General features: G+C 36.8%; 52 protein-coding genes, 1 riboswitch and 1 other annotated feature (2 of these 54 running past the window's edge). Of the genes, 41 read left to right on the top strand and 11 right to left on the bottom strand.

Annotated features, from left to right (window positions below):
* The 13 genes from AAA071_RS03000 to AAA071_RS02940 all read left to right on the top strand — a co-directional run.
* A protein-coding gene (locus tag AAA071_RS03000; RefSeq protein WP_004696372.1) for a glycosyltransferase family 2 protein crosses the window boundary here: on the top strand, positions 1-205 show its 3' end. 806 nt of this gene lie to the left of the window's left edge; the window shows 205 of its 1,011 coding nt (coding positions 807-1,011); its start codon lies off the left edge, out of view; its stop codon occupies positions 203-205.
* Positions 206-289: 84 nt separating this feature from the next.
* Entirely contained in the window at positions 290-1,102 is an 813-nt protein-coding gene (locus AAA071_RS02995; protein WP_008714242.1) for a C40 family peptidase, read from the top strand.
* Positions 1,103-1,379: 277 nt separating this feature from the next.
* The gene (alaS, locus tag AAA071_RS02990) at positions 1,380-3,995 is read left to right on the top strand and encodes an alanine--tRNA ligase (protein ID WP_343094921.1); all 2,616 of its coding nucleotides are present in this window, start codon (positions 1,380-1,382) and stop codon (positions 3,993-3,995) included.
* 154 nt (positions 3,996-4,149) lie between these two features.
* Positions 4,150-4,410 carry an IreB family regulatory phosphoprotein gene (locus AAA071_RS02985; RefSeq protein ID WP_004696366.1) on the top strand — a complete coding sequence of 87 codons (261 nt, stop codon included), beginning with the start codon at positions 4,150-4,152 and terminating at the stop codon, positions 4,408-4,410.
* Positions 4,410-4,829, top strand: coding sequence for a Holliday junction resolvase RuvX (gene ruvX / locus AAA071_RS02980; RefSeq protein ID WP_004696363.1), 420 nt, complete (start codon positions 4,410-4,412; stop codon positions 4,827-4,829). The genes AAA071_RS02985 and ruvX overlap by 1 nt, the downstream gene beginning before the upstream one ends.
* A 26-nt stretch (positions 4,830-4,855) precedes the next feature.
* On the top strand, positions 4,856-5,152 hold the full coding sequence (locus AAA071_RS02975) for a DUF1292 domain-containing protein (RefSeq protein WP_008601328.1): 297 nt from the start codon (positions 4,856-4,858) through the stop codon (positions 5,150-5,152).
* A 243-nt stretch (positions 5,153-5,395) separates the two neighbouring features.
* Positions 5,396-6,829 carry an endolytic transglycosylase MltG gene (gene mltG, locus AAA071_RS02970; RefSeq protein ID WP_341462033.1) on the top strand — a complete coding sequence of 478 codons (1,434 nt, stop codon included), beginning with the start codon at positions 5,396-5,398 and terminating at the stop codon, positions 6,827-6,829.
* A 23-nt stretch (positions 6,830-6,852) separates the two neighbouring features.
* Positions 6,853-7,461, top strand: a complete 609-nt coding sequence (locus AAA071_RS02965) for an O-methyltransferase (RefSeq protein ID WP_279008981.1) — start codon at positions 6,853-6,855, stop codon at positions 7,459-7,461.
* Positions 7,461-8,705: a peptidase U32 family protein gene (locus tag AAA071_RS02960; RefSeq protein WP_077708551.1), complete on the top strand. Its 1,245-nt coding sequence runs from the start codon at positions 7,461-7,463 to the stop codon at positions 8,703-8,705. The genes AAA071_RS02965 and AAA071_RS02960 overlap by 1 nt, the downstream gene beginning before the upstream one ends.
* Positions 8,706-8,708: 3 nt before the next feature.
* On the top strand, positions 8,709-8,984 hold the full coding sequence (locus tag AAA071_RS02955; protein WP_279008984.1) for a DUF4911 domain-containing protein: 276 nt from the start codon (positions 8,709-8,711) through the stop codon (positions 8,982-8,984).
* 101 nt (positions 8,985-9,085) lie between these two features.
* Complete coding sequence (locus tag AAA071_RS02950) at positions 9,086-10,075, top strand: hypothetical protein (protein WP_279008986.1); 990 nt, start codon at positions 9,086-9,088, stop codon at positions 10,073-10,075.
* A gap of 239 nt (positions 10,076-10,314) precedes the next feature.
* Positions 10,315-10,547, top strand: a binding site (T-box leader).
* A 141-nt stretch (positions 10,548-10,688) separates the two neighbouring features.
* Positions 10,689-12,599, top strand: a complete 1,911-nt coding sequence (gene thrS, locus AAA071_RS02945; protein ID WP_118091341.1) for a threonine--tRNA ligase — start codon at positions 10,689-10,691, stop codon at positions 12,597-12,599.
* Positions 12,600-12,758: 159 nt separating this feature from the next.
* Positions 12,759-13,964 (top strand): MFS transporter, encoded by a 1,206-nt coding sequence (locus tag AAA071_RS02940; protein WP_118091340.1) that lies wholly within the window; start codon positions 12,759-12,761, stop codon positions 13,962-13,964.
* A gap of 164 nt (positions 13,965-14,128) precedes the next feature.
* Here AAA071_RS02940 and AAA071_RS02935 read toward each other — a convergent pair whose 3' ends face one another.
* Positions 14,129-15,622 (bottom strand): DASS family sodium-coupled anion symporter, encoded by a 1,494-nt coding sequence (locus tag AAA071_RS02935; RefSeq protein WP_118091339.1) that lies wholly within the window; start codon positions 15,620-15,622, stop codon positions 14,129-14,131.
* 538 nt (positions 15,623-16,160) lie between these two features.
* On the opposite strand from AAA071_RS02935, the gene infC reads away from it, so the two are divergent.
* The 14 genes from infC to AAA071_RS02865 all read left to right on the top strand — a co-directional run bounded on the left by infC (position 16,161) and on the right by AAA071_RS02865 (position 31,191).
* Complete coding sequence (infC, locus tag AAA071_RS02930) at positions 16,161-16,679, top strand: translation initiation factor IF-3 (RefSeq protein WP_038150063.1); 519 nt, start codon at positions 16,161-16,163, stop codon at positions 16,677-16,679.
* A gap of 20 nt (positions 16,680-16,699) precedes the next feature.
* Complete coding sequence (rpmI, locus tag AAA071_RS02925; protein WP_004696338.1) at positions 16,700-16,897, top strand: 50S ribosomal protein L35; 198 nt, start codon at positions 16,700-16,702, stop codon at positions 16,895-16,897.
* Between the two features lie 46 nt (positions 16,898-16,943).
* Positions 16,944-17,294 carry a 50S ribosomal protein L20 gene (gene rplT, locus AAA071_RS02920; RefSeq protein ID WP_004696335.1) on the top strand — a complete coding sequence of 117 codons (351 nt, stop codon included), beginning with the start codon at positions 16,944-16,946 and terminating at the stop codon, positions 17,292-17,294.
* 143 nt (positions 17,295-17,437) lie between these two features.
* On the top strand, positions 17,438-17,992 hold the full coding sequence (locus tag AAA071_RS02915; RefSeq protein ID WP_279009144.1) for a hypothetical protein: 555 nt from the start codon (positions 17,438-17,440) through the stop codon (positions 17,990-17,992).
* Positions 17,993-18,259: 267 nt separating this feature from the next.
* On the top strand, positions 18,260-18,901 hold the full coding sequence (locus AAA071_RS02910; RefSeq protein ID WP_004697221.1) for a PdaC/SigV domain-containing protein: 642 nt from the start codon (positions 18,260-18,262) through the stop codon (positions 18,899-18,901).
* Positions 18,902-19,412: 511 nt separating this feature from the next.
* Positions 19,413-20,744: a hypothetical protein gene (locus tag AAA071_RS02905; RefSeq protein WP_278466431.1), complete on the top strand. Its 1,332-nt coding sequence runs from the start codon at positions 19,413-19,415 to the stop codon at positions 20,742-20,744.
* Between the two features lie 176 nt (positions 20,745-20,920).
* On the top strand, positions 20,921-21,490 hold the full coding sequence (locus tag AAA071_RS02900) for a restriction endonuclease subunit S (protein WP_278466432.1): 570 nt from the start codon (positions 20,921-20,923) through the stop codon (positions 21,488-21,490).
* 1 nt (position 21,491) lies between these two features.
* Complete coding sequence (locus tag AAA071_RS02895) at positions 21,492-24,719, top strand: type I restriction endonuclease subunit R (RefSeq protein WP_316581579.1); 3,228 nt, start codon at positions 21,492-21,494, stop codon at positions 24,717-24,719.
* A 29-nt stretch (positions 24,720-24,748) separates the two neighbouring features.
* Positions 24,749-25,903, top strand: a complete 1,155-nt coding sequence (locus tag AAA071_RS02890; RefSeq protein ID WP_287540579.1) for a restriction endonuclease subunit S — start codon at positions 24,749-24,751, stop codon at positions 25,901-25,903.
* Positions 25,904-25,919: 16 nt separating this feature from the next.
* Positions 25,920-27,521: a type I restriction-modification system subunit M gene (locus AAA071_RS02885; RefSeq protein ID WP_215675514.1), complete on the top strand. Its 1,602-nt coding sequence runs from the start codon at positions 25,920-25,922 to the stop codon at positions 27,519-27,521.
* A 44-nt stretch (positions 27,522-27,565) separates the two neighbouring features.
* A complete protein-coding gene (locus tag AAA071_RS02880) occupies positions 27,566-28,090 on the top strand; it encodes a restriction endonuclease subunit S (protein ID WP_349234019.1) in 525 nt (174 codons plus the stop codon).
* Positions 28,091-28,106: 16 nt separating this feature from the next.
* On the top strand, positions 28,107-29,708 hold the full coding sequence (locus AAA071_RS02875) for a type I restriction-modification system subunit M (RefSeq protein WP_215675514.1): 1,602 nt from the start codon (positions 28,107-28,109) through the stop codon (positions 29,706-29,708).
* Between the two features lie 44 nt (positions 29,709-29,752).
* Positions 29,753-30,271 (top strand): restriction endonuclease subunit S, encoded by a 519-nt coding sequence (locus AAA071_RS02870; protein ID WP_349234018.1) that lies wholly within the window; start codon positions 29,753-29,755, stop codon positions 30,269-30,271.
* Positions 30,232-31,191: a site-specific integrase gene (locus tag AAA071_RS02865; RefSeq protein ID WP_232055007.1), complete on the top strand. Its 960-nt coding sequence runs from the start codon at positions 30,232-30,234 to the stop codon at positions 31,189-31,191. The genes AAA071_RS02870 and AAA071_RS02865 overlap by 40 nt, the downstream gene beginning before the upstream one ends.
* Positions 31,192-31,214: 23 nt before the next feature.
* Here the strand turns inward: AAA071_RS02865 and AAA071_RS02860 are convergent, their stop codons facing one another.
* A complete protein-coding gene (locus tag AAA071_RS02860; protein WP_349234045.1) occupies positions 31,215-31,730 on the bottom strand; it encodes a restriction endonuclease subunit S in 516 nt (171 codons plus the stop codon).
* Positions 31,731-31,745: 15 nt separating this feature from the next.
* Here AAA071_RS02860 and AAA071_RS02855 point away from each other — a divergent pair, with 15 nt between their 5' ends.
* Together AAA071_RS02855 and AAA071_RS02850 are read left to right on the top strand one after the other, a co-directional pair.
* Positions 31,746-32,201 carry a hypothetical protein gene (locus AAA071_RS02855; RefSeq protein ID WP_215675519.1) on the top strand — a complete coding sequence of 152 codons (456 nt, stop codon included), beginning with the start codon at positions 31,746-31,748 and terminating at the stop codon, positions 32,199-32,201.
* Between the two features lie 159 nt (positions 32,202-32,360).
* Positions 32,361-35,699 carry an AAA domain-containing protein gene (locus AAA071_RS02850; RefSeq protein ID WP_302131561.1) on the top strand — a complete coding sequence of 1,113 codons (3,339 nt, stop codon included), beginning with the start codon at positions 32,361-32,363 and terminating at the stop codon, positions 35,697-35,699.
* 204 nt (positions 35,700-35,903) lie between these two features.
* Here AAA071_RS02850 and AAA071_RS02845 read toward each other — a convergent pair whose 3' ends face one another.
* Positions 35,904-36,038, bottom strand: coding sequence for a hypothetical protein (locus tag AAA071_RS02845; RefSeq protein WP_275946313.1), 135 nt, complete (start codon positions 36,036-36,038; stop codon positions 35,904-35,906).
* A 252-nt stretch (positions 36,039-36,290) separates the two neighbouring features.
* Here AAA071_RS02845 and AAA071_RS02840 point away from each other — a divergent pair, with 252 nt between their 5' ends.
* A complete protein-coding gene (locus tag AAA071_RS02840; RefSeq protein ID WP_021148301.1) occupies positions 36,291-38,177 on the top strand; it encodes an McrB family protein in 1,887 nt (628 codons plus the stop codon).
* Positions 38,152-39,471 carry a 5-methylcytosine restriction system specificity protein McrC gene (locus AAA071_RS02835; RefSeq protein WP_021148300.1) on the top strand — a complete coding sequence of 440 codons (1,320 nt, stop codon included), beginning with the start codon at positions 38,152-38,154 and terminating at the stop codon, positions 39,469-39,471. The genes AAA071_RS02840 and AAA071_RS02835 overlap by 26 nt, the downstream gene beginning before the upstream one ends.
* Positions 39,472-39,583: 112 nt before the next feature.
* Here AAA071_RS02835 and AAA071_RS02830 read toward each other — a convergent pair whose 3' ends face one another.
* Both AAA071_RS02830 and AAA071_RS02825 read right to left on the bottom strand, forming a co-directional pair.
* A complete protein-coding gene (locus AAA071_RS02830) occupies positions 39,584-40,795 on the bottom strand; it encodes an L-lactate MFS transporter (RefSeq protein WP_287511066.1) in 1,212 nt (403 codons plus the stop codon).
* An 89-nt stretch (positions 40,796-40,884) separates the two neighbouring features.
* Positions 40,885-40,972, bottom strand: a riboswitch (ZMP/ZTP riboswitch).
* A 259-nt stretch (positions 40,973-41,231) separates the two neighbouring features.
* Positions 41,232-41,366, bottom strand: a complete 135-nt coding sequence (locus AAA071_RS02825) for a hypothetical protein (RefSeq protein ID WP_021148298.1) — start codon at positions 41,364-41,366, stop codon at positions 41,232-41,234.
* A gap of 176 nt (positions 41,367-41,542) precedes the next feature.
* Here AAA071_RS02825 and AAA071_RS02820 point away from each other — a divergent pair, with 176 nt between their 5' ends.
* Positions 41,543-42,139: a hypothetical protein gene (locus AAA071_RS02820; protein ID WP_021148297.1), complete on the top strand. Its 597-nt coding sequence runs from the start codon at positions 41,543-41,545 to the stop codon at positions 42,137-42,139.
* Between the two features lie 201 nt (positions 42,140-42,340).
* Here AAA071_RS02820 and AAA071_RS02815 read toward each other — a convergent pair whose 3' ends face one another.
* The gene (locus AAA071_RS02815) at positions 42,341-43,000 is read right to left on the bottom strand and encodes an HAD family hydrolase (RefSeq protein ID WP_302131563.1); all 660 of its coding nucleotides are present in this window, start codon (positions 42,998-43,000) and stop codon (positions 42,341-42,343) included.
* Positions 43,001-43,139: 139 nt separating this feature from the next.
* Here AAA071_RS02815 and AAA071_RS02810 point away from each other — a divergent pair, with 139 nt between their 5' ends.
* A complete protein-coding gene (locus AAA071_RS02810) occupies positions 43,140-43,979 on the top strand; it encodes a hypothetical protein (protein ID WP_287511147.1) in 840 nt (279 codons plus the stop codon).
* 170 nt (positions 43,980-44,149) lie between these two features.
* Here the strand turns inward: AAA071_RS02810 and AAA071_RS02805 are convergent, their stop codons facing one another.
* Both AAA071_RS02805 and AAA071_RS02800 read right to left on the bottom strand, forming a co-directional pair.
* A complete protein-coding gene (locus AAA071_RS02805; RefSeq protein WP_287507635.1) occupies positions 44,150-45,457 on the bottom strand; it encodes an APC family permease in 1,308 nt (435 codons plus the stop codon).
* Between the two features lie 15 nt (positions 45,458-45,472).
* Entirely contained in the window at positions 45,473-46,213 is a 741-nt protein-coding gene (locus tag AAA071_RS02800; RefSeq protein ID WP_287507637.1) for a gamma-glutamyl-gamma-aminobutyrate hydrolase family protein, read from the bottom strand.
* Between the two features lie 221 nt (positions 46,214-46,434).
* Here AAA071_RS02800 and AAA071_RS02795 point away from each other — a divergent pair, with 221 nt between their 5' ends.
* Complete coding sequence (locus AAA071_RS02795; RefSeq protein ID WP_302131564.1) at positions 46,435-47,478, top strand: AEC family transporter; 1,044 nt, start codon at positions 46,435-46,437, stop codon at positions 47,476-47,478.
* A gap of 96 nt (positions 47,479-47,574) precedes the next feature.
* On the opposite strand, the gene AAA071_RS02790 is transcribed toward AAA071_RS02795, so the two are convergent.
* The 3 genes from AAA071_RS02790 to AAA071_RS02780 all read right to left on the bottom strand — a co-directional run bounded on the left by AAA071_RS02790 (position 47,575) and on the right by AAA071_RS02780 (position 51,278).
* Positions 47,575-49,131 (bottom strand): putative polysaccharide biosynthesis protein, encoded by a 1,557-nt coding sequence (locus AAA071_RS02790; RefSeq protein WP_349234017.1) that lies wholly within the window; start codon positions 49,129-49,131, stop codon positions 47,575-47,577.
* Between the two features lie 3 nt (positions 49,132-49,134).
* Positions 49,135-50,064 carry a class II fructose-1,6-bisphosphate aldolase gene (gene fba, locus AAA071_RS02785; RefSeq protein WP_004696283.1) on the bottom strand — a complete coding sequence of 310 codons (930 nt, stop codon included), beginning with the start codon at positions 50,062-50,064 and terminating at the stop codon, positions 49,135-49,137.
* Positions 50,065-50,312: 248 nt separating this feature from the next.
* Entirely contained in the window at positions 50,313-51,278 is a 966-nt protein-coding gene (locus AAA071_RS02780) for an RluA family pseudouridine synthase (protein WP_008601276.1), read from the bottom strand.
* Positions 51,279-51,504: 226 nt separating this feature from the next.
* Here AAA071_RS02780 and AAA071_RS02775 point away from each other — a divergent pair, with 226 nt between their 5' ends.
* From AAA071_RS02775 to AAA071_RS02745, 7 genes are all read left to right on the top strand, one after another.
* On the top strand, positions 51,505-53,100 hold the full coding sequence (locus AAA071_RS02775; RefSeq protein WP_156697609.1) for a WG repeat-containing protein: 1,596 nt from the start codon (positions 51,505-51,507) through the stop codon (positions 53,098-53,100).
* A 413-nt stretch (positions 53,101-53,513) separates the two neighbouring features.
* Complete coding sequence (locus AAA071_RS02770; RefSeq protein WP_004696277.1) at positions 53,514-54,008, top strand: YajQ family cyclic di-GMP-binding protein; 495 nt, start codon at positions 53,514-53,516, stop codon at positions 54,006-54,008.
* 70 nt (positions 54,009-54,078) lie between these two features.
* Positions 54,079-55,197: a cobalt-precorrin-5B (C(1))-methyltransferase CbiD gene (gene cbiD, locus AAA071_RS02765; protein WP_155086148.1), complete on the top strand. Its 1,119-nt coding sequence runs from the start codon at positions 54,079-54,081 to the stop codon at positions 55,195-55,197.
* Positions 55,173-55,799: a precorrin-6y C5,15-methyltransferase (decarboxylating) subunit CbiE gene (cbiE, locus tag AAA071_RS02760; RefSeq protein ID WP_155086149.1), complete on the top strand. Its 627-nt coding sequence runs from the start codon at positions 55,173-55,175 to the stop codon at positions 55,797-55,799. The genes cbiD and cbiE overlap by 25 nt, the downstream gene beginning before the upstream one ends.
* Positions 55,796-56,383: a precorrin-6Y C5,15-methyltransferase (decarboxylating) subunit CbiT gene (cbiT, locus tag AAA071_RS02755; RefSeq protein WP_004697307.1), complete on the top strand. Its 588-nt coding sequence runs from the start codon at positions 55,796-55,798 to the stop codon at positions 56,381-56,383. The genes cbiE and cbiT overlap by 4 nt, the downstream gene beginning before the upstream one ends.
* Position 56,384: 1 nt before the next feature.
* Positions 56,385-57,146: a precorrin-4 C(11)-methyltransferase gene (cobM, locus tag AAA071_RS02750; protein WP_004696269.1), complete on the top strand. Its 762-nt coding sequence runs from the start codon at positions 56,385-56,387 to the stop codon at positions 57,144-57,146.
* A gap of 4 nt (positions 57,147-57,150) precedes the next feature.
* A protein-coding gene (locus AAA071_RS02745) for a cobalt-precorrin 5A hydrolase (protein ID WP_316589119.1) crosses the window boundary here: on the top strand, positions 57,151-57,671 show its start. It continues 625 nt past the right edge of the window; the window shows 521 of its 1,146 coding nt (coding positions 1-521); its start codon is at positions 57,151-57,153; the stop codon falls past the right edge of the window.

The raw sequence follows: 57,671 nt of genomic DNA, 5'->3' as shown, positions 1-57,671 counted from the left end.
TATTGGTGGAATTCAACTCGTCGGACTGGGGATTATTGGCGAGTATGTAGGTCGTATTTTTGAAGAGGTGAAGCAACGGCCTTTGTATTGGGTTAAGTCAGCTATAAATTTTGAAGAGCATGAAGAGGCTCCGTTACTCGGACCAAGCAGTGCAGATGTTTTTATGGCACCAGAGGCTTATACCAACAAGAGCAAAGAAGACTAGCTGTATTTGTGAATGCAAATAAATAGACGGTTAGTATATTTTGAATAAATAACTTACTTTAAAAGTTTTTTGGAAAGGAAGCATATGAAGTCAAAATATAGTAAGGTTAAAATAACGGCATTAACATTAACTTTTGTGTGTGCCACAACAGCCATGGTTGGCGCAACAACATTACAATATGGTGATAAGGGCAAAAGTGTTACAGCGGTTCAACAACAACTAATTAAACACGGCTATAATGCTACAGATAAAAATGGTGTATATGGTAAGGAAACGAAGTGGGCAGTTCGTTTGTTCCAACAAGATCGTGGCCTTCCAGTGGATGGTATCGTAGGTCCTGCTACGTATAACGCATTGATGGGTGCTCCTCGTTCTACGAAGGCAGTATTGACTCAAAATGCAGCGACTAAAGCAGTAGCAACGAAATCCGCTTTTACAAACAGTAATGCGACATCCCGTCGTATTGCTGGTCAATCCATTAATGGCAAGAACGTTAAATTAAACAATATTACGAAAAATGAAACACCTAGCAGCATTCACGCAATCTTGGCAGAAGCTGACAAATACCGCGGTGTACCCTATGTATTTGGCGGTACTACTCCAAGTGGCTTTGACTGCTCTGGTTATGTTAAATATGTATTTGAAAAACAAGGTATTTCCTTACCACGTTTGGCAGATGAACAGTATAACGTAGGTGTTGAAGTTTCTCGTGCGAACTTGAAAGCAGGGGATTTGGTATTCTTCGAAACATATGAACCAGGTCCATCTCACTCTGGCATTTATATTGGCGATGGCAAGTTCATTAGCGCCACTTCCAGTCGTGGTGTTGCAGTAGCAGATCTTGATACTGGCTATTGGGGTGAACGTTACATCGGCGCAAAACGCGTTGTACGCTAATTTAATAACTAGCTATAAAAGAGGCTATACGAATCAATTTTGTTTTGTTGATTTGTATAACCTCTTTTTATGTTTATTATTTACGATTTAACTAGCATTGACTAAATTTGACCTTTACTTTTATTGTAAAAAATATGGATTAAAATTTATATATTTCACGGTCTGATTGGATTGGTGTGAAAGTGCGTGAATTCCGCATAATCTCAATGTTTTGGATAGATTTTATATCGTTTTTGAGTTATAATAAAGAGTAAATAATTTTAGGAGGAATATACACATGAAGGGTAATGAACTGCGTCAAGCATACTTGCAGTTTTTTGAAAGTAAAGGACATTTAAAATTAGATAGTTTTTCTCTTATACCAGAAAACGATCCGTCTTTGTTATTGATCGGGGCAGGTATGGCGCCATTGAAGCCTTTCTTTACAGGTAAATTGGTACCTCCTTGTCGTCGTATTACAACATGCCAAAAAAGTATGCGTACCGGTGACCTTGAAAACGTAGGGCGTACAGCACGGCATCATACATTCTTTGAAATGTTGGGGAATTTCTCTTTCGGGGACTACTTTAAAAAAGAAGCTATTCATTGGGCGTGGGAGTTTTTAACTGAGGTTATTAAACTCGATAAAAATAGATTATATGTTACTGTATATCCAGATGACCAAGAGGCATATGATACATGGCATAATGATTGTGGTATAGAAGAGAGCCATATCACGCGTCTCGAAGATAACTTCTGGGAAATTGGCGAAGGCCCATGTGGTCCAGATAGCGAAATCTTTTTTGATCAAGGTCCTGAACATGGTTGTGATGACCCTAATTGTGCGCCAGGCTGTGATTGCGATCGCTATCTTGAAATTTGGAACTTAGTGTTTACTCAATTCAATAAAATGCCAGATGGATCTTATGAACCATTACAACATAAAAACATCGATACAGGCGCCGGTCTTGAACGATTGGCTTCCGTATTACAAGGCTGTAAAACAAACTTTGAAACCGATTTGATTTTCCCAATCATCGAAGCCACTGCAAAACGCGCTGGTGTTACATATAACGAAGATCCAAATACAGATGTTTCTTTAAAAGTTATCGCTGACCACGCTCGTGCTGTCACTGCATTGATCTCCGATGGCGTATTGCCATCCAACGAAGGTCGCGGCTACGTATTACGTCGTATTTTACGCCGTGCTGTACGTCATGGCCGTTTACTTGGTATTGAAGGTATCTTCTTAACACCACTTATTGATGTAGTCGTAGACATTCTTGGCCCTGGTATTACATCTATTGCTGAGAAACAAGACTTCGTTAAACGCGTGGTTCAAAACGAAGAAGAACGCTTTAACCAAACCTTGGAACAAGGTCTTGAGTTATTAAACTCCTTAATCGATACATTAGCCGCTGAAAAGGCAACTGTTGTTCCTGGTACAGAAGTATTTAAACTATATGATACATATGGATTCCCTTGGGAATTAACAGAGGAAATAGCTTCTGAACGCGGCTTTACAATCGACCATGAAGGTTTTGAAGCCGCTATGAAAGAACAACGTGAACGCGCTCGTGAAGCTCGTGTAAAAGAAGATGCGAAGGTAGCAACACCAGACATTACATTCTTGAAAGATGAAGAACTTGTTGAAGATGAAGCAGAAACTGCATCCTCCGTATTGATGCTTGGTAAAGGTTCTGAACGCTTGCAAACAGCAGCTGACGGCGATGAAATTACTGTTATCGTACGCACTACTCCATTCCATGCTGAAGGGGGAGGTCAATTAGGTGATACAGGTTTTATCGTGGGCCCAATGGGTAAGGTAGAGGTTCATAATACAAAACGTTTACCAGAAGGCACTGTATATCATATCGGTACTGTTATAGAAGGTTCTATTTCTGAAGGTGACGATGTAACGCTTGAAGTGGATACAAATCGTCGCGCAGCAATGGCCCGCAACCATACAGCAACACACTTGTTACATACAGCATTGAAAAAGGTTCTTGGCGAGCATGTTAACCAAGCTGGTTCTCTAGTAACTCCTGATTATTTACGTTTTGACTTCACTCATTTTTCCCCTGTAACACAAGAGGAACTTGATCAAATTGAAGCACTTGTAAACGAAGAAATTTTAAAAGCTACGGACCTAGCTATCGCTGAAATGTCCATGGAAGAAGCAAAAGCGAAAGGTGCGATGGCACTCTTTGGTGATAAATATGGCGATGTAGTTCGCGTTGTAGAGGTTCCTGGCTTCTCCGTTGAATTATGTGGTGGTTCTCATGTAGGCAACACAGCTTTCATTAGTTCCTTCCGTTTAACATCTGAAGCTGGTATCGGTTCTGGTGTACGTCGTATTGAAGCGATTACAGGTCGTGCAGCTCTCGATGCAGCAAAACAAGATCGTTTGACTATTGAACGCATGGCAAGCGAGCTTAAAACTAAAGCGCCTCAAATAGAAGAACGCTTACACCAAGTGTTGACAGAAGCTAAAGACACAGCAAAAGAATTAGAACAAATTCGTAAAGAAGTTTCGGCAGCGGGTGCAGCTGACATCGTTGCTGGTAAAGTTGTGATAGGTGATGTTGAATTTGTTGCCGCAGCTGTAAAGGCGTCCTCCATCGATGAATTGCGTGATTTAGCTGATATGGGCCTTGATAAATTGAATGGCTCTGGTGTGGTTCTTGTAGGCGCTGCTATGGGCGATGATAAGGTAAACTTTGTATGTAAAGTATCTAAAGATGTCGTTGCTAAAGGTGCAAAAGCAGGTAATATTGTTAAAGCAGCAGCTCAAGTAGCTGGAGGTAATGGCGGTGGCCGTCCGGACATGGCACAAGCAGGTGGCAAAGAGCCAGCTAAATTAATGGAAGCATTAAAAGCTGGTGGTGAAGCCTTAAAATCTATGTTACAATAGGCATATAATTTTATAATTATACTTGTATCTGTTATAGAAATTTTTTATAATGCATAAAAAGTTACTGACTTTGTAGCTTTAATTCAAGTATAATAGTAGGTGAGATTTCACTTGTATAGTGAAATCTGCCGATGTAATAAAAAGGAGGGATACGATGAACGTTTCAGATGAAACCATGTTATTCCGTAAAGTAGACGATGAACCGATGACCGCTGAAGAGGTGCTTACGCGTGTTTATCAATCTATTCAAGAAAAAGGTTACAATCCAATTAATCAAATCTTAGGGTATCTAATCTCTGGAGATCCTGCGTATATAACAAGTTATAATAATGCGCGTTCCGATATCCGCCGTTTAGAGCGTGATGACTTGATTGAAGAATTGTTGAAAGAATACGCAAAGGCTAAACAATTATAATGAGAATTATGTCATTAGATGTAGGCAGCCGTACTATTGGTATTGCCTGTAGCGATGCACTGCTCATGACAGCACAAGGTATTGAAACCATTCGTAGAACATCTCTGGAAAAAGACTTTAATCGCTTACAAGAACTCATTTCTGAATATGAAGTACATGAACTTGTGGTAGGTATGCCGAAAAATATGAATGGTACAAAAGGTGAACGGGCTGAAAAGACTGAAGAATTCGTTGCAAAAATGAAGGAAGTCATCGATTTACCTGTTACATATTGGGATGAGCGGTTATCTACTGTTATGGCTGAACGTCAACTCATCGCAGCTGACGTGAGCCGTAAAAAGCGTAAATCCGTTATCGATAAAATGGCAGCGGTTGTAATTTTGCAAGGATATCTAGATCGCTTGCAGTTTAATAAATAAGTATTTTTCCTTAAGGAGGGTTTCCAATGGTTGACCAAAATTTTGAAGGTGAAGTGTATTATTTGGAATTCGAAGACGAACATGGTAATAAACAATACTTCACAGAAGATGTTATCTTGAGCCATGAAGGTCAAGAGTATGCCGTTCTTGTACATGTACAAGATGAAGATGCCGACCATGAAGGTCAAGATGACACGTACATGATCTTGGCTCGCATCGAAACAAATGAAGAAGGCGTAGAAGAATACGTACCTTTGGATGAAGAAGATGAAAACTTTGAAACTCTAGTAAAATTGTATGAAGACATGGATGAAGACGAATAATTGTCTTTAGCATAAATTTAGCGTGTTGTCAGTGGACAATGCGCTATTTTTATTTTGTTATACCTTATCATTGTTGTACAAAGAAGGGACTTCATTCATGCTAAGGGCATAACAAATATATAAAATTAATATATTGCATAAAATGGAATAAGTGGAATCATTGCCCTTTTATATAGGGGAAATATAGAGTTTATGGTATAATGAATTGATATACTGTTATGTTACAGAAAGGAACTCAACAACGTGAGAAAAGCCTTAAGATATATTTTGCTCCTAGTTATTATAGGTATATTAATTATTGGTGGAGGCCTTGGTGCATTGTACTTTGTACCGAATACCTTTGCTCAAGATGATGGAACACAAGTAGTCGTTATAGAAAAAGGTCAAACGGGTACTGAAATTGCAGATATGCTTTTTGAAAGGGGGCTAATTCGCTCAACTCAGGGCTTTAAGCTCTGGTTATACTTGAGTGGCACCAATGATAAGCTTCAAACTGGCCATTATCAAATACCTAATAAGGTAACTGTGCGCGAACTCATTTCCTTATTACAAGAAGGTCATGTAGAATCTATTCGTATTACAATTCCAGAAGGATATACAGTTGGTGATATTGCTATCGTTCTTGAAAAGAATCAAATTATGAAGGCGAAGGACTTCTTAGCTGAAGCTAAGACCTATGTACCATACCCTTACATGAAAGGCACAAAACCTGCTACATATCCTGTAGAAGGCTTCTTGTTCCCAAGCACGTATGAAATCCCTGTAGGTGCTACGCCTCGTGATGTTATTCAAATGATGGCTGACGAAATGAATCGTTACCTTACCCCAGCTGTGAAGAAACAAATTCAAGCTCAACATATGAGTATCCATGATTTTGTAACCTTGGCGTCTATCGTTGAACGAGAGTCTTTATTTGATGCAGACCGCCCAACTATTGCAGGGGTATTCAAAAAGCGTCTAGCTCACGGTATTCCATTGCAATCTGATGCGACTATTTCCTATGTACTTGGTTATGCAAAGGAAAATGTAACGATTGGGGATACACAATTGCAAAGCCCATATAATACATATGTATCTAAAGGTTTACCACCAGGTCCAATTGCAAATCCTGGTAAAAAAGCTCTAGATGCAGTTTTACATTCTGAAAATACAGATTATTTATACTTCGTAGCAGATAAAGAGGGGCATAATCACTTCTCTAAATCATACGAAGAACATTTAGCAGCGGTTAATAAAATTTATGGTGCTGACACAGTAAAAAATTCTTCTGCTAATACTGAAGTAGCTGCACAAGCTGGTCCTAACTATGACGTAGCAGTAGCGACTACAGAGCCTAATTATAATTATAGTTCTGCAGAAGCAGTGGAAGCAGATTCTCAATATGTTGACGTAGAACCTAGTTATAAATACACACCGACTACAGTTCCAGCAGCTGAGATTCCAGATCCTGTACCAGATTCAACACAAAATCAATCATCGACGCAAGTTACGCCAGCTGCTCCATCCTATGGAAATAATACAAATAACAATACGTATGTACCAACGACGACACCTGTACCTGAATCGATGCAAAATGTGATTCCTAATGCACAACAAGTACCACAAATTCAGGTAGAACCTGCAAATCCTGCTGAACGCTCTACGTTGGTAGTTCCTAGTGGTACTAACAATAGATAATGTAGGAGATTTAATCTACTTTCATGACATTAAATGATATTTTAAATGAACAGCGTATTTACGCGATGATTAATGATGTGCCGATTTTACGAGAATCTGAGGTTCATCTATTTGAAGAATTAATAGGTTTGTACCGGCCCACCTCTGTGTTAGAGGTGGGCACCGCCATTGGTTACTCCGCTTTGTTGATGGCTCCGCTACTTGACGAGGAAGAGGGGCATATTACATCCATTGAACTGGATGATGTGCGTTACGAAATGGCGAAATACTATATTAACCAATCCGATTATGCCGATAAAATTACATTGCTGAAAGGCGATGCGTCTCAAGTCTTAACGGAACTCACAGGCGAATATAATCTAGTGTTTTTAGATGGTCCAAAGGGGCAATATTTAAAACAACTTGAACTTATTCTGCCACATGTGAAAGAAGGGGGCGTCATTCTTGCAGATAATGTACTCTTTAGAGGCTATGTAAGGGGCGATAAGGAACCACCAAAACGGTTCAAAACTATCGTAAAACGGTTACAAGAATACTTAACATATGTTGAAAATAAAGAATTGTTTAACACTACTATTTACCCAATGGGTGATGGTATGAGTGTGAGTGTGTGGAAAGGGCACAACAAATAATGGCAGAACACTTTATGGAATTGCTTTGTCCTGCAGGTAATATGGACAAGCTTAAAATGGCTATCCGCTATGGTGCGGATGCCGTATATTGCGCAGGCAAACGTTTTGGCTTGCGCGCAGGTAACTCTAATTTCTCCGATGAGGAATTAAAGGAAGCTGTAGAATTTGTACATGCACATGGCAAAAAGATTCATGTTACATGTAATATCATTCCTCACAACGAGGACTTTGAAGGTTTAGAGGACTATTTGAAATTTCTTGAAAGCATCGGTGTTGATGCTATCATCGTTGCAGACATGGGGATTTTTAGCCTTGCTAAGCGCGTGGCTCCAGGTTTAGAGCTTCACGTAAGTACACAAGCTTCTACTACGAATTGGCATACAGTTCAAATGTGGAAAGAACTTGGTGCCACACGTGTTGTAGCGGCTCGTGAGGTATCCTTAGCAGACCTTAAAGAAATGAAGGATCATGTAGATATTGAGATTGAGTCCTTCGTACATGGTTCTATGTGTATTTCTTACTCTGGTCGCTGCTTATTGTCCAACTATATGACAGGCAATCGTGATGCTAACCGTGGTCAATGTTCTCAATCTTGTCGATGGAAATATTCTCTTGTGGAATCTAATCGACCTGGTGAATATTATCCAATCGAAGAAGATGAACATGGCACGTATATCTTTAACTCTAAAGACTTGTGTTTAATTCACCGCATTCCAGATCTATATGAAGCTGGTATTGATAGCCTTAAAATCGAAGGCCGTATGAAATCTGTTCATTACTGTGCCACAGTGGCAAAAGTATATCGCACAGCGATTGATACATACCTTAAAGAAGGTAAAGATTGGTACGTTCGTCCAGAATGGATTGCAGAATTAGAAAAGATTTCCCATCGCCCTTATACAGATGGCTTTGCTGAAGGGCGCCCTGATGAGACGGCTCAAAACTATGGTAAATCTACAAATACCCAAAGCCATGACTTCATCGGTTTAGTTATAGGCTACAACGAAGAAGAAAAATACGTTGATCTTGAACAACGTAATAACTTCAAGGTGGGTGATAAGGTAGAATTCTGCCAGCCAAAAGGAGAACTCGTTGAAACTGTTATCGAAAAAATGACAGATGAAGATGGAAATCCTATCGATGTAGCACCTCATGCACAAATGAAAGTTCGCATCTATATGGATACACCTCTTGAACCGTATTCCATGATGCGTCGCGAGTGCAAACCTAAAGAAGATGAATAGTTTATGAGTGGTACAGCCTTAGAGCCGAGTAAATCAATCGGTGCATTTCCAGATGTACCTGATTTAGCAACCTCTGGAGAAGAAGCGTATGTGTACTTTCACATTGATCCTAAGCATACGAATTTCATCAATCGCATCATTGAAGGCTATGAATATTTAGGTGTTATGACCTCGGTAGATACGAGTGGGCGGTGTATGTTGCGCTGCACACCATCTACAAGGCTCTTGGCGCTTGAAGTATTGAGTAGCTTATTCGATTATGTCACTATAGAAGGTTAAGTATAATTTTGATTGTAAATCGTATGAGGGAATTTTATGATTATACTAGATTTACAATTACATCAAATGTATACAAATTGTAGAGAAATGAGAGTATATCTATGAAACAATCTATTTTGAAACGCACATTATTAACAGCTTGCCTTGGAGTATCTATGGCAAGTGTAGCTATGGCGGGCCCTGTAGGCCCTGTCGTTATTCCTCAAGCAGGGGATGTGGTTGTTATCAACCACGGTCCTGATATGACGTTTACAGGTAATATCAATTTTGATGTGGAAAGCCAAACTAACAACAATTTACAAATTGGCTCTACTGTGATTCCTAATGTAGTATATGGTGCGGCATTCAATAAATCTGGTGCACCAGATACCATCATCCCGGCTCAAACCTATGTATATGTAGGCACAAAAGACGGGGCGAATGCTTTCACAGAAGCTAGCGATGCAGACAAAAAAGGCGCAAGCTGGAATGTGGAAACATTGAAGAAAACTAAATCTGGCGATGTACAATTGGCGAGCCGTGGCGTTCCTGAAAAACCGTTGGCTAATCAAGTAGCGACCATTAAAGATTCCATTATGCTTAGCGCTGTAGACCTCAGTACAACAGAGGTGGGACGCAATAGCAAGGGCATTTTATACATGACCGTTCCTAAGGAATTGAAATTGACTGCTGACACAGGTATTCCTGATGACGTGCGCGAAACGATGCCAGCCATGTTCCGCGGCAAGATGGGTGACTCCCTCATGGTAAACCTCATGCCTCTAAATGAAGAAGAGAAGCAACAATTAGCGGCAAATCCTCATAATGCAAATGCAATCGTATTTAACCGTGGTATGAACATGGCAAAAATGATTGGTTCCTCTGCGCGCACAAGCAAGGTGTACACATACATGAAGGATCATTATTTGAACCTTGTTATCGTAGCGAAAGATTACGATGATAACGGTGCTCGCGGTAGTGGCGTTATGATGGTATCTAAACAAGATAATTCTAATGATGTACTCTTAACACTTTACAAAGGTCCAGATCTTTCCACTAGCAAATTGGAAAAAGTAATTGGCGCTATGTTGTCTACAAACTTCAAACGCTAATTTACAAATAATGTATATAAAATGGCTCGAGATTCTGATATGTTCCGCTTTCACTGGTTGTCTAGTAAAGGGGGCCATATCATTCTCGGGCCGTTTTCTTTTAAAAATAAATGTATATACGAAAAATAAAGGTGAAGTTTATAGTATATCGTTCTAACAACAATTACAATTTATAGTTCTTATTAAATTTCCAGTTAAACTGTATTGAATTTTTTAATTCTCTATGATACTATAATCTAGTAAAAGTGATGCAAAGGACATGATTCTTTTATCCCTGTGTACCAGAGAGAGGCAGATGCTGGAAATGCCTTACACATATATTAGAGTTACCCCCTTTAAACTGATTTGTCGAACCTAAGTAGGCAAGTACGGCCGCCACCGTTATCGGGCTTAATGAAGTGAATTAACTATACACATATATTCGTATAGGTAGTTAACTAGGGTGGAACCGCGAATGATCTTCGTCCCTTGTTTGTAGGGATAGAGGGTCTTTTTTTATTACCCAATTTCTTCAAGATATTTACTCACTGTATATGTATTGTGTGGTAAGTAGGTCTATTGGGGACAGTGAAAAATCAAAGCTATCCTAGTTTATAAATTGGAGGAAAGAAAAATGGCAGATGTAAAAATCATTTTACCTGATGGTAGTGCAAAGGAATACGCTGCTGGCACTACTCTTGGGGAAGCAGTAAAACAACTATCTAACAGCTTAGCTAAAAAAGTATTAGCTGCAAACGTAAATGGCGAATTAACAGACCTTCGCGAAGAACTTGTAGATGGTTCTGAAGTAGCATTCTTAACATTCGAAGAAGATGGTGGTAAACATACATTGCGCCACACAGCTTCTCATATCTTGGCTCAAGCTGTCAAACGTTTATGGCCTGAAGCTAAATTGGCTATTGGACCCGCTATCGACAAAGGTTTCTACTATGATATCGATATGGAACATACTTTGACTCCAGAAGATTTAGGTAAAATCGAAAAGGAAATGAGCCGCATCGTAAAAGAAAATTTACCGATTACTAAATCCGTTATGCCTCGTCAAGAAGCTATCGAGTTCTTCAAATCTAAAAACGAAGACTACAAGGTAGAATTGATTCAAGACCTTCCTGAAGATGCTGTAATCTCCTGCTACTCTCAAGGCGATTTCATCGATCTTTGCGCAGGACCTCACGTGGCATCCACTGGCAAGGTGAAAGCTTTCAAATTACAAAGCATTGCAGGTGCATACTGGCGCGGCGATGAAAAAAATAAAATGTTGCAACGTATTTACGGTACTGCATTTGAAAAGAAAGAAGAACTTGATGCATACCTTCACTTGCTTGAAGAAGCGGCTAAACGTGACCACCGTAAACTTGGTAAAGAACTTGGCTTGTTTGTTATCAAAGAAGAAGGTCCTGGCTTCCCATTCTTCTTACCAAAAGGTATGGCTCTTCGCAACGAATTAGAAAACTTCTGGCGTGAAGTTCACCATGATTTTGATTATGAAGAAATTCGTACACCTATCATCTTAAGTAAACATTTGTGGGAAACTTCTGGTCACTGGGATCATTACCGTGAAAATATGTACACTACAATCATCGACGATGAAGAATATGCAATTAAACCTATGAACTGCCCAGGTGGTATCTTGGTTTACCAAAACGAAATGCATTCCTATCGTGACTTCCCATTGCGTTACGCTGAACTCGGTCTAGTTCACCGTCATGAATTGTCCGGTGCATTACACGGCTTATTCCGTGTACGTGCGTTCACACAAGACGATGCTCATGTATTCATGTTGCCAGATCAAATGCAAACTGAGTTGATGAAAGTTATCGAATTGTTCGACCGTATCTATAGTCAATTCGGTTTGAAATATCATGTAGAACTGTCCACTAAACCTGATAATGCAATGGGTGATGACGCAATTTGGGAAGCAGCGACAGAAGCATTGCGTAATGCTATTGAAGCGAAAGGTATTCCATACGTAATCAACCCTGGCGACGGCGCATTCTACGGTCCTAAACTTGACTACCATATCGAAGACTCCTTAGGTCGTACATGGCAATGTGGTACTATTCAATTGGATATGAACTTGCCTGAACGGTTCCAAATTGAATACATTGGTGAAGATGGTCAAAAACATCGTCCTATCATGATTCACCGTGCATGCTTCGGCTCTATGGAACGTTTCATTGGTATCTTAACTGAACACTATGCAGGCGCATTCCCAACATGGATGGCTCCTGTACAAGTTAAAATCTTGCCTATCTCTGAAAAACATGTTGAATATGCTAAGGAATTGGCAAAACAAATGCACCGCGACTATGTACGCGTAGAAGTAGACGATCGCAGCGAAAAAATCGGCTACAAAATCCGCCAAGCGCAAATGGCAAAAGTTCCTTACATGCTTGTTGTGGGTGATAAAGAAGTTGAAGAAGGCACAGTTAACGTTCGTAAACACGGTGGTGATGAATTAGGTTCTGTACCATTTGAAGAATTCTTTAATTCTATTAAGATTGAAATTAAAGAACGTAATTAATTATCTACTGTCTAGCTATTTATATTTATAAAAATCCCCCTCACATCTTGCACAATTATGATTAGTCTGTATAATTTATTAGTGGTGAGATTATATGAGGGGGATTTTATTATTATATTCTCTTTAATTGTTACCTGTGAGTAGCGAAAGGAAATGACTATGAAAGAAGTAAATTCATACGGTTGGAAAGCTGTTATTGGTTCATCTATAGGTTATGCCATGGATGGGTTTGATCTCTTGATTCTTGGCTTTATGCTAACCTTGATTTCAGGGGACTTAGGCTTGACTACTGGTCAAGCAGGTTCACTTGTGACGTGGACCTTGGTAGGTGCCGTAATCGGTGGTTTTATCTTTGGTACCTTGTCAGATAAGTTTGGTCGTGTTCGTGTGTTGACATGGACTATTGTATTATTTGCTGTATTCACTGGGCTTTGTGCTTTTGCACAAGGATATTGGGATCTTCTCATATATCGTACAATTGCCGGCATCGGTCTAGGCGGTGAATTCGGTATTGGTATGGCTTTAGCAGCTGAAGCATGGCCTGCACAACATCGTGCAAAGGCAACAAGCTATGTTGCCATCGGCTGGCAGTTAGGCGTATTGGCTGCAGCACTGTTAACACCCGTATTACTTCCTTATATTGGATGGCGTGGTATGTTCATGGTTGGCATTATTCCTGCCTTTGTGGCCTGGATCTTCCGTGCGAAATTACATGAACCAGAAATCTTTGTTCAAAGTAAAGACACTAAAGAACATTCCCATACGAACTCATTCAAGTTATTAGTAAAAGATGTAAGAACTACAAAGACCTCCATAGGTGTTGCTATTTTAACATCTGTTCAAAACTTTGGTTACTACGGTATTATGATTTGGTTGCCTAATTTCTTGAGTAAGCAATTAGGGTTTTCCCTTACAAAATCTGGTTTGTGGACTGCTGTTACTGTATGTGGTATGATGGTCGGCATTTGGTTATTCGGACGATTGGCTGATAAAATTGGCCGTAAACCAACATTTATCTTGTTCCAAGTATGTGCTGTGGCATCTATTTTGATTTATTCTCAACTATCTGATCCAACAGCTATGCTATTTGCCGGCGCTATTCTAGGGGCCTCTGTAAATGGTATGATGGGTGGGTATGGTGCCTTAATGGCAGAAGCCTATCCAACAAGTGCTCGCGCAACGGCTCAAAACGTGTTATTTAACATCGGTCGCGCCGTAGGTGGCTTTAGCCCAATGGTAGTAGGTATGATTATCTCAATGTACTCGTACCAAGTGGCAATTGCATTCTTGGCTATTATCTATGTAATCGATATATTGGCAACCGTATTCTTGATTCCGGAACTTAAAGGTAAGGAATTAGAATAGATAATTGTTTGTGAAAGCTTTACATTGAAAAGAATATAGACGTTTTATATTGAAAGGCATATAAAAATCAAGAGGCTCTGTCATAAGACAGAGCCTTTTATAGTATGTTTAATTTAAAATATTAGAATTATTTAGAGTGTTTGGTCTATTTAGAATATTTAGACTTACGCAATTCCAATCCAGTGCCAGTATGTAAGTGCAAATACGAGCATCATGATATAGCCGATGATGGTTAAGGGAATCCCTGTAGTCATAAATGTTTTTACATCGAATGTATCTGTACCATAAGCTACCATGCCTTGTGGTGAGTTTACTGGTAATACCAGACCAAAGCAGATTGCATATTGCATGAGCATTGTTACGCCAAGCGGATTAAGTCCTTCTGCGGAATGTCCCATAACGATGGATATTACGATAGGAATCATGGCAGAAGAGAGAGCTGTAGCTGATGCAAATCCAAGATGGATTAAAATCAGGAAGGCAGCCATAATAGCAATCAAAAGGAACACGCTTGCTGTTTCAAGGGAGAAGGCATTTACAAATACCTGTGCGAGCCAAGTAGCAGCTTTTGTTTTAAGTAATACGGAACCCAGTCCTATACCAGCTCCAAACATAACAATCGATCCCCAGTCGATATTTGGCTGTGCAAACTTCCAGTCCATAATACCAATTTTAGGGAAGAAGAATAAGGCAATTGCTATAATCGTAGTTGTTGTAGTATCGATAGAGTGTAGTTTACCCCCTGTGGCCCACAATGCTAATAAACCAATGGAGATACATAATAGTTTCTTTTCATCAAATGTCATTGGACCGATTTCTTTACGCATTTTAGCGAGTTGTACATCACCGCCAACGAGCTCTTTAAACTCTGGTTTGATAAAAGCTTGCGTTACAAAGTAGGTAATAATAGCCATAATTATGGAGAACGGTGCAGCTGCTGTGAGCCAATCAATCCAACTTACAGATGTATTCATCTGTGCTTGCATAAACCCAACAGCTACAAGGTTTTGAGCGGCAGCTGTTTGAATCATAATATTCCAAAATGTATCTGCTTGTACGGCACCTACCATGAGCAGGGCTGCTACACGGCTTTTACGTTCAATACCTAAGTTTTCGACGATACCGATAATAATTGGAGCCAGACAAGCGATACGAGCCGTTGCACTTGGTACAAAGAAGGCGAGAATAAGACCTGTAATAATAACACCTAAATAGATACGGCTTACCTTTGTACCTACACTAGATAATACGAGCATAGCAATGCGACGATCGAGACCTGTTTTACGCATGGCTACGGAAATAAACATCGCTGCACCTACGAGAATCATCGCAGGGGAAGAATAACCTGAAATAATCAGCTTTAAGGCATTGGCTGTGCCCATAGCTTTTGCGGGTGCCTCTGGATTTGGAGAGAATCCTAGTAATAAGGCAGTGAGTGCCGTAATCATAGTCGCACTTACCGGATAGGATACAGCCGATGTCATCCACAAGATGATTGCAAAGGCGAGGACACTGATCATACGATGTCCACCGGTAGATAATGTTTCTGGTGTAGGCAATAATAAAATACTACCTAGAACAATAAAGGCGAGAATAAGGCCAATATTTTGAACTGTTGTATGAGCCTTTTGAGGAGGCGAACTAGTTGTTACACTCATAATAAAACCCCTTTCATTTTCTGTAATACCTATTACTGTATAATACTTAGTTAGATAATGTTTAGTTAGATAATACTCAGTTTAATAATATCTAGTTAGATAATACATAGCTAGATAATACTCACTTAAATAATACTCAGTTAGATAATATGTAGTTAGATAATATGTAGTTAGATAATATGTAGTTAGATAATACCTTTCTAGGTAGAATATATTATATATATTATTGTATCGTATTTTTCTATAGGATTAATAATTATATTATAGAAATATTGTATACATAAAGGGGGATAGGTGTCAGTAAGTATACCTATATACAGAACTTATAATCTCTGTTATACTGAAAGAGTTGTAATAATAAATTGCTGAGAGCAACTTAAGATTGTTGTTGACTTTCACTATCTAATTTGTTATTATAATTAAGTAATTTATGAAGCAGAGGCCATCCGCCACTCACCTAATACCAAGAAGTATGAGGTTAATATAGAGAATTCTATTCGGATGGTGTTTGCCGTCCGTTTTTTTTATTCTCTTGGAGGTGAACGCTATTAGCAAGGATACACCACGCATTAATGAAGAGATTCGTGCTCGTGAACTTCGTGTCGTAGGTCCTGAAAACGAACAAATCGGTATTATGTCTGGCCGTGAGGCTTTGGCATTGGCTGAAGAACAGCATCTTGATCTTGTGGAAATTGCACCTAACGCTAAACCACCAGTAGCTCGCATTATGAACTACGGTAAATATCGTTATGAACAACAAAAACGCGAGAAAGAAGCGAAAAAGAAACAAAAAATCGTAACTTTGAAAGAAGTCAAATTACGTCCACATATTGAAGACCATGACTTTTACGTAAAAATGAAAAACGCATCCAAATTCTTGGCTGAAGGTAACAAAGTAAAAGTAACCATCATGTTCCGCGGTCGTGAACTTTCACATCCAGAACTAGGCATGGCAGTGTTGACACGTTTTGCTGAAGAACTCAAAGAAACGGCGTCTATTGAAAAAGCAGCTAAATTAGAAGGTCGTAACATGACCATGATTTTAGTAAGTAAATAAGGTATTGGGAGGATTATATTATGCCAAAAATTAAAACTCGTCGCGCAGCGGCTAAACGTTTCGCAGTAACTGGTACTGGTGAATTCAAGCGTGCGAAAGCTTTCAAAAGCCACATTCTTGAGAAAAAATCTCCAGCTCGTAAACGTAATTTACGTAAAGCTACATTGGTTGCAAAAGCTGACCACAAACGCGTAGCTAAATGCTTACCATACGCTTAATCGTTAACTATTAGATCGATACATCGTAATTTAGGAGGAATATACAATGGCAAGAGTGAAAAAGGGCGTTACAGCTCATGCACGTCATAAAAAGATTTTAAAATTAGCTAAAGGTTACCGCGGTACACGTTCCCGTTTGTTCAAAAAAGCTAACGAAACAGTAATGAAAGCGTTGTACTACGCTCGTCGTGACCGTCGTGCGAAAAAACGCGAATTCCGTCAATTGTGGATCGCTCGTATCAACGCAGCGGCTCGCATCAACGGTACAACTTACAGTCGTTTCATCGCTGGTTTAGCTAAAGCAGGCGTTGAAGTAAACCGTAAAATGTTGGCTGACTTGGCAGTTAACGATGCAGCAGCATTCGCTAAACTTGTTGAAGTAGCTAAAAACGCTTAATAGCATAATCATATACATTGAGGACTCTCTTTGGAGGGTCCTTTTTTATGTGGTGAAAGTAATAGATTATCAATAACTTTTATAATATGATATTCTATACATAGAATGTGTGTGATAAATATTAAAAGAGGGGAATTAAAATAATGAAAAAATTATTTTCTATGTTATTGTTAGTATGTATAGTAATACCATTACAGATCCAAGCTATATCGATGGAAGCAATTAAAAATGATAAGAACAATGTTCCTATTCTTACAGGAAAAAATGCTATTACGTATTTTGTAGATAAAAGTTCCATTAAAAGAGTAGAAGAGAATGAGTTTATTTATGAAGCACAGGCCGTTGTATATGAGGTTGAAAATAATAATAGTCGTAGAACTAACTCATATATTCACAAGGTTTTAGTTACTTATCGTTATGATATAAACCATTCTGTAGCCAGCGTATTACGTACTCCACAGTATGCACAAGACTATTCACTTCTCATATATGCTAAACAAGCTAGCTCTGGTATGAAATTAACAATAAATAGTGTGGAAGATTTTAATTATGAAGGTGTGGCTTTAGGGAATTTCGGTAATATTCCAGAACAATACGTTGATGTAGCTTTGCATGATCCTAAATATGTTGTAGGTAACTATATCTTTAAAGAAGCTTATGGTACAACTTTTGAAAATATGACTCTTCATAAGAAATAAGATAAATGAGTTTATGGAAGTAGCTAAAAACGCTTAATAGCATAATAATACAGATTAAGGACTCTCTTTGGAGGGTCCTTTTTGTATGGTGAAAGTATGATATAGCTACATTTATATTTTAGTGTAAAATACTAAATCGTTTTAGCTGTTTTATAAAGTGAAATAAACTATCAAAAAAGTAAAATATAAAAGAGGAGTTTTATTATAGCTTGTAGAACTAACATAGTAATAAACCTATTTAAGGTGCTTGTAAAAGGAGACATTATTATGGGAATCTTTAAAAAGCTATGTATGACCTCTATGTTAGGTGTTATGTTAACTGTACCAACGTATGCAACTGTTGTTACAGGCAGTCAATCAGATGTAAATTTAGATTTAAAGTATCCTTTAGTTTATACAGATCATGCTTATGCTCAAAGAGTTATTAATACAGATATTGCAAATTATGTACTCGAAGCAAAGGATATGTATTACAACCAACATATTTATCAAGTTTCTCAAAACTATAAGGTTACCTATGAGGATAGTCAAGTTGTTTCAATCCTACTAACTACCTATTATTACTACGCCGGAGCTGCTCATGGTATGTATAATACAAGAGGTCTTGTATATAATAAAGTAACAGGTCAACGCATTCCATTATATAACTATATAAAAATTGCGAATGCAGCACAATTGGATAACGGCTTACGATCCCATGTATTAAGTTATTATACAGGTAATCATACAAAGAGCTATATTCCAAATGGATGGAGTGTAAAATATGTAACCGATAACTATTGCTTACGCGGTAAGGGGAACATTGATCTAGTTTACCAACCATATGAACTAGGACCGTACGCAGCTGGTAATACCTATATTGGTTTTACACCAAAAGCCATTGAATACTTTAACCGCATGAACTCCTAATACAAGTGTAGCTTTAAATTGTGTCTTATCAGTACATTGATGCATTAAATAGTATTCTTGTTATAAACTCTATAAAAGCCTATAGTACATATACAGTACTATAGGCTTTTAGTGTACTTATCATATTATCTTCTATATCCGCCGCATCCTCTTGTATTAGAGTTTGGACCGCAATAACTTTGGCTAGTATTGTTACAAACTGTATTGTTATTATTACAGTTGTATTGAGCGTTTGTATTACAATTGTATTGAGTATCTGCATTACATTTATACTGAGCATTGGTATTGCAATTTGCTTGTGATCCATTGCATACATAATCATAAGCAAATCCCGTAGATACAGCAGCAGTCACGGCTAAAAAGGTCATGACGAGCATACGTTTTGTAAATCTCATATGTATCATCTCCTTAATTCTATACTTATATTGTACTACTAAATGTCAACTAAAATATGATATTCTATACATATATACTATTTGAGAGACATTATGTGAAAGGATGAGAGTCTATTATGAAACGTATATTGATGGCTGCATTATGTTTAAGCTGTGTTACGTTAGGAAGTCATGCGATTGATATTAATATACCAGGTGCGGATCCTACAATATCAAAGGAGGCATATCAAAATTATCGCAAGACTGATTTAGATGTACATAAGATGGAACATGAGGTTGAAGCAGAGATAAAAGATTATATGCCCAAAGCTGTGGTAGGTAATGGTGACATAGATTTAGATAAGGTAATTTATTCAAATCGTGAGTTAAACCATTCGTTAAATTTTTCTTCAACAGTATTTATTTTAAAGGAGGATGGGGCAAATATAAAATTTACTATGCCATATCCAAGTAGGTATGGTAATACTGAAAAAATTTCAGATGGCACCTCTGCTTTCAAACAGGCAATGATTATGAGTCCTAATGGGATTATGGCCTATGAATTACGACATCAACCAGCTGGAAATAATTGGGAAGATAGTAAGATTCCATATAACAAGTTGACTATTGATGATATGAAAGCTATTGCAGAGAAAACAGCTGGAGTGTATAAAGCGCCTAATCCTTCATTATATGCTGATAAATTTATGTATCCTACTATAGAAAAAGCTACATGGGATGTAACATATGCTAAGGGGACGCCGATGGTAGGGAGTATCAATTTTACAATGAAGGATACACCTACAATTTCCTATCATATCGGTTACAATTTGACACCTAAAAAACAGTTCAATTCATTGGAGAAACAAGGTGTAGATAAGACTAAAGAGATTATAATGTCACCTTTGGTAAACTATGTTCTACCATCTATTGAGCCAGCTAAGGATATCCTTTCTAAAAGTAAGACATTAAAAATTAATGATTTTACATTTTTAACACTAAAAACAAGTAAAATGGTACGGGTAGATAAAAGCGATTCGTATATGTACATACATGATAGCGATCATTATAAAGAGGGGATTATGGTGATGCCAATAGCAGATACTGATATGCAGCATCTAGAGAATATATTCCCAAAAGTTGTACGAAGTATCATTATGTCTGATAAATATTCAATGCGACAACCAATTCAATTTGCTACCGTATGGAATGATGCTATGCCATCTGTATACTTGCAAATTAAGCGCCCTAAAACAACTTTGTATATGTTAGTATCTCATGACAAACAATTTGTATATACGCACTTTATTATATCTAATAATAGTAATCTATTGGTAAAAGACTATCGTGATATTGTGCAATATGTGGATACTAATAACAATAAGGACTACTATAATACATTCCAAAGTGGACTAGGGGCTAAGATGCCAAAAGAAATGGTTACTTATGATATTAAGAATATAAAATAGTTTAGTTAATTATTTAGAATTAAAGAAAACCGTTCTGCATTTTTAAAAATTACAAATTTATTATTGCCTTTGTATGGATTACACTGTATACTTAAGTTAAAAGTTATACAGTGTAATTTTTTTACATGCAAAAATAAATATAAAATGAAAACTATTTTTGAGGAAGAGGTGACATAGTGTATATTAAAGATATATTTCATAGTAATACAGGGGTATCACAATATCGATTAGAGGAAAGCACTAGTGAAGATGCAGTGCTATATACCTTGTATGGACAGAACGAATTATATGAAGATTTAACTGGTGTACCTGGATCTATGAGTGATAGAAAACAAATTCGTACAGAATATAAAGGCTCTACTCTTAAAGCAGGAGATTTAATATTTAGTACAATATCTGGCATTGCTACCCTCGTTACCAGTGATCATGAAGGTTATCTTTTTACTCAAAACTATGTTCGGATGGAGCCGTTAAATACGCCTATTGATAAAAAGTTTATGGCTTATTTGATTAATGAGAATTCTAAAATTAAAAGGCAGTTCAAACAAAATTTACAAGGTAGTCAAGTTGTACGTTATAGTCTTAGCTTATTAAAAGAAATCCAGTTACCAAAATTACCATCTATTGAAACACAACGTATTATGGGGGATATTTATTTTAAACAATTACGACTAAGAGCATTAAAACAGCGTGTGGCAGATAATACATATCGAAAAGCAATTAATATGTTACAGGGAGTAAACTAATATGACAGAGCTAGAATTTGAAAATAAATTAATTGAGCAATTATCAACTGGGATTGTTACTAATGCAGCTAAGTCTAATCAAATAGGCGATACAATAGATGCTTATGGAAATATGAAGGTTTATAAAAGTAAACTCTGGAAGTATGAGCCAACCATAAAAACAACAGAGGCTCTTTGGGAGAATTTCCGTAAGATTTTATATCAATTGAATCAAAATCAATTGACACAACCATTAAGTGATACGGAATTTAAACAAGTTCAAAAGGTAATTAATGAACTATACACTCCATATCAAGCAGGACAGTTTCTATATGGTATTAATGGTGTATCCCAAGTAGAGGTCGATCTAGATGATGGTCGCCATGTATTTTTAACAGTATTTGATCAAAAGCAAATTGGGGCAGGTAATACTGTTTATCAAGTGGTTAGCCAAGTTAAGAGAGAACCACAAATTGCAGGTCGCCCAGAACGTCGTTTTGATACAACACTACTCATTAATGGCTTGCCAATTATTCAAATTGAAGAAAAATCTGTAAAACATTCTGTAGATGAAGCATTAAATCAAATGCATCAATATATTCAGGAAAAACAGTACAGTGATATTTTCTCAACCGTTCAAATTCTAGTCGCAATGACTCCTAATCGAATTAAATATATGGCGAATACTACGGCCGATTTGTTTAATAAAGATTTTGCTTTTGAATGGCAAAATCCTAATGATAACAAGGTTGTTCGCAATTGGACTACATTTGCAGATATGTTCCTTAGCATACCTATGGCACATCAAATGTCTACATTGTTTACTATTCTTGATGGGACTAAGAATAAACAGATGCTTAAGGTTATGCGTCCTTACCAAGTATATGCAACAAAAGCAGTTTTAAATGAATTAAAACGCGCTGATTTTGATTTGCCAATTAATAAATTAGGCTATGTTTGGCATACTACAGGATCTGGTAAAACGATTACTAGTTTTAAAACTGCATGGTTGGCGAGTCGCATGCCAAATGTAGACAAGGTTGTATTCGTAGTTGACCGTATAGCGTTAACGAAACAAACTGAAGCAAACTATAAGGCATATGACCCTGAAGGTTCTATTGATATTGATGGTAAACAATTTGATACCATTGGTGGAACAGAAAATACTTCGGCATTAAAGAAGAAATTAAATGAAAAAGGGTATGGCATCATTGTGACATCTGTACAAAAATTAAATACCCTCATTAATCGTAAAGACTTTGTAGTACCGAAGAAAAACTTTGTATTTATTGTCGATGAGGCACATAGGTCTACCGGTGGTGAAAGCTTTGAAGATTTACAAAAGGTATTCAAAGGTGCTGCTTGGGTTGGCTATACAGGAACCCCTATGTTTGATAAGGTGGTCGGTAGAAAAGGTACTAAAACACATGAAGTTTTTGGTAAGTTGTTGCATGCGTATACTATTCGGGAAGCCATTGCAGATAAAAATGTATTAGGTTTTAAAGTGGATTTCGAAACGACTATTGCGGAAGACAAAATGAAACTTGAATACCTACCAAAGTTCTATAAAGATAAATATCCTGATTGGAATGAGTTAGATATTGAACGAAAGATTGCTAACCTTACTGATAATGATATGGATGATATGATAGAACCAAGCTTCTATGATAATAATGAAGAGCACGTAAAATTGGTTGTAGAAGATATCTTTAAAAATTGGAGAAACCGGTCTAATGATGGTGCTTATAACGCAATGCTTACTACACATATAGGTGGCAATAGACCTAGTACACCAATGGCCTTATTGTACTTTGAAGAATTTGATCGAGTGAACCAAGAACGTAAGGCGCAAGAGTTACCTACGTTAAAAGTTGGTATTACTTTCAGTATGAGTACTAATAATAGTGATAACCAATTAACTACAAATGATGGTCTATTACGTGCAATGAAACACTATAATAAGATGTTTGGTACTAGTTTTGGACTTGATGATGTATCTGGATACACTCAGGATTTAACCACACGTTTGAACCGTACAGCACAAGATGGGCAATATTTAGACATTGTTATTGTTGTGGATCAACTCTTGACTGGTTTTGATGCACCGCAGCTAAATACACTTTACGTAGACCGTACATTGAAGGATGCAATGCTAATCCAGGCTTATTCTAGAACAAATCGTATTGCCGATAATCAAGGTAAGCCGTGGGGCCGTATAGTCAATTACAGATGGCCAGCTAAGAACGAAGAGTTTATGAATAGAGCCTTAAGTATTTATGCTAATAAGCATTCCGCTGATGTACAAGAAACATTAGTTGATACAAGGGCTTTAGTTGATACTGGTGTTTTGGCAAAACCTTTCAAAGAACAATTTGAAGAGGTAAAACAAGTGGTAGACCGCCTTGCAGATATGACGGATAATTTTACAGAAGTTCCTGCTAGCGAAGCTAAGCAAGAGGAAATGTTTAATCTTATGCGTACATATAGCGTGGGAATGTCAAAGCTAAAACAATATGATCCGGATGTTGTTAATGGAGAAGACATCGGTTTTGACTATGATAATCCAGATGAACTTGTCACCTTGCTAGGAATGACACCTGAACAAGAAGAAATGTTAACGACATCTCTGTATAATGATTTGAAAGAGCGTATTGCTGAAAATCATGATGTACCGGTTGCTCAAATTGAACTACGCATGATACATGTAAAACAAATTAGTGTTAACTATGACTATCTCACTGAATTGATAGAAGCATTAATGAATGCTGTTCATGAAAAACGTATGGATGCAGCTGCAGATTATCGTGAAAAAATTAATGACTTTGCAATGGCTTTAGATGATCGCCAATATGCAAAAAAAATTAATAATGCGGCTGATGCAATTTATAAAGGTACGTATCCTCCAGAAGGAAAGACTATTCAATATCCTGTAAAGTTAACTAGTTTGGAAGTCATTGAAGATGTAAATACTATGATTATGAAAGATGATATTTTTGATTTCCGCTTAAAATGGGGAATCATTGATGTTATCAGTAATGACGAAATATTAGATCTATTTTCTCGACATACGGCTGGCAAACAGGATTTGGATAGTACTGGTAGAATTAGTAAATTAAAAAAAGATGCACGTGCGGAATACCAAGCAAAAGCACAAGATACGGATATTGTAAGTCTTAATAAAATCAAATATGGTAATGAACTTGTGGCAGCTTTATATAAATTTGCAGATTCTTATGTTAATGAAAGGTAGTGTTGTTGTGATAAAGGGAAAGCGAGGTTATGATGAGTAAAGAAAAACGGAGAGTACCTAAATTGCGATTTCCGGGATTTACGGAAGATTGGGAACAGCGTAAGTTATCAGATATTTTAAAAGTTAATTCCGGTAAAGACTATAAACATCTAGAACAAGGCGATATACCTGTATATGGTACTGGTGGCTATATGTTAAGTGTGAATGAGTCTTTATCTAATATAGATGCTATAGGAATTGGTAGAAAAGGAACGATTGATAAGCCGCAATATCTCAAAGCACCTTTTTGGACAGTAGACACTTTATTTTATCTTACCGCATTAGATAAGCATTCAATTTTATTCTTATACTATTTAATGCAATTGATGCCTTGGAAAAAGTTTGATGAATCAACAGGGGTTCCTAGTTTATCTAAAACTACTATTGATAATATTAATGGTTATGTACCATCAAATCCCAAAGAGGAAGAATTAATTAGTACACTATTTAATCAGCTTGATAAATCTATTACCCTTCATCAGCGTAAGTTAAATAATCTTAAATTAAAGAAAAAAGCGTTGCTTCAGAAACTTTTTCCGAAAAATGGAAAACGATATCCTGAACTTCGTTTTCCAGGATTTACTGATGCTTGGGAACAGCGTAAGTTATCAGATATTTTAGTTGAACGTAATGAGCAACAAGTTGAAACAAATGAATATCCATTAATGTCGTTTGTTCAAGGGCATGGTGTAATACCAAAAGGTGAAAGATATGATAGAAGCTTTTTAGTATTAGATCAATCGAAAAAATATAAAAGAACTGAGCTGGGAGATTTTATATATAGCTCTAATAATTTAGAAACAGGCTCTATAGGAATAAATAAAACGGGTAAAGCTGTAATATCACCTGTATATAGTATTTTTTACGGTGTATCTATTGGTGATAGTCAATTTATTGGGATAATGTCATTATTACCAAGATTTATTGCTAAGATGATTCGATTTAGGCAAGGTGTTGTTTATGGTCAATGGAGAATTCATGAAAAAGATTTTCTTGATATTTCTATATTAATACCATCAGAAGCTGAACGTACTAAGATTACAAAATTAATTCTAAGTATTGAAGAACTTATTACCCTTCATCAGCGTAAGTTAGATCACTTACAATTACAGAAAAAAGCATTACTTCAACAGATGTTTGTATAAATAAAGGAGATTTTGTATGGCAGAATCAAAAGCACAGAATATTTCAAGCCAATTATGGGCTATTGCCAATGATTTGCGTGGCACAATGGATGCAAGCTCTTTCAAAGATTACATTCTTCCATTTTTGTTCTATAAATATCTTTCGATTCATCAAGAAGAGTACTTAGTTAATAATGACTTGGTTGATGTTTCAGATGGAAAATCTGTTAATGAGGCATATAAGGAACTTGTCGAAGAGGCAGGCTTAGAGGCTTGTTTAATTGATATTGCAGGTACGTTAGGATATGTTATTAATCCTGAGGATACATGGGCTTCTTTGACTGAAAGTATTCATAATGGCTCAGTTATTCCTAGTGATTATCAACGATTATTTGAAAATTTTAATAAGAATGCTGAAATTAATAAAGAGGCTGCAGCAGATTTTAGAGGTATTTTTAACTACATTAATCTTGGTGACTCTGGACTTGGATCAACAACAGCCGGAAGAACGAAGACTTTAAATGCGGTTGTTACTAAAATTGATGAAATCGAGTATAAAGATGAAAATGGTAAAGATATACTTGGTGAGATCTATGAGTATTTGATTGGTAAGTTTGCAGCTAATGCTGGTAAAAAAGGTGGGGAGTTCTATACACCACATGAAGTTAGTCAAATCTTGGCTAAAATTGTTACTGGCAATATAAAATCTCAATCTGATACTTTCACAGTCTATGACCCTACAATGGGTTCTGGTTCACTACTATTGACGGTTCGTAATGAATTGCCTGATGGATCTCGTCAAGGTGCAGTTAGCTTTTACGGGCAAGAACTAAATACAGTTACCTATAACTTGGCACGTATGAATTTAATGATGCATGATGTTACGTATAATAATATGACACTGAATAATGCTGATACTCTTGAAAGTGATTGGCCAGATGGTCCTGACCGTGATGGGATTGATAGACCACGTTCCTTTGATGCGGTTGTTGCGAATCCTCCATATTCTGCGAAATGGGATAATAGTGAAAGTAAACTTAAAGATCCACGCTTTAGTGAATATGGTAAATTAGCACCAGCCTCTAAAGCAGATTATGCTTTCATATTACATAGCTTATATCACCTAAACAATGAAGGTACAATGGCAATCGTTTTACCTCATGGTGTTCTATTCCGTGGCGCAGCAGAAGGTAAGATTCGCCAAACTATTATAGAAAAGAATTACCTTGATGCGGTGATTGGTTTGCCTGCGAACTTGTTCTATGGCACAAGTATCCCTACAACAATTCTTGTGTTTAAGAAAAACCGTACGACACGCGATGTACTATTTATTGATGCTAGCAATGAGTTCGAAAAGGGTAAAAATCAAAATAATTTAAGTGATAAAAATATTACTAAAATTATTGAAACATACCGAAATAGACAAGACGTTGATAAATATGCACATGTTGCGTCTATCGAAGAAATTAAAGAAAATGACTATAATCTAAATATTCCTCGATATGTAGACACATTTGAGGAAGAAGAAGAACTTAATCTTGATGAAATCAATCGTATGATTGAACAAGATAACCGAGAAATTGCACAACTTGAAAAAGAAATAGCCGAACAATTAGCCCTATTAGGTGTCAAAATGTAAGGAAAAGAGGTAGAAAAGACCAAATAGGACTTTTCTACCTCTTTTTGTATTCTTGGGAACAGCGTAAGTTGTCAGAGGTAACTACTTGTTTTGATAATTTAAGAGTACCAGTCACGGCATCAGATAGGGTACCTGGTAAAATACCGTATTACGGAGCAAATGGTATACAAGATTATGTATCAGGACATACGCATTCTGGAGAATTTGTCTTGATTGCAGAAGATGGTGCTAATGATTTAAATGACTATCCTATTCAATATGTAAATGGAGCGATTTGGGTAAATAACCATGCACATGTGATAGCAGGTTATAAGGAAAAACTAGAAAATAAATTTTTATCTTATTCATTAAAAACTGTAAAAATGACTACCTTTATTGTTGGTGGTGGAAGATCAAAACTTAATTTGAAAGCATTGTTAGAAATACCTATATCAATGCCTAATTATGATGAACAGTGCGTTATAGGGAAATTTATAGAAACGATAGATATAAATATTACCCTTCATCAGCGTAAGTTAGATCACTTACAATTACAGAAAAAAGCATTACTTCAACAGATGTTTGTATAAATAAAGGAGATTTTGTATGGCAGAATCAAAAGCACAGAATATTTCAAGCCAATTATGGGCTATTGCCAATGATTTGCGTGGCACAATGGATGCAAGCTCTTTCAAAGATTACATTCTTCCATTTTTGTTCTATAAATATCTTTCGATTCATCAAGAAGAGTACTTAGTTAATAATGACTTGGTTGATGTTTCAGATGGAAAATCTGTTAATGAGGCATATAAGGAACTTGTCGAAGAGGCAGGCTTAGAGGCTTGTTTAATTGATATTGCAGGTACGTTAGGATATGTTATTAATCCTGAGGATACATGGGCTTCTTTGACTGAAAGTATTCATAATGGCTCAGTTATTCCTAGTGATTATCAACGATTATTTGAAAATTTTAATAAGAATGCTGAAATTAATAAAGAGGCTGCAGCAGATTTTAGAGGTATTTTTAACTACATTAATCTTGGTGACTCTGGACTTGGATCAACAACAGCCGGAAGAACGAAGACTTTAAATGCGGTTGTTACTAAAATTGATGAAATCGAGTATAAAGATGAAAATGGTAAAGATATACTTGGTGAGATCTATGAGTATTTGATTGGTAAGTTTGCAGCTAATGCTGGTAAAAAAGGTGGGGAGTTCTATACACCACATGAAGTTAGTCAAATCTTGGCTAAAATTGTTACTGGCAATATAAAATCTCAATCTGATACTTTCACAGTCTATGACCCTACAATGGGTTCTGGTTCACTACTATTGACGGTTCGTAATGAATTGCCTGATGGATCTCGTCAAGGTGCAGTTAGCTTTTACGGGCAAGAACTAAATACAGTTACCTATAACTTGGCACGTATGAATTTAATGATGCATGATGTTACGTATAATAATATGACACTGAATAATGCTGATACTCTTGAAAGTGATTGGCCAGATGGTCCTGACCGTGATGGGATTGATAGACCACGTTCCTTTGATGCGGTTGTTGCGAATCCTCCATATTCTGCGAAATGGGATAATAGTGAAAGTAAACTTAAAGATCCACGCTTTAGTGAATATGGTAAATTAGCACCAGCCTCTAAAGCAGATTATGCTTTCATATTACATAGCTTATATCACCTAAACAATGAAGGTACAATGGCAATCGTTTTACCTCATGGTGTTCTATTCCGTGGCGCAGCAGAAGGTAAGATTCGCCAAACTATTATAGAAAAGAATTACCTTGATGCGGTGATTGGTTTGCCTGCGAACTTGTTCTATGGCACAAGTATCCCTACAACAATTCTTGTGTTTAAGAAAAACCGTACGACACGCGATGTACTATTTATTGATGCTAGCAATGAGTTCGAAAAGGGTAAAAATCAAAATAATTTAAGTGATAAAAATATTACTAAAATTATTGAAACATACCGAAATAGACAAGACGTTGATAAATATGCACATGTTGCGTCTATCGAAGAAATTAAAGAAAATGACTATAATCTAAATATTCCTCGATATGTAGACACATTTGAGGAAGAAGAAGAACTTAATCTTGATGAAATCAATCGTATGATTGAACAAGATAACCGAGAAATTGCACAACTTGAAAAAGAAATAGCCGAACAATTAGCCCTATTAGGTGTCAAAATGTAAGGAAAAGAGGTAGAAAAGACCAAATAGGACTTTTCTACCTCTTTTTGTATTCTTGGGAACAGCGTAAGTTGTCAGAGGTAACTACTTGTTTTGATAATTTAAGAGTACCAGTCACGGCATCAGATAGGGTACCTGGTAAAATACCGTATTACGGAGCAAATGGTATACAAGATTATGTATCAGGACATACGCATTCTGGAGAATTTGTCTTGATTGCAGAAGATGGTGCTAATGATTTAAATGACTATCCTATTCAATATGTAAATGGAGCGATTTGGGTAAATAACCATGCACATGTGATAGCAGGTTATAAGGAAAAACTAGAAAATAAATTTTTATCTTATTCATTAAAAACTGTAAAAATGACTACCTTTATTGTTGGTGGTGGAAGATCAAAACTTAATTTGAAAGCATTGTTAGAAATACCTATATCAATGCCTAATTATGATGAACAGTGCGTTATAGGGAAATTTATAGAAACGATAGATATAAATATTACCCTTCATCAGCAAGAGCCATTTCTATGTGGGAACAGCGTAAATGGTGGGGTAGAATTATGTTGACAATAGAGGAAAAATCCGAACTATTTTATATTTATTACGAAAAATGGATACGAATTTATAAAGAAGGGGCTATTCGTAATGTAACAATGCGAAAATATGAGATAACTCTATTATGGTTAAAAAAATTAGTTCCTGAACTTAAGCTTTCACAATTAAACAGAATATCGTATCAACAATTATTAAATGATTATGCAGAGTTTCATGAACGACAAACAACAATGGACTTTCATCATCAAATTAAAGCGGCTATATTGGATGCAGTAGATGAAGGATTTATTGATAGGGATCCGACGCGGAAGGCCATTATAAAAGGTCGATCACCAAGAATAAAGAAGATTAAATATCTAAATCAGTTTGAATTACATACCTTGTTAGTTAATTTGAAATTGACATCCGAGATTAACTGGGATTGGTTGATATTGATAATAGCTAAAACTGGGATGCGATTTTCAGAAGCTTTAGCATTAACGCCAAAGGATTTTGATTTTTCACATCAATCATTGATTGTGGATAAAACGTGGGATTATAAAGGGAATGGTGGATTTCTGCCAACAAAGAATCGCTCATCAGTTAGAAAAATACAGCTTGATTGGCAAACAATCATAAAGTTCTCAGAATTAATTAAAGGCTTACCTGAAGATAAGCCGATATTTGTGAAAGGTCGTGTATTTAATTCCACAATTAATGGTGTATTAGAAAGATATTGTAAAAAGTTAGGAATACCAGTTATATCAATCCATGGGTTACGACATACGCATGCTTCACTATTACTTTTTGCAGGAGTATCGATTGCAAGTGTCGCAAGAAGACTTGGGCATGCGAGTATGACAACAACACAAAAAACATATATACATATTATTCAAGAAATGGAAAATAGAGATATTGATCTAGTGATGCGGTCTATGGCTGGATTAGCATGAGAATTATTATATAGAAATGGCTTTTACTGATGAAGGGTAATAATACTATCTGTCTGCGACAAAAGACTAGCAATTAAGTTCTGCTCTTTTATTGAATTAGGTATGGCTATACTTTGTTCGATTAAATCAGTTTTACTAATCCCTTTTATTGATGTTCCTTGAAGAACTTTGGCATTTTCTTGCATTAATCGAAATAATTGATATGCAATAAATTTGATATCATTCCCATCAAAATCACTCAAAGATAAAAAATCTTGACTAGTAGTAAAATCTTGATTTATTACTGCAACTTTACCAACTCCAACTCTCGTAACTAAAGCAATTGAATCACGAGAAATTAATTTTGCAGCTGAATTTTTTAATGCATTATTGTCAATAAATTTTTTTATATTAACATGTACAACATCACCTTCAACTAAATCAGATGATTGTATCCAAGGTATATCACCACTCCAATATTCAAGATTAGTCGTTTTAGGAGTCCCTCCACCAGTTTTTATTTTTGCAATATTATCTAACTTACGCTGTTCCCAAGTAATTTTAAGGAGATAAATATGCAGAATTTTGATAATTATGAAAAATATGAAAAAATGAGTGAAACTGAGTTTCGATTAAAGGTAAGTGAATTAGAGGTAAAACTGTCTGAAATTGGATTATCTTTAATTAAAGAATATGCTAGTGGCGGCTTAAAGGCACTACTTTTATTAAATGGTGCAGCTGGTATAGCTATCTTAGCTTTTTTAGGAAATATTTTGGGAACTGAATTTGATCGTTGGATTAGAGGGATTGCATGGGGATTAGTTTTCTTTTCGATAGGTGCCTTTTTTTCAACTATTTCTTGGTTATTTGCCTATATATCACAAACATACTATAACGAAGCTAATGGTAATGATAAAATGATTAAGAATGGTACTATCTGGCGTAATACTACAATTATAACTGTTGTTGTTAGTGGAATTGCTTTTCTTATTGGTGGATTTTTGATATTTTATGTTATAACTAGTTATTAAATTATGAAATAAATGAGAAATATAAGAAGTTCTTATTGGGGTAATATCTTTAAGAAATAGGCTGACTTTACGGTTGGACTGTTTTTATTTGATTTTCATGAAATCTCTTTCTTCTACCTGTATAATATTTTCATTAGTCTAATGAGAGGGTAGGTATAGATGAAAGATATTGCAAAGCAAATTATAAAGTATTGGTATTCACTTGAATGTTTGCAACCGAAAGAGGTTCCTAAGTATAAAGCAATTCCTAAGAAGTATGTTAATGAGCTTGTATTTACTACTGAGAATGATACAACTACTATTTATCAACAGTCTGTAATAAAACCTTATTGGAAAAGAACAAATTCGCGTGTTTCTACGTATGTAGTCCCGTTACCAAATGATCCTTATAATTACTCTATTACTGATGAGATTAAATATTTTAAGGATGAAAAGGAATATGTTTTAGATGATGAACATGCTGTTCTGTTATGTGTAGTTAAAGGGACTGAAATATTAGAGGCTTTCATTGATAAATTAGAAATTGAATATCCTGAAAAACCATATTTAGGGAATGTGTATAGTGCATCATTTATCGTTGATGCAGATGGATACTATAAAGAGGGCAGTCTACAAATTGCTCCTTTTATTTGGGTGATTTATCAAATGATGTTTCAGCCTGATGTGGAGTTTAAAGATATTAAGTTAGATGGATGGGATGAGGTTGTTAAAGAAATTGAGGATGGTTTTAATCTTCCTGAGGAAAAGGTATCCCTTGATAAGGCTGCACGTGTGATCAATGCGTATATACAAGAGCATATCTTGGATCCTATGGGCGTTACCATGTTTCGTGCCGGTGATATTTATGGTTATTGTGGTTTTAAGGAAGAGGAAATTCAGCTTGTTAAAGCTGATACAATGCCTATTAATGATTTAAAATCTAGTTTTTTCCTTGATGATTTACAGTTGGTCTTACGGCACATTGATACATTAAAGGATGATGATAAGGTATTATCTTATATTAATAGTCTTAATCAGGATATTGAGCATTATGATTTGTTGAAAGATACTAAGCAGATGCGTAAATGGTATAATCCGAAGGTATTACCATATGGTAGATGGCCTTCAAAGTTTAACTTATCCTTTATGCAGCAAATTGCTGTTAATATTGCTAAGGAGAATCCTAAAGACGTCTTTTCTGTTAATGGGCCTCCTGGTACAGGAAAAACTACGTTATTGAAGGATATCATTGCTAGTAATATTGTTGAACGTGCTGCTAAGTTTTGTGAAAGTAATCATGTAAATGATATCTTCAAAAAGGTTGTGGGCCGAGATGGGATCTCTTTTTACTATGATATACCTAGTGATATTGCATTATATGGCATGCTGGTGCTTTCATCAAATAATAAGGCCGTTGAAAATATTACATTAGAATTGCCAAATATTTCCTCTGTGGAAGAGGGGACTAATGGGTCTACATTATTTCATCCAGATTCCTCTAATCAACAGGTTGATTTATCTTATTTTGCTAAGGATAAGAAGTATCAATTTGTTAAATCTAATGAGGTATATTTTACCTTTTTAGCAGATCGTTTAGCAGAGAGTAATGAACAATGGGGCTTAATTTCTGCGAGACTTGGTAAGAAGTCTAATATAAACACATTTATGCCAGTATTAGATGTATTATCCTCAGATATGTCCTCTATTATGCGTATGCCTAGTGCTCAAGATGCTTTTGAAAGTGCCAAGAAACAGTTTCAGGCTCAACATAATCTTGTAAAAGCATTATTTACTTATGTAACAGTCTATGAAGAGAATATTCATTTGATTCAAGAATTAAAGGGTAAAATCGATAAATTAAAAGAGGAAGTTCTTGTAATCAATGAACAATTAAGTAAGTATGATGATTTAGATGATAATTTGTTGAAGTTGATAGAGCGTAAAAATAGTATTGAGTCTAAATTAATAGAGTTGAACAGCAAACGTTCTATTATTGATAAGATTTGGAGTGCTACTAACTGGTCTATTTTAGAAGCCATGAGTAATGCTGCATTGTTATCAGTTATTGAAGACGAGACTACAAAGCTTCAAAATGTTAAAGGTGAATTAGATGCATTACACCAGTTGGTTAATGAGCGTGAATCTATAATCAATACGAAATATGGTTTATTAGCTGATATTAAAGAGTTTGATAATACTCTTCAAAAAATAGAAGAAACACAGCAAGATATTTTAGGTACATTAAAAATTAGTACTAAAGCTTCTATACATTGCTTTGATGATATAGTATCAAATTTAATGTCACCTGATGAGGACCGAGCAGAGGCCCATACAGCGTTCTTATATATGTGCAACTACTTAAATGAATGTAGAGAGCATTTGTTATATGATGCTTTACAATTGCAAAAGGCTGTTGTTATGAGTAATGCTTTCAGAAAAAATATGCAATTACTTAGTCAGTATTGGGGCTCATTAAATGATAGGAAAAATTTACAGAAAAATTTTGACCTTGATGCCATATTCCCTGCATTAATTAATTCCTTGATGGTTGCAGTACCAGTTATTTCTTCCACCTTTGCTGCTGTGGAGAGATTTTTGATTAATTGTAAATCTGAAAGTTCGTTAGGTACAATTATTATCGATGAAGCAGGACAAGCGTCACCTCATATGCTTGTAGGGGCATTATTCCGTGCGCAAAAGGCAATAGTAGTTGGTGATCCTAAACAGATTGAACCGGTACAAACTGTACAGGATTTGTTTGTCGAAAAAATTGGTGGCGAAGGTATTGGTAAATATCGGACTAAAGAGTTATCTGTACAAAGTTTAGCTGATGCACAAAATTCATTTGCAGGCATTATCAAAAATCTTGATGGTTCTGAATCTTGGGTTGGTTGTCCACTCGTTATTCATAGACGCTGTAAGGATCCTATGTTTACAGTAGCTAATGATTTATCCTATGGTGGCTTTATGATTAATAAGACTCTGGATACTAAAGAGACTATTGATCTATGCAAAGAGAGCTGTTGGATAACATATGATGCAAGTAATATTGAATCTACTACTGGTAAAGATAGATATATACAAGTACAAGGTCAAATTGCTTTTGAATTGATTCAAAAGTTACGAGCAAGAAATACCAAATTTAAAGATATTTTTATCATTACACCATTTACCAGTGTGGCATATGGTTTTAAAAAGTATATGGAATCCCTTAGTAATGATATTGTGAATTGGACTAAAGAGGATAATAAGAAAGACTGGTTAGATGATAATATCGGTACGGTTCATACCTTCCAAGGTAAAGAAGCTAAAGTCGTTATTTATATGTTAGGCTGTCAAAGCGATGGCGCTGCTAATGGAGCTATTAAATGGGTTAACGCCAATAATGTAAATGTAGCCTTTACTAGAGCAAAAGAATATATCTATGTTATTGGTGATGCTACTAAATGGGCAGAACTTAATAAAAACCTTGCCTTCGCACAAAGATACTTACCTATTTATACCTTAGAGGATTTATAAGCGAGTAAATTGTGATCTTACTAACAAAATAAGGAAAGAAATCCTTAGATTTCTTTCCTTGTTTTAATATGATATAATTTATATCAAAGTGAGGCATAAATGGTTTCGACGCCAGACTTCGCTTCTAAAGTAAATATTTGAAGAAACGGTCTGACTTCTATGTCGGGCCTTTTTTCATACCACTATTAGAAAGCTAGCTTTCAGCTAGAGGTCAATCACTTTGCTGCCATGATAATGGTCGCTACAAGTATGCCAAAGGAAATCATGAGTGATAACACTTTGAATGTACTCATATTGATCACCGCCAATCTCTAGAAGATTAGCAAAGATTGGACCCATTTAGAGGCCTCAAATTCAATATAGTGCTGTCAATAATAAAAGTAAATAGATTAGAGGTTCCTAATAGTCACCTAGGTGACTATTAGAAACCTCTTTCGTTTAGTAACACTATTAGATGTGTTGTATTTTAATATATTACTAGAGTTACTTATTTATTTTAATGTAACTTTGCAGTAAAATGAAAATATAATGAATGAGTGTTTAATGAAGAATATATTTTAAAATATGCTTTATATTATGGGGAGGTATTTTATGTCTACAGAAAATACTATAAAGGAGAAGTTTATACTTACAATAACTGCCAACACAGTTATATCTACTGATTCACGATTCGATATTAATAATCTTGGCTTAGGAGATTATTACAAAACGTTAGATGTGAAATTTGAGAATAGTAATGGGGAGATAATCACACGTAACTATAATAAAGGCGAACGAAAAAACTCGAATCAAACTTTGCCTAGATTAGCATTTCAAATATTTGAAAAAGAAATTGTTAATTTATCTGCAGAAGAAAAAGAAATGTTTCCTGTCTGTAAATATAATCCAGATAGTGAACTAAAGCATGGGATTTACTCGAGTGTTGCATCCTTTAAACGCTATCGCAATTCCATTGAATATATGAAATATTCCTATGGAGAGGGTAGATTATTTGTCATTTATTGTTGGAACTTATTTTCTACTATTATTTTTGTTCAAGAGTGTTTAAAGCGTTTTGGCCAAGAAGGAGATAAATTTATACTTACTTATCGGGACAAAGATAGTATAGAAAGTGAAGAGAACACAATTGAAGCTACGGTTCAAGAAGAATTGGAAAAACCAATTAAAGAATATAGAAATCCATATTCACGTAAGCTCATCGAGTCTAAAAATATAATTTTTAGAGGCGCTCCTGGCACAGGAAAAACCTATTTAGCTAAGCAAATAGCTGCAGATATAATTAGTGATGGCTATTATGATAATTACGAATTGCTTAGTGATGAACAAAAGCAGCAAATTGAGTTTGTTCAATTTCATCCAAGTTACGATTATTCCGATTTTGTTGAAGGCTTACGTCCAAGAATTAATGAGGGGGTAATGCTTTTTGAATTACAAGATGGAATTTTTAAAAAATTTGTAGCTAAAGCAAGAGCAAATTATGAGAACTCCCAAAAAACACCTGAAATTATCGCTAAAGAGATCGAAGTACAAGAGGATATTACTTCCTTTTTAGATGAGGTAGAGTTTGGGGTTGATCAATTTCAGACTATGAAGGGAAGTACTTTTTATATATCAAGTATAGATGGAAAGTATATTTATATTACGATACCAGAGAATAATATCGTAAATAAACTATCTATTAATATAGTTGACATTAAAAAAATGCTTGAGTCTGGAGTAGATTTTAAAAAGGTTAAAGATATATCAACATTCTTTGGTAAAACATTTAATGTTCAGGTATATTCTTATTATTTTGCTATCTTTCAAGCTATTAAAAAAAGTAGAAAAGCACGAATTAAACCAACTGTAGAATCCGAAAAACTTAAGAAATATATTTTTATAATTGATGAAATTAATCGTGGGGAAATTTCAAAAATCTTTGGTGAGTTATTCTTTGCTATTGACCCAGGCTATCGTGGTAGAGCAGGAGCGATATCTACTCAATATTCCACTATGAGTTCTAATGAAGAGAAATTCTATATCCCTGAAAATGTTTATATTATTGGGACTATGAATGATATAGATCGCTCTGTTGATAGTTTTGATTTTGCAATGAGACGGCGTTTCCGATTTATTGAAATTAAAGCTGATTCTACTACAGATATGTTAGATGGGTTAACTAACATTAATATAAATTTAGATAGTTTAGAAAATGACACTTTGAAAGAAGACGCTCTGAATCGAATGGAACGTCTTAATAAAGCTATCGTTGAAGTTGAAGGGCTAAATGAAAATTACCAAATTGGTGCAGCTTACTTTTTAAAACTAAAAACATTGGATTTTAATCAATTATGGGAAGACTATTTACAGCCATTATTACAAGAGTATATCCAAGGTCTATATAATGAAGCTGAAATAATGACAACCTTTGCTAAAGCATATGGTTATAAAGAGGATAAAATAGGAGATGGCAATGGAACCTTTGAAAATAAAGGATAATACTTCTTATAACTCCTCTATTATGTTAAATTGCAAAAATCTTACTAACTGTATATTGAATAAAACGTTACACCAACTTGAGCATGAGGGACTTTTTATCTTTCCTCGTTATATAAATAACTCCGAAGATCTGACAAGAGATCAATTGGTTTTACAAACTATTAATAATTCTATACGCACTGGAAATGTTATGGGGGTTGTAGGCCATGGTACGGAGCGTTTAATTATTGAATCTCGCTTTAGTAATAATAGAAACGATTATTTTTTTAAGTATTTGTTGAAGAGAGTACTCGACTTACCTAATATTGTAGATTTAGAAACTGATGCAAATAAAGACAAACAGTTATTTAACCTTCTACTATTCATGTTTCCTCAATATTTAAGAGCTGCTATGCGGAAAGGGCTTTATAAAGAGTATATTAATAGGAAGAGTAATGATTCGAATATAAAAGGTATAATCGATATTCCTCGACATATTAATAAAAACACGCCTTTTATAGGTAAAATTGCTTATAATGAAAGATTATTTTCATATGATAATTCGCTAATCCAGCTTGTAAGGCATACAATTGAAGTTATTAAAGGTATCCAAGTCGGCCATAATATATTGTTTAATATAAAGGATGAAGTAAAGCTAATTGTTAATGCGACACCAACATATGAAATCTATGATCGACAAGCCATTATAAAAAGTAATGAAAGGAATATCGTTCGTCACGCTTATTATAAAGAGTACGCCGCATTACAAAGATTATGTTTAATGATTTTACGGTATCAAAAACATGAGTTTGGTTTTAATAGTCAGAAAATCTTTGGCATCCTTTTTGATGGTGCTTGGTTATGGGAAGAATATATAAATATTTTAGTTAGTGATATTTTTTACCATCCTATGAATAAATCCCAAAGAGAAGCACAATATTTGTTTAATAATGAGGGAAGAATATACCCAGACTTTATTAGTAGAGTTGATAAGCCACGGGTTATTGCGGATGCAAAGTATAAACCTATAAAAAATATTAAGAACAAAGATTATCTACAGGTATTAGCCTATATGTACAGATTTGATGCCAAAAAAGGATATTATTTTTATCCTGATATTAACCATCAGGAGTCATTCCAGTTAAAGCTAAATAGCGGATCTACCTATGAAAATAATGTTATGGGCCGTAATGATATTAGTATTATAAAACTCGGGCTGGAGATACCTCAGGGGTGTAATGATTACTATGACTTCGTGGACGAAATTCAACTAAATGAAGAGAGATTTATTAATAATCTTAAGGCGATACTATAATAGTATTCATTACGAATGTAAATTAAATTGGATTTGCTAATAATCATATATGATTATTGAAAAAACGGTCTGACTTCTATGTCAGACCGTTTTTTATATTAAATAGTAAGTATCAGTTATGCAGTCCTCGCTTGCCGTATATTTTTAAGATTATAGCAATAATTGTATTTAATACGAATAGAAGAGCAAAGCATAATAAGGCTGTAGTATAGCCATATCCGGCTTCGTGAAAGTATGATACGAGCATAGGTCCAGCAATACCTGCTAATCCCCAAGCGGTTAGGATACGGCCGTGAATAGTAGAAAGCTGGCGTATGCCATAGAGATCCGCAAGATAAGCTGGCATACAGGAGAAGCCGCCGCCATAGCAGGTGATAATAAGAAGGATTAAAATTTGGAATGTTAAAACACTATTTGTTTCGGCGAGTAAATAGAATGCGATGATTTGTATAATAAAGAATAGTATGTAAGTTTGTGCTCGCCCAAGGTAATCAGAGATAGTAGACCATGCAATGCGCCCACCGCCATTGAAGATACCGATGATACCAACCAGTGATGCAGCTGCTGTAGGTGTCATACCAATGGCTTCTTGCGCCATAGGGGAGGCTAAGGATAGTAGGCCTATACCACAGGTAATATTAATAAAGAATACCCACCAAAGGGCCCCGAATTGCCAAGTTTTCATGGCATCATTGGCTAGCATGCCATGGGTATGAACGTACATGGTGGATTTATCTTTCGTAGTTCGAGTTGGGTGTTTTGGTTGAGGTGCTTTCAAATATAGCGAAGAGGCGCTCATAATTACGAGATAGATTACACCGAGGATAATGAAAGTATCCACCAATCCAACCTGAGCTACAAGGTATTGCATAAGAGGCCCTGCAATGAGAGAAGCAAACCCAAAACCCATAATAGCTAAACCAGTAGCAAATCCTGGGCGATTTGGAAAGTATTTCACGAGTGTAGAAACTGGTGTTATATAACCAATGCCTAGTCCAATGCCACCGATGATGCCGTAGAAGAGATAGAGTAAGGTAAGATTGTGTATGCTAAGTGCATAGGCCGTACCCAATAATCCGGTTACCCAGAATAACATAGCGAGAAGTCCACTTTTCTTAGGACCAATTTTTTCTGCAAAGGATCCAAGAAAGCCCGCAGATAGTCCGAGTATTAAAATGGCTAATGAGAATGTCCATGTTGTTTGCGATAAAGTAAAACCCATATCTGCCATAATAGGACGTGTGAGTACGCTCCATGCATATACGCTACCAATGGATATGTGCAGACCAATGGCTGCTAATGCAATAAACCAACGATTTCTCATAAGAAAACTCCTTTCATATAGGTGAGATATTCAGATATAGATAAAGAAGCATTTGTTACGGGAAGGCAATAAAAAAGACCATCTGAACAAAAGCTTGCCCAGACGGTCGGCTATTACACGATGTGTGCTACTGTGCATGTAGTTAATTCTACGTATCCGTCAGCCCAGTAGGAATATATTACAAATATAGCAATTGAAAGGACATCTTGTCGGTGATATAAGTCACTATCGTATGCACTATAAGGCTTTATAAAAGAAAAGAAGGAAAGAAACAATTCGATTCCTTTCTGTGTTTAGATATGATATAATTTATATAAAAGTGAGGCATAAATGGTTTCGACGCCAGACTTCGCTTCTAGAATTTAATGTTGAAGAAACGGTCTGACTCTCAATGTCGGGCCTTTTTTCATACCACGATTAGAAAGCTAGCTTTTAGCTAGAGGTCAATCACTTTGCTGCCATGATAATGGTCGCCACAAGTATGCCAAAGGAAATCATGAGCGATAACACTTTGAATGTACTCATATTGATCACCGCCAATCTCTAGAAGATTAGCAAAGGCTGGACCCATTTAGAGGCCTCAAGTTCAATATAGTGTTGTGAATAATAAAAGTAAATAGATTAGAGGTTCCTAATAGTCACCTAGGTGACCAATAGGAACCTCTTTCGTTTTGTAATTACTATCATAAAAACGAATTAACTATGTTACAATACAATTAATATTAGTGTTTAGTGGGGGAGATATTTATGAAACGTTGTATTACATTACTAAGTTTAGGTTTGTGTTTAGCGGCACCAATGCTTTCAAACGCTAACGATATTAGACCTCTAATACATGTTACGAATATACATAATGGTCAATATGATGAGGGTTTAGATGCTATTACAGAAACCAAGTTTTTTGGTCCGTATCAGTTCCGTGTATTGAAGGGCTCTGTGGAGACTAAAGGGGAAACTAAAGATATAGATGGCAGAGCCTTTAGAACCTCTGATGGTGTCTTCATGCATGTGAAGGCTAGATCTATCGATAATACAAGTATTTCTTTAGATAAAGAGATTGAAAAAATTGTTAAAGATAGAACGGTTCCTGAACCTACTGCAAAGATGGTATTGCCTATTAAGTATGATGTAACAGAGGTCGATAATGATGGTGTGCGTAGTTTACTAGCCGAATTTATGTATGGCTGGCCATTACATAATAGGACGGATATGGTATTAGTTACTGATTATGAAGACACTCGTTACTATTATAAGTTGCAGTTTTATAGAGACAAGTTACCAAATGGTGTTCGCATTGAGCAGTTGCGCCAGATGATTATGGATGCGCAGTTTAGTTATAAATAAGGTGTTTTTGATCAGACTTCCATATTTGTGTATCCTAATGTATTTAGTCAGTCTGTAATATTTAGCTGAACGGGTATAGTAAAAGTAAATTAAAAAGAGGTTCTTATGAGTCAACTTGTGACCATCAGGAACCTCTTTTGTTGCGCAAGAGTTTATATAGTTTTCAAACTATTATAATATGCTTTTACCTAAAGGAAATTATTATTTAGTTAAGCTTTCAACAATGCTTACAATATCGGCTGCTTTTCGGGCAATATGTGTTACGCCTAGTTCTTGGTGGAGGGATTCTTCTCTAAAGCCCCATGTAACACCGATACAGAGTAGACCAGAGTTTTTCGCAGTAGCTACGTCAACTTCAGAGTCACCTACATAAATAGATTCTTCTGGTGTAGACCTTAGTTCTTTTAACGCTTGAAGTACCATGTCTGGTGCTGGTTTACGTTGTAAGCCAGGTCTTTCACCAATGGCAACAGGTAAGCGGTCGCCAAAGTACTCTTTATTGAGTGGTGTTACACCTTCTTGGATTTTGTTGGATACGATAGCTAATTTATAGCCCTTTTCACGTAATACATCTAGCATATCTAGGATGTCTGGGTAGGGCGCTGTTGTGTCTTTTAAATGCTTACCATAGTAAGCTTTGAATTCCTCAATGTATGGCTCTAATTCATGATCAGCTACTGTACTTGGGAGACACTGACGCATTAAATATGTTACTGCATTACCGAGTGCTGCTTTTATCTCTGCTAGAGATTTTTCCGGGAAGTTATGTGTACGTAGAACATGATTTACGGCGTTAGCTAAATCTGTAGCCGTATTGAGCAATGTGCCGTCGCAGTCAAAAACGATAGTCGTATATTTCATAGGAGCCTCCGATATTAAATCAATATGTACTTTTTAAGTATATGATAAATATGTAGAAAATCAAGAGAATAGACCTATTAGTTACTATAATTGTGTTACAATAATAAGGAGTATAAGTACAGTGTATAGGAGGCGTAGTATGACTGAAATACAAGCTCTTTTATTGATAAAATCTATTCTTGAGTCCGCAGATATTCATGGTATTGAAAACATTTTGGCTAAGGATTGTGAATACATGTCCACAGGTCGAGGTATTATCGGTCGTAATCGAAATGAAACGATTGAGTTTTTGTCCTCTATGGCTGAGTCTATTAAGGCTGATAATGTGCCTGTTACGTGCAAGGTCATGCATATTACCGATGTGTATGAGGAGGATGCGCTATTTCACGAGGGTCGTCATGGTTTAACCGTTTCTTATGAAAGTGACGATAACTATGTGTACATGATTTTTGTAGACGTAAATGATGAAGGCCTTGTAGATCGTATCGTTTCAAGCCAAGAAAATTATAGTATTGAGTATGATGATCTTCGTTTTGGCACTGATGAAAGCGAATATGCTTTTATTTCTGCACCAACCACTGTGAAAGACTGGATTACAGTCCTTAGTATGTGGTTAGAAACGGCAAATGTAGATATTGATGATTTCTATCAATATATCGATGAAGACACGCGCGTTGTATTCCAAAAAGGTGATGCTGAATCCATTACCCTTGAAAGCGGTCTTGATGTAGAGGATTACTTTGATCAATTAATGAATCAACACTTTGATGCGGTGCCTCATATCATTCGAGATGAAGAGGATGGATTAATCTTAACCTACGGCCCTATGAGTGCCATTGCTACCCTCAATGAAGAGGGAGCATTAGCTCTTATCAGTATCTATATCGACACCCGTGATGAAGATGAAGCGACTGAAGAGGTTGGTTATATCGAAGAGGACTTAACGAAGGAAACTATTATTGAAGAGGATCTATATTAGTCGATACTACTCATTTGATATATCTAATCTAATTAGGATTAATAGATAAAACTTAGGATTAATAGATAAAACAAAAACTACCAATTAAACATATATCTTTTAAACAGACCTTCTACTAAGGAAGGATAAGCCACTAGATATTATGAATAACTGGTAGTTTTTTGTATTATTTACATTTCGTCATGGCCTTTAATGAGACCAGCTTTTTTCTTTTTCCAGTAGGAGTAGTAGAATGGCAAGATTACGATACAGCCGCCTAGCCCCCATAATAATTGGTTTGTTTGTGCTTGTGCCAACATCCAAAGGGATGTGCCGATAGCAATGACAGGAATTAAGTAGCCACCAGGAATTGTGTAGGAGCGAGCTTTATCAGCCCATTTGCGGCGGAAGATAATGACAGCTAAACACGTTGGTAGATATTGTGTAAAACGAGATACCGCGCTGATTGCTGCTAGTGTTGTAAAGGAACCGGACCAGGCAAGTAAAACACTAGCAATGGCAGTAACGATAGCTGCTACATATGGTGCATTGTAACGATTACGTTTTGCCAAAGCACTTGGTAACATACCATCCTCTGCCATGGATGTTGCCACACGAGGAGCATAGTAAGCTTCGGCAAAGTTGATACCACCCATAGAGATCAATGTACCTATTAATACGATATACATACCAATAGGTCCAACGATCACATTGAATGCATCTTGTACTGGAGCCTTGGTATTTGCTAAGTCAGTACCGAGTACACCAATAGATACGGCGAGGATTGCCATATACAGAACGGATACGAGAAGCATACACATGATAATAGCACGTGGTAAATTCTTTTTTGGATTTTTCATATCTTCTGCAGCAATGGCAATAACTTCAAATCCTGTATACGCAAAGAATAGAAGTACTGCTGCTTGTGCAAATGATCCATCTACATAGGTATCTTGTGGGAATACAGGCGTAAAGTTAGCACCATTAATAAAGAAGATACCAATTGCAATGAATAGGGTAAGCGGAACTAACTTAGAGATAGTAATTAAGTTATTAACGAATTTTGATACATTAACACCAAATATATTTACAACCGTAAGACCTACAATTAAGATAAATGAAATGACATCCTTTGCAAAATCACCACTTAAAGCTGGTACTGCAGCACCTAATGCTGTAGCAAAGCCAACGGCCATAGCCGCCCATGCAATAACGGTTACGATCCATTTTAGAACACCTACTTCAAAGGCCCAGAAATCACCTAATGCATGTTTTGCATATAGATAAGGACCTCCATTACGTGTAAATAGGCTGGCTGCCTCTGCAAAGCAAAGGGCGATACAACCTGCGATAATGGCGTCAAATAATAGGACGCCTAAGCTAGCGGAACCAATTATAGAATATGCTTTGTTTGGTAGTAGGAAAATACCTGTTCCTACAATACCATTGATGCCTAGGAGTACAATACTCCAAAAGCCAAATTTTCCTGTTTCTTTCATGATACAATCTTCCTACTATTTAGTTATATTTTCTCGAACTGCTTTTACGAATGCAGTAAATAAACGCTTGGCATTATCGTCATTTGTAGACATCATTTCTGGGTGGAACTGACAGGCTACTAACCAAGGATAAGATGGATCCTCTAAACCCTCTACAGTACCATCCTTAGCTCTTGCTACAACTTGTAATCCTCTACCGACATTTTTAACTGTTTGGTGATGATGGGAGTTCGTAATCCAAGTATTGCAACCTATAGCACTAGCTAGTTTTGATTTGGAATCAATTTCTACAGTATGGGTGCCAAGAGAAGGTGTTTGATTCTGAGAGTGTTTTATTGTACAGTTTTGATCATATTTTAAATCTTGGAATAAAGAGCCGCCACGATATACATTTAAGATTTGTAAACCACGACAGATACAAAAGATGGGAATTTGTTTTTCTTCTGCTGCTTTGATTAAAGCAAAATCGAATTGATCGCGCTCCGGAAATACATCACCAAGACCTTGCAAAGGTTCTTCTCCATAGTGAAGAGGGTATACATCATGACCGCCGGATAATAGCAAGCCGTCAAGCCTTGCTACCGTTTCGCGAGCTACATCAAGATTTTCGGTAAATGGAATTATAATAGGAATGCCACCAGTCTCCTCAATAGAACGAGGATAATCTTGGTTTACGTAAGAACGTAATAAATCTACGTAAGGTCCACCATTATCTCGTAAGATATTGCCAGATATGCCAATGAATGGTTTCGTCATAATATCACCTCATATGTGTAAAAATCTGTACAACCTGATGTTAGTGTATCAGATTTTTATGGATAAAAACACTACTAATAGATATAATTATAAGACTTATAATAGAGAAAATATGTTAAAGTTGATACATTTTACTATATTTTCTTTCCAGATATAGTTGTATCTGTTTATTGCGAAACATGGTATGATAGACTACGAATGAACTGTGCGGGAGGTTTACTATGGTTTTTCTAACATCCTTACAAAGTATCATACCTATTGTACTACTTATTTTGTTAGGATATATATTAAAAGGGCGGGGCATGTTTAACCCCACTTTTAGCGGTAACTTATCGCGATTTATCATGTCGGTTGCATTACCAGCGGGAGTATTTGTATCTGTATTGCATCACTTACATACTTCAGATATTTGGAATTTACGATATGGCATGTTAGTGGTTGTCCTAACATATGTTATCGCATATATCGTAGCGTTTATCATGATGAAAATGTTGAAAGTTCCTAAAGGACGACGTGGTATTTTTATCAATATGGTAGTAAATGATAACTGCTTGTTTATTGGGTTACCAGTGCAAATTGCACTCTTTGGTCAAGATGCGCTGCCGTATTTTCTGTTATATTACATCGGTAACACTATTTCCGTATGGATGGTGGGGGTATTCCTTATAGAACTAGATCCACTGCCAAATTCTGAAGTAAATTTTAATAATGGCTCCAATAAGATTGATAGTATAAATAATAGTTCAGAATCTACTGAAGGTAAAAGCAAGAAACCTAAATTTGATTGGAAGAAGTTATTACCACCACCATTGATAGGTTTTTTTGTGGCCTTAATCTTCTTGTTTTTTGAAATTCCTTTACTTCCAATTTTGCATACTACCTTGAATTACTTAGGCGATATGGTAACCCCATTATCCTTGATTTATATAGGTATTGTACTTCATGATGCGGGCTTAAAAAGCATGCGTTTAAATAAAGACTCCATCGGTGGAATTGTAGGACGATTTGTCATTTCTCCGATTATCATGTTCTGTCTGATTACGGTCTTACAATATGGAGCAGGCATTGTATTAGAGCCAATCGCAATCATTATCTTTGTTGTACAATCAGCAGGACCAGTCATTGCTGTATTACCAATTGTAGCTAATGAATCAAAATCTGATTTGCCATTTGCTACAGGTCTAGTTATGATTAGTACCATATTATTTGTTGTAGTAATTCCAATCATAATGGAAATTTTAACAATGATAGGTATACAAGCTTAAAATAAGAAAAAGATTAAAATAAGTAAATAAAAAATAGGTTCCTAATGGTCATATAGGTGACTATTAGGAACCTATTTTTATGTAAGTATATACAGCTTATCTAAAAAATCTACCAATGAGTGGCATGCTTGCGCCATCATTTTTATTAAGTCCTTTTAGAAGAACCATGATAATAACGTAGAGCAATAAGCCTTCGATACCAGTGAGTATAAAGTTAGCCCACATTGGTAAGATATCTGTTAAATAGTGGTAACTCAAGAAGATGAGGATACCCATAACACCGGCACTGACCACATTTTTCCATAGTAAGGAAATATCTAGGAAGTAGCCTGTGTATTTTTTGATGTAAATCAAGTTAAGTAATGCGGCGAAGCCAATATCAGCAACGGTTGCCCAGGCGGCACCGCCGATGCCTAGCCAAGGAATAGCCGTCAGTGTCCAGTTAAGGATGACCTTGATTATGAGGGAAATCCCCATATTTATGACTGGAATACGTGGTCTGTTGAGACCTTGTAGAATACCTGTTGTTACTTGATGTACACCTAGGAAGAATATAGAGAATGCCGTGATTTGCGTTGCTAGTTCTGCCTTAGGCGCATTGTAAATCAGTGTAACAGTTGGGGCAGCAAGTACATATAATAGCACTGTAAATGGTACGGTTGCCATAAATGTTAAACGCATAGAGCCAGCAGTGCGATCATATATACCTTGATGATCGCGTTTTGCAAAGGCATGAGAGATAGCTGGTACAATGCTTGTCGCAAGGGCTGCGGTAATGATGGTAGCCAAGTTGATAAGCGGTACCGCCATCCCAGTAAGGTAACCGAAGAGTTCTGTTACTTCGTTCATTGGGAACCCAGCATCTAATAAGCGACGTGGTACGATAAGTAAGTCGAGATTTGCCGTCAACGGTAACATGATACTTGCTAAGGAAATTGGTATGGACAATGTTAAGAGTCGTGACAAAATTTCTTTAGCTGATTCACGAGGGCCATCATAGCTTTCACCAGTACTACTAGCTTTAGGTAATTTGTAGTAATAATACAACAGCACCAGGAAGGCTCCAAAAGCACCTACACCTGCACCCAAGCTAGCACCACCTGCTGCGGCTGGTAAACCGTAAGGTAATAAAATAGCAGCAGCACCGAGCATAACGATAACCCGTAGCAATTGTTCTACAATTTGGCTAATCGCTGTGGGCGTCATCATTTCATAGCCTTGGATATACCCGCGGAAACAGGAAATCCATGTTACAAAGAATACTGCCGGAGCGAGCGCGATGATAGAGTAGTAGGCACGGCTTTCAGCAATGAGACCACTAGAGATTAACCAATCTGCACCAAAGTACATGGCAAGACTGGCGATAAAACCTGTTATAGTCAACATTGTAAAAGAAATATTGAATACTCTCTTAGCACCACCAAAGTCGTGTAAGGCTAATCGTTCTGCCGTCAAAATAGAGATGGCAATCGGCACACCTGCGCTCGAAATTTGTAATAGTAACAAATAGATAGGAAAGGCCATCTGATAGATACCGATGCCTTCACCACCTAAGATGCGAGATAGAAGAATCCAGTTGATACTACCGATGGCTTTCACTACGAAACCGGCAATTGTTAAAATTAAGGTTCCTTTTAAAAATCCACTAGCCATTGATTATAGTTTGTTAGAAGAACCTAATACATTTTTAATTTTGTGAGCTACCATGCCTTTAATAGCATCACGAGCAGGTCCTAAATATTTGCGTGGGTCAAACTCAGATGGGTTTTGAGCCAAGTATTCACGTACAGATGCAGTCATAGCAAGGCGAAGGTCTGTATCAATATTGATTTTGCAAACCGCCATTTGAGCTGCTTTGCGAAGCATTTCTTCAGGTACGCCTTGTGCACCAGGGATGTTGCCACCAAATTCATTACATTTTGCTACGAATTCAGGCAATACGGAGGATGCCCCATGCAATACGATTGGGAAGTTAGGCAATAATTCGCCCACTTTTTTCAAACGATCGAAATCCAGGTAAGGGTTGCCTTTGAATTTGTATGCACCGTGGCTAGTACCAATAGCGATTGCTAAGGAGTCTACACCTGTGAGATGGACAAATTCAGCAGCTTGTTCAGGATCAGTGAAGCGAGCATCTGCATCAGATACATTTACATCATCTTCAACGCCTGCTAAACGGCCCAATTCTGCTTCTACTACAACGCCGTGAGCGTGAGCATATTCAACAACTTGTTTTGTGATTTTTACGTTTTCATCGAAATCATGATGAGATGCATCAATCATAACAGATGTAAAACCACCATCTACACAGTCTTTACAAATTTCGAAGGAATCGCCGTGGTCAAGGTGAAGAGCGATTGGTAGATTGCTGTCTTCAAGAGCGGCTTCCACAAGTTTTACAAGGTAAATATGTTTAGCATATTTACGTGCGCCTGCAGATACTTGCAAGATAAGAGGAGATTGTTCCTCTTTTGCTGCATCTACAATACCTTGTACGATTTCCATGTTGTTTACATTGAAAGCGCCAACAGCATAGCCGCCTTCATAGGCTTTTTTGAACATTTCTGTAGTAGTAACTAATGGCATGTTGTCCTCCTTGGCCATAGGGCCTGTTATATCATGTTATTAATACCGTGACTGCTAATATTTCTAGTTTGTAAGAACTAGATGCATTTCTGTTATTGCAATCATATATCAATTCAAGTTAAGTATATCAAGAAACACTATAAAGGGCCAATATTTTTTGTATAACTTATGCATAAATTTCGTCTTATTTTGTGACCCATGTGGGTTATTTCTGTGTGTTAGCATTTATTTAGTGGTGTTATATCAGCTCAATCGTTCAGCAATACATTCATATCCTCTGGCATCTCTGCATGCAGTTCGATCCATTCATTTGTTATGGGATGGTAAAAGCTTACGTGCGATGCATGCAGTGCTTGGCGTTGAATAAATTCTAGATGACCACCGTATAAGTCATCACCAGCTAGTGGATACCCTAGTTGAGATAAATGAACTCGAATCTGATGAGTGCGCCCTGTGTGTAATAAGCATTGCACATGAGTAAAGTGATTATGATCTATTAGAGAGTTGTCAGTTGGACATATATTACTATTATTAATCAAATTATCAGAGTTGTTTTTACTATAGTTAATTTTGCTTGTATTTTTACTAATCACTGTTATATCTGTGCGAGCCGGCTTTCCTTGGTCTGTACAACAACGCTCAATGATACTGCCTGGTTTACGACCTATAGGCCAGTTAATGCTTATAGGCACAGACGGGAGATGTCCTTCTACAATGGCGTCGTAGCTTTTGTAAAAATAGGTGTGTTTTTTATCAAAAGCATGTTGGACCACTGATGTTTTAGCAATGATGACAATACCTGAGGTATCCTTATCTAATCGGTGTACGGGATGGAAATCATAATGCTGATTTGTTTCTTGGTAGTAATGAAGTACACCATTTGCTAGCGTATGATCTCGTACGGTAGAAGTAGGGTGCATAAGAATACCAGCCGCCTTATTAATGACTAAAATATATTCGTCCTCATATATGATATCTAGTTCCATAGGGCTTAAACTAAACTCTTGCTCTGGTGTTAACTTCATAATGAGATGATCGCCACCGTGAATGAGCGTATTCCAGGTAGCAGGTTTACCATTAATTGTTATGATGCCATCACTTCGTAAACGTCGTCTCATGCGCTGGGAGATATGCTGTTGTTTTATAATATGATTTATAGATTGTGTGTGTACATCAGAATCTACAATTAAGTCGATTATTGTTGCTGTTTTCATACGTATTATTATAACAAATAAAATAAAAATGAAGAATTTTTCATAATTCGTTGTTTTTATGAAGGTCCATATAGTATAATTTGAATTATTAAATTTTATACATTATTTATGTGTGAACTTTTTTTACTGTAAAACCGTGTGTTTAGTTATAACAGTATATTTTATGAACTATATATGTATGTTAATGACTGTATGGTTATAGCTTATTCTATAAAAGGAGAGGTTTATGAATATTAACAAGAAATCTGTATTAGTCGCATGTGTGTTAGCGGCTATGTCTACAACAACTTTTGCGGCATCTACTACAACATCTACTAGTAGCACAACGGTAACAAATCACGATACACCAACATCTACTAGTACACGTGTAACTCGTGAGCAACATACAACGACTACATCAACTTCTACTGTGCGTACAGAGAGCTCTAGCTCCACTAAAAGCACAAAAGCTAGTGTAGGTGTTATGACTCCTCAAAAAATTGAAGAGCGTAGTGCACTTTCTGGCTATATAGCAGCTGATGTGGCGAGTGCATTAAATCCTTATCGCAATGCACCTAAATCTTTAAAATCTGGTAAAGGCACTACTTTCAAAAATGACGAAGTCCTTGAACATGGTGTATTAGCAGCTATGAAACAAGGTGGTAAATGGGGTGTTATCCGTCCAGACGGTACCGTTGCCATTGAGCCTAAGTATAAAGAAATTAAAGATGTTGATTATAAAACGGGCAATGTGTTAGCTCAAGTAGATAAGAAAACAGACACTTGGGTTACGCCTAAGGGTGTAGAAATCTCTGAAGAGGAAGCTTTAAAAGAACGTGTAAAACAAGAAGCAACTCAAGAGTATGCAAGTGATTCTTATGTAGAGTTTAAAGAAAAAGGTAAATATGGCTTTAAAACTACTGATGATAAAGTAGTGATTGCTCCACAATTCCGTCAAATCGTGACTGGATTTAGCGAAGACCGTGCTTTTGTTAAAAATGCTAAAGGTAAAATCGTAGCGATTGATGGTACTGGTAAAGAATTATTTAATGCTCCATCTAAAGAGGTATATAGATACCGTAATGGTCTGGCTGAATACCGCCGCTCTGTGAGTGGCTTTAATTTAGGTGGTCTTGTAGGTGGCTTCATCGTGGGCGGTATCCTTGGAGGTGCGCTTTTAGGTGGTCAACATTATCACGTAGGTGGTTTTGCCTATGATGGTGCAAAACGTGGCTATATCGATCGTTCTGGTAATATCGTAATCGACAGCAAAAAAGATAAAGTATGGCCTATCACAGCTTATGGTACGGTAATCAAAGATGCTGGTAACTTATACTTTGTGAACCGTAAAGGTGAAGTTGTTATTCAACCAGGCGATTACGATGCAGGTGAAATGGATAAATTAAATGGTCTATTAGCGTTAAGAGACAATAAGACTGAGAAATGGGGCATTTTCGATGTATCAACAGGTAAGCAAGTAGTAACCTTCAAATATGATTCTATTTCCTTTGCAGGGACTGATCGTTTAGTGGTTGTGAAAGATCATGTTAAAAACCTTATCGATATGAATAGTGGTAAATCCTTGTATTCTGCTCAAACAGAAGCAACTATTGAACCGTTCAACAACGATACTGTAACATGGGTTCATACTGGTAAAGAGGGCTATACAATCATAGATAATAATGGTCATATTTTATTTAGAGATACAAACAAACTTATTGAAGACGCTAAGTCCTTTAACCATGGTTTCAGCTCTGTTAAGTCTAAAGGTAAATGGGGAATCATGAACTCCAAAGGCGAATGGCTTGTACAACCTACATATGATGCGGTAAACGTTTTATAATATAATGGGTTGTAGAATTCCTTTGAATTTGTATTGTCTTTAGTTTTGGCTTAATTAGTATTTTTAGTTATAGTTCTTAGCTATAAACTAAATACAACATAATAGCGTTATACAGAAACTAGCAATGTACATGTATTATGTATGTTGCTAGTTTTTTATATTATTGTCTTGTATATTGCGTTGCATAACCGTATTAGAGAACTTTCACTATACTTATAAAAGCTTCATTAATACATAGCTAACAATTATAATTAAGAAAATCGATTTACCTAGAAAATAAGCGTATTTTAAGGTATAATTATAGAGATGTATTCCGATTTGGTGTAGTTTTACACTTTCACTTGGAATATGAGGATGATGAAAGTAATGCTATGAACCTTATGCCCAACAGGTTCAGGTGTAGGAGGTATAAAATGGCTAAAGATTGTTCCTTTGATGTTGTGTCTGAAGTGGATATGCAGGAAGTGGATAATGCGGTAAACCAAGCGAAAAAAGAGATTGGTACGCGCTATGATTTCCGTGGCTCTAAAGCAGAAATTAGTCTTGAAGGCGACACTATCAAAATCATCGGTGATGATGAATATAAATTGAATGCCATTATCGATGTTTTAAAAGGCAAGATGGTTAAACGTAACGTAGCAATTAAAAATCTTGACTACGGTAAAGTTGAACCAGCAGCAGGTGCAACAGTTCGCCAAATCATTACTATTAAAAAAGGCATTACTAAAGAAAATGCTAAAGAAGTAGTAAAAGCAATTAAAAACATGAAAATTAAGGTACAAGCATCTATCCAAGAGGATCAAGTGCGCGTATCTGGTAAGGATAAAGATGATTTGCAAGCAGTAATCCAAATGCTAAAACAATTGGATATCCCTGTAGAATTGCAATTCGTTAACTTCCGTTCTTAATACTATATGTCCATAGGATAGGTTAGTTAGACTCGTTTGAGTCTCTAATACTATCAGTGTAGGAGGCCTTATGAAAGTGGAGGACATGAAGGGTGGATATACCACAGGTTCATGTGCTACGGCAGGTATGAAAGCTGGTTTATTGGCCCTCTTAGATAAGAATATTGTGGACCAAGTGGTCATTGAGAACCCTCAAGGGCAGTACATTGAGGTTCCTATTAAAGCGGTAGAGATTATATCCGATACAGAGGCGAAGGTGACCGTCATGAAAGACGGGGGCGATGATCCTGATGTAACTCATGGCAATGATGTGGAAACGACAGTGACCCTTGATAATACTGGTGAGCTGCGATTCCGAGCAGGCTTTGGTGTAGGTACCGTAACGAAACCAGGTCTTGCTATGCCGCCAGGTGAACCGGCTATCAATCCAGGACCTCGGACGATGATGAACATCGTCTTTGAAGAGCTTTGTGTCCATGGTCAAGGTGTAACGGTAACCGTTAGTGTTCCTAATGGTAAGGTATTAGCGAAGAAAACCTTGAATCATACACTTGGTATCGAAGGTGGCATTTCCATTATTGGTACTACCGGTATTGTTAAGCCTATGAGTGAAGAAGGGTTTAAGAACTCGTTAGTGCCACAGTTGAAAGTTATGAAGGCTAACGGATGTGAAACAGCTGTTCTCGTACCGGGGCGTATTGGTCAAGATCTTGCAGAGCAAGTATTAGGTATTCATAAGAACCAAATGGCAGAAACGAGTAACTTTATTGGCTTTATGCTTGAAAAGGCTGTACAGATTGGATTCAAGCGAATCTTAATCATTGGGCATATCGGTAAGTTAATCAAACTAGCTAGTGGCAGCTTCCATACTCATAATCGCATGAGTGATGGCCGCATGGAAAGTATCGTGGCCTATGCTGCCTTAGAAGGGGCATCGCAAGCAGTTTGTGAAGAGTTATTTAATTGCCAAACTACTGAGTCTACCTTCCCTATCTTGGCGCGAGAAGGTCTTACTGGTGTGTACCAACGTGTTGTAGATCGTGCATCTCTACGTAGTGAGCGCTATATTGCGAACGAAGCAGAGGTAGGTATCATCATTACGACCTTAAAAGGCGAGATTTTGGCAATGGATAAACATGCAAAAGAGATAGGAGAACTTGAACATTGGCACATACCTTGTATATCGTAGGCATTGGTCCGGGTAATCCTGATTATGTGGTGCCTAGAGGTCTTAATTTAATTAAACATGCTACAGTACTGGTAGGCAGTGAACGGTCCTTAGAGGACTTTCAAGAGCCTGGACAAATTACATATCCTGTAACGGGTAAACTTAGTTTACTAGCCGAACAAATTGAGCATGAGCTCAAGAGCCATGACGTGGTGGTCATGGTTAGTGGTGATACAGGCTATTATAGCTTGTTGCCCTATTTAAAGAAGAAATTTACTGCTAATCCTATTGAGGTGGTACCAGGTATTAGTTCTATGACCTTTGCCTTTGCTCGACTCAATGAGGTGTGGCATGATGCGGACTTGATGAGTTTTCATGGGCGCCAACCGGCACCAGAGAAACTCGTGTATGAAGCAGGTAAAAAGATGGGGTTCTTAACTGACCCAGAATATAATCCAGCGCATATTGCGCGTATTTTAATAGATGCAGGTTGGCCAAAAGAAACGAGAGCGGCAGCCCTTGAGCGCTTGAGTTATGATGATGAAAAAATCGTAGACTCTACGCTAGAGGTGTTAACTGAGCTCGAAGGCTTTGGTCATTCTGTAATGGTGGTACTAGGATGAGACATTTTTTCGGAATTCCTGATGAGGAGTTTATACGCGGCGATGTGCCGATGACGAAATGCGAAATTCGTAAAGCCGTTATGAACGAGGCACGCATCGAGGAGGATAGCATCGTCCTTGACGTAGGTGCTGGTACGGGCTCTATTTCTATTGAAGCAGCCTTGGCAGCTCCTAAAGGGCATGTATATGCCATTGAGCGCTTTGATAAAGGCATCGACCTTATCAATGAGAATATAAAGAAATTCAATGTAAATAATATGACCGTAATCAAATCCAAAGCTCCTGAAGGCATGGAAGAATTGCCAGAGCTTGATGCGGTTATCATCGGTGGTAGCGCTGGTGGCATGACAGGCATCATGGACGAAGCGCAACGTCTTTTAAAAGTAGGCGGCCGTTTAGTAGTGACGGCTGTAACGATGGAGACTGGCTATACCATTCTGAAAGAGTTGAAAGGTCGTCCTTTCACGTATGAAGGTTACCAAATGTCTATCAGTCGTTACCGCAAGGCTGGTCCTTATCATTTGTTAGACCCATTGAGTCCAATTTTCATCGTATCTGCAACGCGTATCGCAGAAGGAGAGTAATATGGTTGACGTACATATCGTAGGTGCAGGCCCTGGGGATCCTGAGTTAATTACTCGCAAAGGGTATCGTTTAGTGCAAGAGGCAGATGTTGTAATTTATGCGGGTTCCTTGGTAAACCCTGCCATTTTAGAGGCTTGTAAACCAGGCTGTGAAATTCATAACAGTGCTACGATGAACCTTGATGAGGTTTTAGCTGTTATGAAAGCGGCCGTTGAGGCTGGTAAACGTGTAGTTCGCCTTCACACAGGTGACCCTGCTATTTACGGTGCTATTCAAGAGCAAATGGATGCATTGGCTGGCATGGGTATCTCTTATGAAGTCGTACCGGGCGTAAGCTCTTTCCTTGCTACAGCAGCGGCATTGAAACAAGAGTATACATTACCAAATGTATCTCAAACAGTTATTATTACGCGTATGGAAGGCCGTACGCCGATGCCTCCAAAGGAAAAATTGCGCATGTTAGCATCTCATGAAGCGACAATGTGTATTTTCCTTAGTGTTCAAATGTTAGATAAGGTTGTAGCTGAACTTATCGAGGGTGGTTATGACAAAACGACTCCAGTGGCTATCGTGGTAAAAGCTTCTTGGCCAGACCAACGTATTATCCGCGGCACATTGGAAACCATTGCGGACATCGTAGCGAAAGAAGGCGTATTGCGCCAAGCTATGATTGTAGTAAGCCATGTATTAGATAGTGAATACGAATTGTCTAAACTCTATGACAAAGGCTTTGCTCACATGTACCGCAGTGCTAAGGACTAGTATGATGAAAGAACTAGAAATTGGTGCGCCTATGACGGAAGCTAAGAAGAATAGAACGGCTATTCTTTCTGTTTCTGAACGAGGTGCAAAGCTAGGTCAACGTATCAAGTCTTTGGTGGTACCTTATGCGGATTGCTTTGAAAAGAAAAACCGTCCCTCTGGTGGAGAGGCTATTTATTTTGATTCCCTCAAAAATCACATAGGACAGATTTTCAAGGATTACGACCAAGTATTATGTATTATGGCACTCGGCATTGTAGTTCGCATGATTGCACCGTATATTGAGCACAAATCCAAGGACCCTGCTGTAGTTGTAATGGACGAAGTAGGGCACCATGTAATCAGTTTATTATCTGGTCACCTTGGGGGCGCCAACGAATGGACGCAGTCCATTTCGCTGGCCATCGGTGCGGACCCTGTTATTACGACGGCTACGGATGTAAACGGATTGCCAGCGCCTGACGTGTTGGCGCGCCACGAGCATCTATTGGTAGATGATTTTCAAACCTTAATCAATGTGAACTC

This window comes from Veillonella parvula (assembly GCF_040097785.1).
Taxonomy (GTDB): domain Bacteria; phylum Bacillota; class Negativicutes; order Veillonellales; family Veillonellaceae; genus Veillonella; species Veillonella parvula_D.
This window is presented reverse-complemented; position numbering and strand designations above follow the sequence as displayed.

Coding starts and splice junctions, on each gene's coding strand:
- AAA071_RS02825 (WP_021148298.1), bottom strand. CDS start 41,366: ATGGGTCCAGCCTTTGCTAATCTTCTAGAGATTGGCGGTGATCAATAT.
- thrS (WP_118091341.1), top strand. CDS start 10,689: ATGGCAGATGTAAAAATCATTTTACCTGATGGTAGTGCAAAGGAATAC.
- AAA071_RS02780 (WP_008601276.1), bottom strand. CDS start 51,278: ATGAAAACAGCAACAATAATCGACTTAATTGTAGATTCTGATGTACAC.
- AAA071_RS02810 (WP_287511147.1), top strand. CDS start 43,140: ATGACTGAAATACAAGCTCTTTTATTGATAAAATCTATTCTTGAGTCC.
- AAA071_RS02875 (WP_215675514.1), top strand. CDS start 28,107: ATGGCAGAATCAAAAGCACAGAATATTTCAAGCCAATTATGGGCTATT.
- AAA071_RS02850 (WP_302131561.1), top strand. CDS start 32,361: ATGAAAGATATTGCAAAGCAAATTATAAAGTATTGGTATTCACTTGAA.
- AAA071_RS02840 (WP_021148301.1), top strand. CDS start 36,291: ATGTCTACAGAAAATACTATAAAGGAGAAGTTTATACTTACAATAACT.
- AAA071_RS02940 (WP_118091340.1), top strand. CDS start 12,759: ATGAAAGAAGTAAATTCATACGGTTGGAAAGCTGTTATTGGTTCATCT.
- AAA071_RS02820 (WP_021148297.1), top strand. CDS start 41,543: ATGAAACGTTGTATTACATTACTAAGTTTAGGTTTGTGTTTAGCGGCA.
- fba (WP_004696283.1), bottom strand. CDS start 50,064: ATGCCATTAGTTACTACTACAGAAATGTTCAAAAAAGCCTATGAAGGC.
- AAA071_RS02815 (WP_302131563.1), bottom strand. CDS start 43,000: ATGAAATATACGACTATCGTTTTTGACTGCGACGGCACATTGCTCAAT.
- AAA071_RS02865 (WP_232055007.1), top strand. CDS start 30,232: ATGTGGGAACAGCGTAAATGGTGGGGTAGAATTATGTTGACAATAGAG.
- AAA071_RS02835 (WP_021148300.1), top strand. CDS start 38,152: ATGGAACCTTTGAAAATAAAGGATAATACTTCTTATAACTCCTCTATT.
- rpmI (WP_004696338.1), top strand. CDS start 16,700: ATGCCAAAAATTAAAACTCGTCGCGCAGCGGCTAAACGTTTCGCAGTA.
- AAA071_RS02915 (WP_279009144.1), top strand. CDS start 17,438: ATGAAAAAATTATTTTCTATGTTATTGTTAGTATGTATAGTAATACCA.
- AAA071_RS02955 (WP_279008984.1), top strand. CDS start 8,709: ATGAGTGGTACAGCCTTAGAGCCGAGTAAATCAATCGGTGCATTTCCA.
- AAA071_RS02800 (WP_287507637.1), bottom strand. CDS start 46,213: ATGACGAAACCATTCATTGGCATATCTGGCAATATCTTACGAGATAAT.
- AAA071_RS02805 (WP_287507635.1), bottom strand. CDS start 45,457: ATGAAAGAAACAGGAAAATTTGGCTTTTGGAGTATTGTACTCCTAGGC.
- cbiT (WP_004697307.1), top strand. CDS start 55,796: ATGAGACATTTTTTCGGAATTCCTGATGAGGAGTTTATACGCGGCGAT.
- AAA071_RS02905 (WP_278466431.1), top strand. CDS start 19,413: ATGAAACGTATATTGATGGCTGCATTATGTTTAAGCTGTGTTACGTTA.
- AAA071_RS02770 (WP_004696277.1), top strand. CDS start 53,514: ATGGCTAAAGATTGTTCCTTTGATGTTGTGTCTGAAGTGGATATGCAG.
- alaS (WP_343094921.1), top strand. CDS start 1,380: ATGAAGGGTAATGAACTGCGTCAAGCATACTTGCAGTTTTTTGAAAGT.
- AAA071_RS02950 (WP_279008986.1), top strand. CDS start 9,086: ATGAAACAATCTATTTTGAAACGCACATTATTAACAGCTTGCCTTGGA.
- AAA071_RS02795 (WP_302131564.1), top strand. CDS start 46,435: ATGGTTTTTCTAACATCCTTACAAAGTATCATACCTATTGTACTACTT.
- AAA071_RS02995 (WP_008714242.1), top strand. CDS start 290: ATGAAGTCAAAATATAGTAAGGTTAAAATAACGGCATTAACATTAACT.
- ruvX (WP_004696363.1), top strand. CDS start 4,410: ATGAGAATTATGTCATTAGATGTAGGCAGCCGTACTATTGGTATTGCC.
- AAA071_RS02910 (WP_004697221.1), top strand. CDS start 18,260: ATGGGAATCTTTAAAAAGCTATGTATGACCTCTATGTTAGGTGTTATG.
- AAA071_RS02965 (WP_279008981.1), top strand. CDS start 6,853: ATGACATTAAATGATATTTTAAATGAACAGCGTATTTACGCGATGATT.
- AAA071_RS02830 (WP_287511066.1), bottom strand. CDS start 40,795: ATGAGAAATCGTTGGTTTATTGCATTAGCAGCCATTGGTCTGCACATA.
- AAA071_RS02985 (WP_004696366.1), top strand. CDS start 4,150: ATGAACGTTTCAGATGAAACCATGTTATTCCGTAAAGTAGACGATGAA.
- AAA071_RS02895 (WP_316581579.1), top strand. CDS start 21,492: ATGACAGAGCTAGAATTTGAAAATAAATTAATTGAGCAATTATCAACT.
- AAA071_RS02845 (WP_275946313.1), bottom strand. CDS start 36,038: ATGGGTCCAATCTTTGCTAATCTTCTAGAGATTGGCGGTGATCAATAT.
- cbiD (WP_155086148.1), top strand. CDS start 54,079: ATGAAAGTGGAGGACATGAAGGGTGGATATACCACAGGTTCATGTGCT.
- rplT (WP_004696335.1), top strand. CDS start 16,944: ATGGCAAGAGTGAAAAAGGGCGTTACAGCTCATGCACGTCATAAAAAG.
- AAA071_RS02960 (WP_077708551.1), top strand. CDS start 7,461: ATGGCAGAACACTTTATGGAATTGCTTTGTCCTGCAGGTAATATGGAC.
- AAA071_RS02790 (WP_349234017.1), bottom strand. CDS start 49,131: ATGGCTAGTGGATTTTTAAAAGGAACCTTAATTTTAACAATTGCCGGT.
- AAA071_RS02885 (WP_215675514.1), top strand. CDS start 25,920: ATGGCAGAATCAAAAGCACAGAATATTTCAAGCCAATTATGGGCTATT.
- AAA071_RS02775 (WP_156697609.1), top strand. CDS start 51,505: ATGAATATTAACAAGAAATCTGTATTAGTCGCATGTGTGTTAGCGGCT.
- AAA071_RS02890 (WP_287540579.1), top strand. CDS start 24,749: ATGATGAGTAAAGAAAAACGGAGAGTACCTAAATTGCGATTTCCGGGA.
- AAA071_RS02855 (WP_215675519.1), top strand. CDS start 31,746: ATGCAGAATTTTGATAATTATGAAAAATATGAAAAAATGAGTGAAACT.
- AAA071_RS02975 (WP_008601328.1), top strand. CDS start 4,856: ATGGTTGACCAAAATTTTGAAGGTGAAGTGTATTATTTGGAATTCGAA.
- cobM (WP_004696269.1), top strand. CDS start 56,385: ATGGTTGACGTACATATCGTAGGTGCAGGCCCTGGGGATCCTGAGTTA.
- AAA071_RS02935 (WP_118091339.1), bottom strand. CDS start 15,622: ATGAGTGTAACAACTAGTTCGCCTCCTCAAAAGGCTCATACAACAGTT.